This window comes from Verrucomicrobiota bacterium (assembly GCA_037139415.1).
In the GTDB taxonomy this organism is placed as follows: Bacteria; Verrucomicrobiota; Verrucomicrobiia; order Limisphaerales; family Fontisphaeraceae; genus JBAXGN01.
The window spans coordinates 1-42904 of record JBAXGN010000050.1; the positions used below are offsets into that span (position 1 = coordinate 1).

Here is a 42904-nt window from a genome sequence, read left to right on the forward strand (position 1 = left end):
TTATTCAAAAACCTGCAAAAAATCCGCATTGTTAAGTCCGACAGGCTGCTAGGAACCAAAAAATGGGAACAATGATAACCATTCCAGTTTATGCCCCGACCGAATAGCCAAGTGTTGACCAACGTCACCGATGCCTTGGGACGCTAGAATGCTTGGGTGTACGGCCCCACCGGCTATGATTATTCATTCCGAAAGCCACAACTGGCCCGCAGAAAAAGCAAAGAGTCCATTCATAGACTGGTTCGTTTTCGTCTTTAGCCAGGCTTGCTCAGGTTACACCTTCTGATTCCCAGATTCTCTCCTGGCTTTCAGCTTTCGCGTTTTTAGCATGTTTCGCGGTTTAAATTCCTCGCCCGCTTTAACTTCTGCCGCCAAGCCCCTGTCTTCTTCTGGTCATTCTAACTCCAAACTCCCAGTTCCTATCTTCTTCAGTCAAATTTTTCTGCCGGTTTCATCTTTCTGCTAGATTCCATCCCCATTTTACCGGCCTTTCCCCCTAAAAATATTTTTCAAACTTTTTTGAGGGTAGGACCGTATTTGTCCTACCCCCCTTGCTACGCTGTTTCGCGAAAGATGAACATTATGAACACAAAATACGAATTAACGACCATGAATAACAACCCTTGGACCCGGCAGGAAAAGTTCCTGCTCTTCGTCAATCAGGGCGCGATTGCCCGCGACCTCACCCAAGGCACCCGCGACAGCTACCGTATCGCACAACTCGCCCGTGCCGTCCCCGCCGCCGAAATCCCGGAGGACCCGGCCTCCGCCGCCTTCGACTTCCTCGCCTACCTCGACCGCCGCACCCGCGCCAAGCGCTGGATGATCAGTGTCCCTGAATAACCTGCTCTTCCTCGATGCAAACCATCAAAATGGGGCGGTTGAAAATGGAATCCCTTTGGCAACCGTCCCATTTTGCATTTTTGTGCCTGAACATATTTCACTCCGCATTCCGCAATCCGAAATCGAGGGTTCCGCATTTGAATTATTCTCCTCCGGGAGGAAACCACCTTCCCGAAAACCCTGCTACCCTGCCTCGCATGAATGACAAACATATTGTCCGCCAGCCAGTCTCGCGATCACGCGCGAATCGCACTCCTTTTCCCATTCGTCCTATCGGTCCCATCGGCACTTCGGATTTGCCCCTTATTCTCGGGCATTCCCTTCTCACTCTTCCCGCCCTTCACACGTTTTCACTATGGTTCCATTTTCATGCCATCCAAAATCAAAACCTCGTACTAGTTTCATCCTAGTTTTGTAAACGCTGAATCTGCCCGCATTTTGCTATTAGTGATTCTGCCGTGCGGCGCCTATGCGTTTCATCGGTTGTGTCCGAGCCCACTCTCGAGTCCGTTTTAGAAGACCGCTTCCGTGAGGTCTTCAGATTGGAGAAGGCGCAGATACTGGTTCACCAATTTACCCATAGTGCGGGACACGCCCTTTTATTCCACTTTAATATTGCTGACCATGTACACCCCTTCTTTTTCCGGGATATCGCTGGCGAGCCGGAGGGGGCGGCGCTGCGCGGCAGGATCAGCCAGGGTCACCCCCAGCCGATAGGTCCCCGGTTTCAAGTTGGCCGGCAGGGCGAGCACGGCGTCCGCTGGTTGTTCTCCCGGCAGCCAGTTGGCGGGCAGGGATTGGGAGTCACGGGTTAACACCGTCTGCCCGGCTGCGTCCAGCAGCAGGACGCGCAGCACATACGGATAATATAATTTGCCGACCCCCACGTTGGCCCACTTCATCCGCACGTTGAGTGTCGCGCCGGGTTTGATGGCGGCCTCGTGGGTCAACTCGCGCAGTACAAACCGGTAACCTGCCAGGCGGGCGAGCTTTTGCAGTTGCGGCATGGCTTCCGGCGGCACGCGTCCGACGTTGTCGTTGATGTACGTGACGTGATGGGTGAGCATGAATTGCACGGCGGCGTCAAAGGACCATTGGCGGCTTTTCAGGTAATCGTAATCACCGAACCACTCGAACACCACCGGCGCTTTCTTCCAAGTGTCGGCCATGCCATCCACGGCGGCGTATTTCTTCGAGCCGATCCAGTTCTGCTCATGCCAGGGCGAGCCAACGCCATCGCGACGGAATCCGGTGCCGTGCGCCAGGGCGTATTTCAGCACCGCAGCGTCGTCGGACATGAACACTAGCGGGGTTTTGCGGAAGGCTTTCAGATACATATCCACGATTTGTGTGCGCACCTCGACGGGTGCGGGATGCTTGGTATGCCACTCGCCCCAGACACCATAGGAGCCAATATCGAGAAACTCGATGCCGGGATGGCCATCATAGCGTTTGCCCAAGGCGGCGATGAACGCCCCGTGTTCCCGGAGATAGATGGGGTCGGCATAATCCGGTTCAATGCGCGGAATCGGTGTGCCACCACTGGTGGGATCAGCACCACCCACGTTGTACTCGAATCCTTTGGCGCCTGCATCGAACATCCACTTGGGCGAGGTATAATAGCCCTTGCTGTGCGCGCTGCACGTCATGACCCGCAGGGAAACCGTCGCGTCGCGCGGCTTCCACGCGGCGATGACATCATCAATCAAGGCCCAGTTGTATTTGCCTTGTTCCGGTTCGGCATCCGCCCAACCGAAACGCACATACACCACCGAACAGGGGAAGCGCGGTTCCTTGGTGGGCTTGCGATTCTGATTCATCCAACCCTGGCCGGGATTGGCGAACAGCGCATCGGTTTCGCGGAATCGCACCTGGCGCACATTCTCCGCCGCCCGCAGACCATCGCCCGCCAAGGCAGCCGCTAGCAGCAGCCATACCGAGGCATTACCTGATAATATCATTTGTCGCATAGCGATGGACAATAAACGTTCTTCCCGGCCCGGCAAGCCAGAAGCGCAAGCCCAAATCCACGCCTTAGCGGACCGCGAAACACTTCCTCCATTCCGCAGGTTCTTCGCTGTTTTCGGTGGAATACGCAGTGGAATCCCGAATTCCGAATTCCGAGATCCGAAAATACGCCACCTCCATGAGGAGAGCCACCGACGCCTGTGGCCGTCACCGGGCTGGAAAGGCAGCTTGCCGAGTTTCTCCGCAAAAGGCGGGGCGAGTTGACGTTTCAGCAATGGTCACGCAAACTGGGGCTGCCAACCTCCACCTTGTTCCTCCACCTTGTTCCGACTGGAAAACCAGGAACCGAGCATTACCCTCCGCCGGCTGCAACAAGTCATGAGCCGCCTGAATTGCTCATTGCAGGACATTTTTGTGGGCAAGTAGGGATTGCACTCCGTCCGGCCATGCCTGCCGAAAAAACGGTTTCCCCTCTATTTATCCGGTGATGGCGGCGTGTCCGTGCCCGGAGCATCCAGATCGGGAAGCACCAGTTTCCTGATGGTTTGCAGCGGATGCAGCAGCGGCCCAAGGTAGAGCGCCTCGGTCTTGGGATCGTTCAGCGAGCCGGTCACTTTGTACACGAAGATTTTGGAAAACGGCTTGATGACCAGGTTGAGCAGCGCGCCGACCACATTGGCGTCCTTGAGCCACTCCGCCTCCACCCGCGCATTGACGCGGCCTTCAAAATCCACCGTGCCGCGATAGCGCATGCGGAACGGGTTGGCGGAAATTTGCAAGTCGCGCGAGGTGACCACGCTGTTGGTGATGGTAAAGCTGGCGGTGGCGGCGGTGGCGCGGGAGTTGCCCAGGCCGGACGTCAAGCCGTTCATGATTTGGGAGAACACGCCGAAAATGGGCATGTCCCACAGGAGGCCGTTACGGAGGGTGGCCTGGCCAAAGCCCTGCCAGCTCTGCCAGTCCGCGGCATTGGCATGCGTGACGTTGAGTTCGGCAGAGAGCACGCCATCAAGCTTGTTGCTGGCCTGGTTCACATCGGCCATGAAGGCGTTGAACTGCACTTCCTGCAAGGTCGCCTGCAACGCGTAGTCCGTGCCTTTGGCCGCCAAGTCAAATTGCAAGTTACCCTCCAGCCGGCCGCCGTAGAAATCCGCGACCAGGTTGGTGATGAGCAGTTTATCCCCCAGCCACCAGACGGTGCCGGCAACCTGGCTGGGATTGAAGCGCCACCAGTGGAACGGGCCGCCGGAGACGGTGAACTTGACGTCGGCAACCCCTTTGTCATTCAGGGGAATCACGCCTTCCACGAGGGCGCGGGGCGGATGTTTGAATTGATAGGCCTCAATCACCTCGAAGGTCTGCGGACCAATGCATTTGGTGACCGCCGCCGGTTCCATGCTACCGTGCGCGTTCGTCAGGTGCAGCATCAGCGTGTTGAAATCCACCATCACCAGATCCGCATCGGCGCGCTCGCCCGGACGCTCGGCCAGGGGGTTGATGAAGGACAGGATTTTATCCCGGTATTGGACGCGTGATTCCAAGCGGCTGATGGGCACGCCGCGCATCACGAAATTGGTGGCGCGCACGGTGCCCGTGCCGGTGAGGTCAAAATCCGGCTGCCAGCGTCCGGTTACGTCCGCATCCACCAGCGGATGGCCGTTCCATTGAAACCAGTCGAACACCTGGGTGATATTGGTGTTCAAAACGGGCGCGATAATTCTCGGGTCCAGCGCGCTTTTCACTTGGGCGTGAAAGGTCTTGCGGTTCAGATCGCTTTCCCCGGATATCCACATCTCGTCATCCGCACTGCGCGCATAAAACGCCGGGACCCGCCACACCCCGTTGGTGAAGGTGGCCCGGGTGCGCGCCTCGGACAGCATGATCCCGCCATACACCACCCCGGCGGCGCGCGCATCCCCAGCGAGCGACAGCGTGGGCCACACTGCGGCCGCCCAATTGGTTTCCGGCCAATCCCATGGCGGCAGCACGGCCCGCGCCTGGAGGTTCAGCACGGGCGGCTTGCTCCAGGTGATCTGCTCCAGGAACTGCCGGATCGCCGGCTCCATCACCGGGCTTAATTTGCGCGCATCAAAATCGGATCGGGCACCGATCCGCACCTCGCGCGTGGCGACGTCCAGCCGTCCGGTCACCGTCAGCGCGCCGCCATTCAGTTGCGCCTGCCAGCGATCCAACGCCAGCACCGGGCCGCGCCAATTGCCCTCCATCTGCACGCGGTCCAACGCCAACTTAAAAGCCTCCACCCCTTGCAGGTCCAGCGTCCAATGCGCCGGCCAGCCTTCCAGTTTTTCCCAAGCACCCCAACTGGCGTCCGCGTGCTTCACCAGGTTGGTGCCCAAGCGGGAAAGGTCCATTTGCACCGCGGCGGTTTTGGCCTGGCCCCAAGGGGTTTGCAGCCGGCTCACCGAGGCTTTCATGGCCATGGTTTCCGGGCATTGATCCAACGCGGCGAGCAGACATTGTAGCTGATAGCGCCCGTCGGCAACGGAGCCGAATTTAGGAAATAGCGCGGCCCCGGCCTCAACTTCCGCCTCCAGGTTTATCCGCGCGGCCGGTGGCGGAGCAGGCGTCATCCGGGCGATGATTTTGGCGCGCTCAAGGCTGGCCCAGGCGCTGTACAATTTCTGCGCTTCAATCACCAGGTTGGTGGCGGTGGATTGCAGGTCCGCCTCGACGCTCACCCGCTCACCCCGACACCATTTGGTATCCAGCGCATCGCAAGTGACATGCAGCGAACGGCAGACGGGCGCGTCGCCGAACCGGAATAGCCCGGCCTCCGCGCGCAATTGGACTTGCCGTGCCCGGCCCCAGACGGTATCGGCCAGTCCAGCGCTCAGGCGCAGGGACAATTCGGTTTGCGCCGAATTGGTGGCCGACTGCAAACTGACAGCCAAGGTGGCATCGCTCAGGCGGCCATACGGCGTTTGCGCGTCGCGCGCGATGAGGTTGACGCTGCCTTGCAGGTTGGACCAGGCGTTGGCGTCAGCCTTGAATTGGAGGGTGATCTGGGGCGGCGCCTGAAATTGCCAGTTGGTCAGCGTGTGCGCAAATTTGAGCAGTAATGCATCCGGCTGGAGCGCCGGGGGCCGGGCGGCACCGTTGGTCGCCGGCGAGGCGCGCAGCCGGGAGGCATGGTCCAGGCGACCGGTAACAGTGATGTCCACGCCGTGGAACCGCCCTTTCAGAAAACTCAGGTCCCAGCGGTCATCCTTGCCCAGCCAGAGGCTGGCGCTCAGGTTGGTGATGGCCAGCGGGTGGCTGGGTTGCGGGCCGGCGAAATGCCAGTTCAGGCAGCCGCCACGAAACTGTAATTTTTCCACTTCCAAACGGCCGTGCAGCAGCGCCTCCGCATTCAGGCCCACCACCAATTCATCCAGCGTCATCTGGGGGCCGTTCACCCGCTGCGCGTGGCGAAACGCGACGTTTTCCGCCACCACCCCGCGATCCCAGCGGAAGCGGATTTTCTGATATTCCACTTCCATCCCGTGCGTGCGTAATTGCTCCAGGATGCGGTTCTTGAGAAAATCGGGCAGCCCAGCCTGGCTGATGTAGAGCAGGAACCCGGCGAGTCCCAGCACCAGCAGCAGGAACGCGATGCGAAAAAATCGGAAGATGCGTCGCGCGCTGGTCCAGATTCGCCGGCCAAGGGTGTCGGGCATAGCGGGACCTTATTTCTCCGGCCCAGCCGGCCGTTTAAGGGGCAAATCCCGTTGGATCATCTGGAACAACTGCCAGGGGAACTGGAATATCCATGGCTGGCCTTCCAGTTGCACTGTGGCCAGCGGTATCTGGCTGCGTAGCGAGGGGCCAAACTCCACCGCCAGGGTTTGCGTTCGGTCGCCGTCACGCAGCTCCAACTCCAGGCGATAACTGTGGTTGGTAAATCCCAGATTGGTCCTGGCCTCCTCACCCCGCCCAAACCACGCCCCGGCAGTCAACTCACCCAGCCGGTACACGATTTCTTCCACCGCATATTCATTGACCAGCCCTTCGGAGCCGGGTGCCAGCAGCCATTCATTGGTGCCCCGGTGCAGGAGTTGCATGGTCCGTCCGCCCTGGCTCACGGTGAACCGCGTCACATTGGTGGCGGAAAAATTCCATACGCGGCGGTCGCGCAGTTGCCATGCGTATTGGGGAACCTTGAGAAAATCTTCTTCGCGCACCGCGTACACTGAGGATTCATCGGGGCGCCGCGCAAAAAAACGCCCGGCGGCGTTGGTGCCAAAATCTGCCTGTGCCAGGACGCTGTTGGTGACAGCGGTGCCATTGGTATTGCCAGCCTTGAAAAAGACTTGTGCCATCGGTTTTTCCAGACCGTAGCCGGCAAAATCCGTCACCACATCCTTCTCGAACTCGGCCACCTCGAACGAATAGAGGTCGGCGATCAATTCCCGCACCAAAGAGTTGTCGGCGGGCAAATCGAGCGGTTCCACCAACCGCCATTGGTTGGTGCCGGTTTTGCGAATCACGATGTTCTCTTGCTGGCGGACTTCAATTTGCGTGACGGCCCCCGGAGGAAACGCGAGCAAATGCCGGTCACGCAAAGTAACAAACGGCACCTGCAACTGCTCCGCCAAGTCATGCGGTACCAACACCACATTGGTGTGGGACATGCGCCGCGCGTACACCAGGTCGGGATTGTTTGTGACACCCGCGCCGAATTGCACCACCAGCAGATCGTTGGTGCCCGCCCCCAACACCAGTTCGAACTTGGGCGGCTGCAAACCGTACGGTTCCAGTTCGACACCCGGATTGTCCGTGACAAAACGGCTCACCCGCGCCTGCAAACACTTTAACAAAGCGCTTTCCACCTTGACGCGATCCGCCCGCGCCTGCATGGGCTTGCTCAGGCGCCAGAGCCGGTTCGTGGTATTAAATTGAAGCGCATAACCCACCCCTTTGGTGGTGGAACGCACCTCAAAGCGATCAAAGGCCGTGCCCCCCGGCAAGCTCAACAGCGCCGTGCTGCGCCAGGCGTCGGCGTTCTCCGGGATCAGGCTCAGCAGGGAGGCATCCATGGTATAAACATCCTCCACGCCCACCACGCGCACATACACCTGACCACCCACCGGGGTAAGCGCGCCGACCTGCACTTCAGTGCGCGTGTCGCCCTGCTGCGCCACAATCAACGCCGCCGGGTCTGCCAGCCCGAAATCGGCCAGAGTTTTGGCGTGGATCGGGTTCTGCCGCTCCATGCGCGCCAGTGCCTGCAATAAATTATCCACCATCACTGGCTGCGCGGGATAATTGACCGGCGCCGCCAACCGCCAACTCTCCCCCTCGCGCTGCAACCTCACAAACTGCGTGCCGCGCCGCACCTGTAACGCGCCGACCGCCTGGGGACGGAATTGGGGTAACAAGAGGGTGGGTCCCAGCGGGCCGGCGGCGCGATCCCAGTGCCGTTCAAAGAAAAATATGAAGGTGAACAGCCCCACCGCCAGCAAAAACCAGAACCATGTGCCTTTTGTGTTCAACGTATAAAATCCAATGGTTTAATTTCTTCGCCGCAGCCAGACCAGCAGGCCCAGGAATAATACCCCGCCCGGCAGGCCGCCGAGCAGAATCCAGCGGACGGCGGTCAATTGTGCGCGGGTCATGTTCAATTTGTACTCGTTGACCGGACGCGGCGAGAGGCCCGCCAGCCATTGCGGACGATCCACCAGCCAGTTGATCGCCTGCACGGCAAAATCGCGGTTCGCAGCCGACTCGATCAACTGGTTGGCCAGGAAAAAGGAATCCCCCGCCACGACCATCCGGGTCGTCCCCCGGCCAACGCCCCGCACGCTTTTTTCACTCGCCACCATCAGCGGGAACACACCGCGACGATCCCGCGCCGGATTCAGTTCCGGCATCCCGTTGCGGATGGTGGTGACCATCACGCCTTCGCTGGTGGTATGCAGAATTTCATCCACCTTCAGCCCTTCGATCGCGCGGCCGGATTTGATGGAGGCGACCGACCGCGGCAGGATCAAATGCAGGGAGGACTGGTATAACGCCCGGGTGATGGCGTGCGCCTCGTTCTCAGTGAGCGTCAACACCAAATCCTGGCCGCGTGATTCCGGGGTTGACCGCATGGGATCGAGCACAATGTTTTCCCCGGCCACCACGCCCCAATTCGCCAGCAACCCTTCCAAACCCACACGGCGCCCATACGAGCGATACCCGAACAAGGCAAAGAGGCGGCCACCCTGGTTAAGGTAGCGTTCGATCTTCTCCACCTCGTCTTTGGTCAGAGTGTCCACCGGGCCCGGAATGATCAGCAAGCTGCAATCAGCGGGAATGTCCGCCGCACCGGCGAGGGAGAGCAACTCCGGGCGGATGCCGTTTTCCACCAGCACGGCGGCAAATTTGGAGTAACCATTTTGTTCGTCGGTGCTGGCCGGGTTTTGTTCGCCGTGGCCTTGCAGGAAACAGGCCTTGTACTGCTTGGGATCAATCACGGTCACCAGCGCGGAGGTGAACTCCAGTTCCCCGCGGAACGTGCGCGGCTTGCGCCGAAACTCGCGTTCCGTCGGATTGGCGACCTGCTCCAATTCATATTCCGAAAGCGCGGCCTGATAGACGGACTTGGTTTTGTTGTTGCAGTCAAAAATAATCAGGTCCTTGTCCCGGACCGACCCCAGCCGGTAGCGGGTGCGGATGACTTGTGCCTCGGCGGGATTGTTGATGGGGTTGACGAGCTGCACTTGCAGATGCGGGTTCCGGGCGGAGTATTCCTTGAGCAACGCGGTGGCCTCCTTGAATAGACGTTCCTGGGGATCATAATAGACGATGATCTTGACCTCATTGGTGATCCCCTCGAGTACGCGCAACGTCAACGGCGAAAGCTGGGTGCGCTGGCTGGCGCTGCAATCCCAGCGCCAGAAATGCCGCCCCGCCAGATAGTTCAACATCACGACGACGGCCAGCAGCGAGAGGCTGCCGAGCAGCATGTTAAAGCCCGCGCCAAATCTGCGGCTGAATGAAAAACTGGGGTTGCTGGTGGGTTCGCTCATGTTACCGCCACCTCCGGCTTTCCACGACCTTCAAGGTCAGGTATAAAAACAAGAACGTTCCGGTCAGATAAAAAGCCACCGCCCGGGTATCCACCACACCGCGCGCGAAGTCCCGCAGGTGGTCCATCATGTTGATATGGGTCAGCACCAGCGCCACCCAACCGGCGCGCGCGGCGAACGCATACGACAGGAAGCCCAGTAAAAACAGGGAAATTCCGACGACAAAACTCAGCATCGCGGCAATCATCTGGCTGCGGGTCATCGCTGAGGCCAGGCAGCCCAGCGACAAATACAACATGCCCACCAGCGCGATACCGAGGTAGGTGGTGGCCAGGGCCCCCAAATCCAGCGAGAGCGGCTCCTGCGTGTAATGCTTCAAAATAAATACCAGCGCCATTAACGGCAGCCACATGATCAGGTAAAACAGCAGCGCGCCCGAAAACTTGGCCAGCACCACCTGCATTTCGCTCACCGGGGTGGTCATCAGTGTCTCGAACGTGCCGGAATGCCGTTCCAGCGCAAAGGTGCGCATGGTAATCATGGGCGCAGCCATCAGCAGAATCAGCCAGAACGAAAAGGTTTCATAAAACAGTTCCGTGATGGAAACCGTCAACGGTTCCGCATTCAAGGCCTCCACCATACCGACAAAACTCAAGCCGATCAGGAAGACGACGGCCGTGATGACCGTATAACCCGTCCAGGATAGAAAATGACTGCCCAGCTCGCGCCGCACCAAGGTGATATACGCTTGCATCAGGATTCCTCCTCCTTGTCCGGACGGGTGAGCCTGACAAATACGTCCTCGAGCGAATACCGGTTGCGCGTCAATTCGCGCAGCTTCCAGCCCCGTTGCGCCACCAATTCAAACACCAGCGGTCGCAAATCCACCCCCGGACGCGCGGTCAACGAGCACCGCAGGTACTCCCCTTCTGCCGGCGCAATGTCGTAGTGGTCCACCTCGGGATGACTATCCCAGCACGCTTTCAAATCGGCTGCCGGCGCGGCGATTTCCGCCACCACTTGGGTGCCCTCGCGGAACAGCTTATGCAAATTTGCCGGGGTATCCGCCGCCAGGATTTTGCCGTTGCCCAAAATCATCACCCGTCCGCAGGTCATCTCCACCTCGGGGAGAATATGCGAGGAGAGCAACACGGTATGTTGCTTGGCCAGGTCCTTGATTAGTTGACGCACGGCGCGAATCTGGTTGGGGTCGAGTCCGATGGTGGGTTCGTCCAGGATCAGCAATTCGGGATCATGCACCAAGGCATCCGCCAGCCCCACCCGTTGCTGGTAGCCCTTGGATAACTGGCCAATCACGCGCCCGGTGACATCCGTCAGGCCGCACTGCGTCATCACCAGGTCCACCCGGGTCCGCGAGTCCTTTCGGTTCAGGCCTTTCAGCCGGGCGCGGAATTTCAAATAGTCACGCACCCGCATATCGTGGTGGAGCGGATTATTTTCCGGCATATACCCAATGCGCCGGCGCACCTCTTCGGACTGCGTGAACACATCGAAGCCGGCGACGCGCGCCGTACCCGAGGTGGCGGGGAGATAACACGAGAGAATCCGCATGGTCGTGCTCTTGCCCGCCCCGTTGGGCCCCAGCAAGCCGACCACCTCACCCCGCTGCACCGTAAAGGAAATCGCCTCCACCGCCGCGCGTCCTGCGTAGCGTTTGGTCAGTGTGTCCACTTCAATCATCGGTGCGTCGCCCATGTCGTAACGCCGTACCATACCGGTTTTTATCATGGGCAGCCAACATCAATCTTCGATAGTTTCTTCGCAAGATAATCGGTGGACCGGCCTCACCGGAACCTGTGTCCCCAAGCCGAACAACAAGAAAGTTGATGTTTTCCAATTTGAGGTTAGACTTTTGCCGGACATGCAAAACAATCTGAGTCAACTAAAGGTTAAGATTTTCGCGGATGGCGCCGACAAAGCGGGCATTCTGCAATTGAACGCCAACCCGCTCATCCAGGGGATGACGACGAATCCCACCCTGATGCGCAAGGTGGGCATCAAGGATTATGAGGCGTTTGCCCGGGACGTGCTCCACGGCGTCACCGTCAAACCCATCTCCTTTGAGGTGTTCTCGGATGATTTTGCGGACATGCGGCGGCAGGCGCTCAAGATCGCCGCTTGGCAGAGCAACGTCTATGTGAAGATTCCCATCACGAACACGCGTGGAGAATCGTCGCTGCCGCTGATTCGCGATCTCGCCCAGCAAGGCGTAAAATTGAACATTACCGCCATCCTGACTCTTTCACAGGTGGCGGGCGTGGCGCAGGCGCTGAACCCGCAGGTCCCCTCGGTGGTCTCCGTTTTCGCAGGCCGCATTGCGGATACCGGCGTGGACCCCATGCCGCTGATGCGCGCCGCGCTGGCGCTGCTCGGCGGCCAGCCCAAAGCGGAACTGCTCTGGGCCAGCGTGCGCGAGGTGTTCAATATTTTCCAGGCCGATGAAGCCGGCTGCGCCATCGTCACTGTGCCGCACGATATCCTGGGCAAAGCTCTGAAAATGACCGGCATGGACCTCACGGCGCTCTCGCTCGACACCGTCAAGATGTTCGATACGGACGCCAAGGCTGCTGGTTTTTCTTTATAATTTCGGATGCTGCTTGCGAATTTTTAACCATCCGCAGTCATCTGCGGTTGTCGGTTAATCTCAACGACCGTTTTCGGGCTCATCCGCCCCGCTGATACGCTTGCACGGATGGTGATTCCGCGTTAACCTCCGCGCATGAATCGCCGCCAATTCCTGGAAACGACCGCGCTTTTAAGCGCCAGCACCGCCCTGCCCCGCGCGATGGCATCCCCGGAAGCGCTCCCGGTCGTGGATACCCATGTGCATTTTTACGATCCAAGCCGGCCGGAAGGCGTGCCGTGGCCGGACAAAAACTCCCAACTGTATCGCACGGTGTTGCCGGCAAATTACCGGGCCTTGCCGCAGCCGTTGCCCGTCGCCGGAGTGATCGTGGTGGAGGCAAGTCCATTGCTGGAAGATAACCAATGGGTGCTGGATCTGGCCGCGCGCGAACCGCTGATCTTGGGGATGGTGGGCAACCTGGACCCGGCGCATGAGTCGTTCCTGAAACACCTCAAGCGATTTGCCAAAAATCCCCTGTTTCAGGGCTTTCGCGTGCGCGTGCCGCAGCAATTGCGGCGCGGCTTGGAGAATCCCGCGTTCGTCGCCGGGCTAAAGCATACCGCCGAATTGGGGCTGGCGCTTGATGCCGGTGGCGGCGGCAGTCCACTGGAAGAAATCGCCCGGTTGACAGAACTCATCCCGGACCTGCGCATCATCATCAACCATCTCGCCGGAGTGCGCGTGGATGGGCAGCCACCCAAGGCCGAATGGCTCGGCGCAATGCGCAATGCCGCCAAGGGGAAAAACGTCTTTTGCAAAATTTCCGGGTTGGTCGAAGGGTCCGGTCATAAAGCCGGCGACGCTCCCAAAGACGTGGCGTATTACCAGCCGGTGCTCAATGCCGTCTGGGAAATCTTTGGTGAAGACCGTCTGATCTACGGCAGCAACTGGCCGGTCAGTGAACTGTATGCGCCATGTGGAACCGTGCAGGAGATCATCCGCGATTATCTGCGGGAGAAGCCGGAAGCAGTCCGAAATAAAATCTTCCACGCCAACGCCCAGCGCGCCTATCGGTGGCGAGTCAAGTGATTCATGCCCCACCACCCTTGAAACTGGATGCCTGGCAATCGTGGAAGCGACGTCCCGTCGCTTTCGTGGTCCCATCGCTTTCTTCTATTCCTCTGATTATTCCACACCTCCCGGCCTTCTCCCTTTCGCGTCAACCCAAGGAACGCGGATCTCCGGTCCGCGTGGCTTTGACTGCTTTAGCCGCACGCACTGCGGTGGGAATAACCGAAGCTACTCCCGCGGCCCCGAGGGAGAGGAAACAGGTGAGGGGGTACGCAACCACAGACCCTGCCCACCTCGTAGTATTCGTAACGCACCAACGCGCTTGATGCAGCCCTGCCTACTCATTGTGGATGCCGGATTCCGCTCGACTTGATGGGACGGGCCGCGCTAGCCCGCGAAACCTTCGCTAATTCACACGAAGCGGAACCAGGAATCGGATTTTGCAGAGAAATTAACCGGCAAAAAGATTGATGTACGGAAGATGAGGACGGAAAAGCGGGATGAAAAATCTTTACAATACCGGTGGCTGGTCCTATGTGTAACCACTGACAGAAGAAAACCATGATGATGATATAACTTAAACCATAATAATATTTTAGATTTTGCGTAGCTTCGGCTGCTGTTCACTACGAAACGTGGAAATTTCGCATTCAAGGACGGCGCTAGAAGCGCGCCCCAATCGGGGCGCGCTGAAAGCGTTCCTTGAAAGGCATCCACGTGCCTGTAGTGGGGCGTAAGTAGGTTCGCCCCTTTCGTTTTTCAGGCACGCGGTTCTTTTCAAGGAAGCCATCCCAACAGAGGGCTGAGCGCACACGCAAGCGTTTCAGCCTATGAATTGGAATGGTGGTACTGCACCCGAATTTCCCGGTTCCTGGTCCGATTTAACTTTCATTACCAACGAACCCGGAAGGAGTCTTGGCGACCGTTTTGCGGTTCTCCTTGGCGAAGACACGCGCCGGTTTGATTGTCTGGTGGGTTATTTTTTCATCAGCGGTTTCCATAATCTCCATCCCGCACTCACCAAGACCGAGAAGATTCGCATTCTCGTCGGTATCAAAACCGACCGGGCGGCCCATGATTTGATTCAGACGGCCAAACAGCAGCAGGAGTTCGTACTGGAGTCGCACGCCCAGGTGCGGCAGCAGGTTCCCGGTGAAATACTGGGTGAGTTCCAGAAATCCGGGGATAGTTCGGACATTGAAGAGGGGGTCCGCAAATTTGTGGAGTGGATCAGGTCCGGCATACTGGAAGTGCGCGCGTATCCCTCGGAGCGGTTGCACGCCAAACTGTACATTATGACCTTCCAGGATGGCGACCGGGACAAGGGGCGCGTCATCACGGGGTCCAGCAACTTCACCGAGGCGGGTTTACAGGAAAATCTGGAGTTCAACGTCGAGTTGAAAAACCGTTCCGACTACGACTTTGCCCTCCAGAAGTTTAATGAACTTTGGGCCAAGGCGGTGGATGTGACCCAGGATTATGTCACCACCATTGAGGTCAAATCCCCGTATGCGCAATTCTCGCCGTACGAACTCTACCTGAAATTCCTCTACGAATATTTCCAGCGGGAACTCAACCTGCCGGATGAAATCGAAGACAGCTATCTGCCGACGGGATTCAAAAAGCTCAAGTACCAAGAGGAAGCCGTCCTGAATGCCCGCAAGGTGCTGGATGAATACGGCGGCGCGTTTTTGTCCGACGTGGTCGGGCTGGGCAAAACCTACATGTCCGCCCTGCTGGCCCAACATTTAAACGAACCGTGCCTGGTTATCGCCCCACCCCATTTGCTGGATGAACACAATCCCGGTTCGTGGCCGAACGTTTTCCGGGATTTCGGGGTACGCGGCTATTTGTGCGAATCCCTGGGAAAACTGGAATCCCTGCTGGAGCGGGACCTGCAAAAATTCACCGTGGTCTTCATTGACGAGTCGCACCGTTTCCGCAGCGAGGATACGCAGAGCTACGAAATGCTGGCGCAGATTTGCCGGGGCAAGCGCGTGGTGCTGGTGTCGGCCACGCCCCTCAACAATACCCCGCAGGACATTTTGAGCCAGATCAAGCTGTTCCAACCGGGGAAGAACAGCAGCATTCCCAACGTCCGCAATCTCGAAGCCTTCTTTGGCGCGCTCCGGCGGAAGCTGGAGGGTCTCGACCGCCAGCGCGACCGCGAGGCGTATTTCAAGGTGGTCCAGGAAAACGCCCGCCAGACGCGCGAGAAAATCCTCAAATTCCTGATGATCCGCCGCACGCGCACCGAAATTGAAAAATACTATGGCGACGATTTAAGGCGGCAAGGCTTGAAATTTCCCGAGGTCACCAATCCCGAACCGCTCTTTTACAAGTTCAACCGGACAGAAGGCCAGGTGTTTGACGAAACCATCCGGGCATTGACGCATGAGTTCAAATACGCCCGGTACACGCCACTGGCCTACTACACTGGCGAGCGGGATGAGCAGGCGATCCAGAGTCAGCGCAACCTGGCCAAGTTCATGAAAATTCTCACGGTGAAACGCCTCGAAAGCAGTTTCACCGCGTTTCAGTTGACGCTGGGGCGGTTCATCCACACCTACGAGCGGGTGATTGCCGAGTTTCACAAGGGACAGGTTTTCATCAGCAAGAAACACATTGGGAAGGTGTTTGAATTGCTGGAATGCGACAACCAGGAAGGCATTGACCGGCTGTTGGAGGAGGAAAAAGCGGAGCGGCTGGCGGCTGAGGACTTTCGCCCGGACTTCATCACCGATCTGGAAAACGATTTGAAGGCCCTGAAAGCCATCCGCACCCACTGGAAAAAAATCACGCGGGACCCCAAGTGGGAAGCGTTCCGCGTCATCTTGAAGCAAACGGCACGACTTAAAGACGGCAAACTCATCATTTTCACCGAATCGCAGGAGACCGCCGATTATCTGGCCGGCAAAATCCGGGCCGAGGTCGAACCCAAGGTGCTGCTCTTCACCGGCCAATCTTTGAAAACGGTCCGCGAGGAGGTGATTGCCAACTTTGATGCCAAGGCCTACCGGCCCAAGGACGATTACCGTATTCTGGTGGCCACCGAAGTACTGGCTGAAGGCGTCAACCTGCATCGCTCGAACGTCGTCATCAATTATGACATCCCGTGGAATCCCACGCGGCTGATCCAGCGGGTGGGCCGGGTGAACCGAGTGGATACCAAGTTTGATCAAATCCACACCTACAATTTTTTCCCGACGGACGAAAGCAACGACCTGATTAAATTGCGGGAAGCCGCCGAGGCCAAGATTCATGCCTTCATCCAAATGCTTGGCGCGGACGCCCGGCTGTTGACCGAAGGCGAGGAAATTGTCTCGCACGACCTGTTCGCCCGGTGGAATTCCAAGCAGACCATTACCGGAAAGGACGAGGAGGAGGAAACCGAACTCCAGTACCTGACCGAAATCCGCGCCGTGCGCGATCAGCACCCGGATCTTTTTGAACGCATCAAGCGTTTGCCCAAAAAGGCGCGATCCACACGAATGTTGGGCGAGGCCTTGGTTCCATATTTCCCCGCGCTGTTCACCTATTTTCGCCAGGGCAAGCTCGATAAATTTTTCGTGGGCGCATCCGGCAAAGCGTCGGCCACCGAATTGGACTTCATGTCCGCCGCAAAGATATTGAAGCCCGCCGACCTTAAGGAGCCGCGCCAACCAATCCCGCGCGAGTTTTATGAATTGCTGGACGGAAACAAGGCCGCGTTCATCGCCGTTACCACCGGTGAGGCGGAGTTGGCTGAGGAATCCCACCGGGGCGACCGGAATGCGGCCTATATTTTGAAGCGCCTTAAAGCGCGGGAAATCCGTCGTTGCCAACAGTTCACCGAGGACGACGAGGAATTTGTCGGCAAAATCATCCGGCTGACGGATGAGGGGGCGCTACCCAAACGCACCGCCAAGGAACTGGCCGCAAAACTCAAGATCGAGATTGAGCCGTTAAAAGTACTCGCCATCTTGCGGCGCGAGGTTAAATCCGAATTATTGAAGGCCGCCCCGACCGCACAGGCGAGCCAGGGGCAATTTCCGCGTGAAGTCATTCTATCCTCTTATCTGGTACAAATCTCATGAATACCCAACAGGCCCGTGCCCTTGTCAAAGAAACATTTCCGCAGGCTTTTGACAAAGTCCGCTTTCACCAGTTCGTCAAGGAATTGCTCAACGGCTTCAACGAAGACAAGTCATCGGCCATGCAGGTGCCCGATGCTTATGCTGACCATATCCGCAGTTGCGCTCGGTTGGGCACCTACCAGTCGCCGGATGGCGAAATGGCGGATGTGCTCATTGTCCATACCACGGAACCCTGGAAGTTGGAACGCACCCGTACCGCGCTCCGCGATTTTGTCGGGCATAAATTGAAACGTGGGGACAGCTACAAGGAAGCCGGCCTCGTCGCCTTTGTGGCACCGGATGCCCGTACCTGGCGTTTTTCATTCGTCCGCATGGAGTATGAAACCAAACGCGACCCCAAGACTGGGAAAATCGCCGCAGAAGAACGCCTCACCCCGGCCCGGCGCTACTCTTATCTGGTCGGCGGGAATGAAAGCTGTCACACGGCCCAAAGCCGGTTTCTCGACCTGCTGCAAGATACCGAAAATCTTCCCACATTGGAGCAGATTGAGGACGCCTTCAGCGTCGAAGCCGTCACCAAGGAATTCTTTGAGCAATACAAGGCCCTGTTTCTCGACCTCAAAGACGAACTGGACGATCTCGCCAAGCGGGACAAAACCATTGGCGCGGAGTTTGCCGGCAAACAGGTCAGCACCGCCGATTTTGCCAAAAAGCTCATGGGGCAGATTGTCTTCCTCTACTTCCTGCAAAAGAAAGGCTGGCTCGGCGTGCCCAAGGGCGGCAATTGGGGCGACGGCCCGCACAATTTTCTCCGCCAGCTTTTCGTGGGCCAATTCAGAAGTTACAAAAACTTTTTCAACGACATCCTGGAACCGCTCTTTTATGACACACTCGCCACGGATCGCGGCCAGGAGGCATGGTGTAAAATCTTTGGGTGCCGCATCCCGTTCCTGAATGGCGGACTCTTTGAGCCGGTCGCTGGCTACAACTGGCAGAAGACCGATATCATCATCTCCAACTCGCTGTTCTCGAACACAAAGTCCACCGACGCGGGCGACACAGGCACGGGCATTCTGGATGTGTTCGACCGCTACAATTTCACTGTCAACGAAGCCGAACCGTTGGAAAAAGAAGTGGCCATTGACCCGGAAATGCTCGGCAAGGTGTTCGAGAATCTGCTGGAAGTGAAGGAGCGTAAATCCAAGGGCTCGTTTTATACCCCGCGCGAAATCGTCCACTACATGTGCCAGGAAAGCCTGATCAATTACCTGGATACGGCGCTTAATTCTGAATCTGGTAGCAGCCGACGTGAGGAGCCTCATTCGGAAAAACCGGCGGCGGAAAATCAGAGTCTCTATACGTCGTCTCCTACGGGGGCGATGATTCATCGCGCCGACCTCGAAACCTTCATCCACTCCGGCGACCATGCCAGCTACTACGAGGCCGCCCGGGTGGAGGGCACGGGTTACAAACGCAACCTCCCCAAGATAATTGAAACCCATGCCCGGCTGATTGACGATAAACTCGCCGATATTGCCGTGTGCGACCCAGCCATCGGTTCCGGCGCGTTTCCCGTGGGCATGATGCAGGAAATCGTCCGCGCACGCATGGCGCTGACACCCTACTTCAACGCCGTCCAAGAACGGACGCCTTATCATTTCAAACGCCACGCCATTCAGAACTGCCTCTACGGCGTGGATATTGATCCCGGCGCGGTGGAAATCGCCAAGTTGCGCCTCTGGCTCTCGCTGGTGGTGGACGAAGACGACGTGAAACAAATCAAGCCGCTGCCCAATCTGGATTACAAAATTGTCAATGGGAATTCATTGCTGGGCGTGGATAAAAACGAACTGGAAAATTGGCAGGCGTTTCACCGGCTCGAGGAAATCAAACCCAAATACTTTGACGAAGCGCATGGTGATAAAAAACACGGATACAAACGCGATATTGACAAGCTTATCCACCAACTTACCAACGGTAAATCTGCGTTCGATTTCGAAATATATTTTTCCGAAATATTTCACCGCAAGAAAGGTTTTGATGTGGTCATTGGCAATCCCCCATATGTCCGGCAGGAAGCCATCAAAAATTTAAAGCCCGCGCTCAAGGCCGAAGGTTACGAGTGCTACACCGGCACGGCGGACTTGTATGTGTATTTCTTCGAGCGCGGCGTGCGCTTGCTCCGCTCGGCAGGAACACTAGCCTACATTTCGAGCAACAGTTTTCTAAACTCCGGATTTGGTGAGAATTTGCGCCGCTATCTGTCCTCCAATACGCGTATCCTCCAACTCATAGATTTCGCGGAAACCAAGGTCTTTGAAGCCATTACAGAACCGTGCGTGATTTGCCTAACGCGTGACAGAGCGGTTAACCACGAAACGAAGTTTCTGAAATGGGAGCAATCTTCTTTGCCAGAAAGAATCAAAGAAGTCTTTGCGACCCGCTCGCAAACCATTCCGCAGCGTGAATTGAAAGCGGAAAGCTGGCAGCTTGAATCGCCCGTCGTGCTGCGGTTGCTGACAAAACTCCGCTGTGTCGGAAAGCCTCTTGGCACCCACGTCAACGGGCGATTCTATCGCGGTATCCTAACTGGCTTAAACGAGGCGTTTGTTGTTGATCGCACCACCCGCGACCGCTTGATTCGCGAGCACAAATCTTCCAGCGAAATTCTCAAACCATTTCTGCGCGGGCGTGACGTTAAGCGATGGCAAACCGAGTTTGCCGAACAGTATCTCATCAAAATTGAATCCTCGGAAAACAAAGACCATCCGTGGTCGGACAAATCAAATAAAGAAGCCGAAGAAATCTTTGCGAAGTCTTATCCGGCAATTCACTCGCACTTTGAGAAGTTCCGCAGGGAGCTCATCAAGCGTGAAGACCAAGGCAAATACTTTTGGGAACTGCGGTCGTGCGCATACTGGCAAGAGTTCAAACACCCAAAGATTATTTATCAGGAAATCAACCGGACAGACTGTTTTGCTTACGACGATTCTGGCTATTTCGCCAACAACAAGTTGTTCATGCTGCCAAATGCCCCACTAGAATATCTTGGTTTTTTCAACTCTCGTTTGGGCAGTTGGTATTTGCACAATTTCACCGGAGTTCCGATGGGAGGCTTTCTCGCTTTGCAATGGCCGGTGATCAAAACATTTCCCATTCCCGTCGTGGCATCTGAGGCCCAAAAGCCAGTGGCACGGTTGGTTGAGCGGATTTTGGCGGCAAAGCGGCGCGATGCCGAGGCGGACACGAGCGCATTGGAGCGGGAGATAGACAAGTTGGTGTATGCGCTCTACGGCCTGACGCCGGAGGAAATTACAATCGTGAGGGATGCAATGAAATGAAAACCATTCCATATCGTGGTGACAACATCCGGCACAAAGCGCGGCTTGGGGTGGCGCGTTCCACTGGCAGGAGCGTGGTCTGAATTCGAGATGCGGATTGCGGATTGCGGAATGGGCAAAGTTCAGGCTACAGGAGGCGGCGAATACACCGCGAAACACGCGAAGCACGCGAAAGGCCGTAGGCGCCACGAATTCGGTCAACGACAATCGTCTTTTCCCAAGCGAGCCACCCTTCCCGATTTTTTGCCGCCGAGGAAATCGCTTTTAATTGCCAAAAGACGCTCCTTTTGTGCGGCCTCGAATTTGACTGCGGCTTCGTCACGTTCCAAAGTGAAGATATTATCTTTTTCCTTCTTTTCGATGGATTCGAGATTTTTGCGATATTTTGGGTCTTGGGCTAAAATGACGAACTTGGTTGAGAAGCCCTGTCGGTCAATCGCCAGATCATAAACTTTATCTGCCACCAAATCAGCCGTGACTACGGCGACGTTGCTCCCAATGGCGATAAAAGACTTCGTTCCAGGCTCACATGTGAGTTGGCACTCACTGTGTTGAGGCAGATCCATCAGAAATGTTCCGTCCTCGCCAAAAATAGCGTAACGCACGAGATCGCGAAAAGTACCGTGTATATTCACCAACACCTTTCCTTTGGGGGGAAGATCTATTCGGGCAACCTTCGTGATGCGAGTATCAGCGCCGTTGACGGGCAACAACAATAACGGAAGAATTCCGAGGTAAAGAAGGAGACGGACTGACGACTTTTTCATCATAACTGATCAACTGGTATGAAATTGAATTTGTGTCATAATCATTCTTGAGGCAGGATACGTTTTTCTATGCGCAGGACAAGAATATTTTCGTTTTTACACTCTGTGCGTTTGAACTCGCCCTTTTGGGAAAACTTCCATTAGCCTGACGCCGATGGGCTAAAACCGGAACTTCAAACTGAGCTTTTCCCCCCCCCCAACACCTTTAGGCCGATTGGCACTTTCATGCATACGCGCTGCCTACTTATTGTGGCTGCCGGATTCCGCTCGACTTGATGGGGCGGGCCGCGCTAGGGTGCCGCCCAGCATGAAAAAACTTATTCTGATGTTGGCCGCGGCCATGATGGCCGGGGCAATTGTTTGGTCGGTTTCCGCCCAGGCGAAAAAGGAAGGCACGCTGCGGCATGTGGTGTGCTTCAAATACAAAGCCACCGCCACGGAAGAGCAGATTCAGAAGGTGGAGAATGATTTTCGGGCGTTGAAGTCCAAAATCAGCGGCATCAAAACCTTTGAATGCGGCGTGAATGTCAGCCCGGAGAAGCTGAACAAGGGAATCACCCATGCGTTCCAGCTTTCGTTCGGCACCGAGGCCGACCGGGACGTGTATCTGAAGCATCCCGACCACCAAGCCTTCGCCAAGTCCCTCGGTCCGGTGTTGGACGATGTCTTCGTGATGGATTACTGGGCCAAGCCGTAAGGCGCAGACCCGCTCAAGCGGCAGCTCGGCGCAGCACGAGTTCGAGTTGCTGCGCCAGCACCGCGATCTCGCCCTCGGTCCAGAGCACGTAGTGCGCCCGGGCCATTTTGGTTTCCACAAGCTGTTGGGAGGCGAGGCGCCGGCGGATTTCCTCCGCCGACCAGCCGCGCGCCGCTAGGCGCGCCCATTGAGACACCGCCGAGCACGCCACACAAAGAACGGCGTCGCACTGTTTTTCCGCACCGGTCTCGAATAGCAAGGGAATCACCACCACGCCGACCGGATGCCCTGCTGACCGCCATTCGCCCACGCGGGCCTGCCAGGTTTCACGGATACGCGGATGCAGGATGGCTTCCAAGCGCTGGCGGGCGGACGCATCGGCGAATACCTTTTTGGCCATGGCATCGCGGCGCAATCGGCCTTCCGCGTCAAGGTACTCCGGCCCGAAGTCGCGCCGGATTTCTGCCAGCGCCGGTTGTCCCGGTTCGACCACTTCGCGGGCGATTTCATCGGTATCCGTCACCGGAATACCGTTTTCACGGAGCCATTGGGCGGCGGTGGATTTACCCATGCCGATGCCGCCAGTGAGACCAAGCAATTTCATGGTGCAATGATAACCGAACTGGGTGGCGGTGCAATGTTTGTGTCAGGTCAATGCCAGGCATGGCCGGTCTGGGCGAGCAGTTCTTGGGCGGCCACCGGTCCCCATGTGCCGGCGGGGTAGAATTCGCGGTCGGTCAAGGGTTGTCCCGCCCAAGCTTGGCGAATGGGATCAATAAAGCCCCACGCCAATTCCACCTCATCGCTACGGATGAACAGGGTGGCATCGCCGGCCATGGCTTCGAGCAGCAGGCGCTCGTAGGCCTCGGGGGTGTACGCGCCAAATTCCGTATCGTAACTGAAATGCATGCGCACCGGACGCAGTTGCAGGCTGGGGCCCGGCACTTTGCCATTGAACCGCAGGGTGATGCCTTCGTTCGGTTGCAGGCGGAGCGTAATGGCATTGGCGTCCAGCCGGGGACCGCATTGCGCGGCAAACAACACGTTGGGGGTGGGCCGGAATTGCACGCGCACCTCGCTGGTGCTAAGCGGCAGGCATTTGCCGTGGCGCAGGAAGAACGGCACGCCGGACCAGCGCCAGTTGTCAATAAACAGCTTCATGGCCACATAGGTTTCCACCGGGCTGTCCGGGCGCACCTTCGGCTCCTGACGATACCCCGGCATACTCTGCCCTTCCACACTTCCCGCCGTGTATTGCCCGCGCACGACCTGCCGGGCCACTTGCGCGTCCGAAATGGGCCGCAACGATTTCAGCAACTTCACTTTTTCATTGCGGATGGACTCGGCTTCGAGCGAGACCGGCGGCTCCATGGTCATCAACGCAAGCACCTGCAAAAGGTGGTTCTGGACCAAATCCCGCATGGCACCAGCCTCCTCGTAGTAGCCGCCACGATTGCCCACGCCGAGCTTTTCGCTGACGGTGATTTGCACGTGGTCCACCAACTGCCGGTTCCACAGCGGTTCAAAGATGGCGTTGGCAAAGCGGAACATAAGGATGTTCTGCACCGTCTCCTTGCCCAGATAATGATCAATGCGGAAAAGCTGGTGTTCCCCGGCAAAACGGGCGAGGTGCGTGTTCAACGCGCGTGCAGAAGCAAAATCATGCCCAAACGGTTTTTCCACCACCACGCGCTGCCAGCCCGGTCCATCCGTCCCCTTGTGGAGCAAGCCGGCAGCGGTCAGTTGCTCCACGGTGGCGGCCACCTGGCTTGGCGCGATGGCCAGATAGAAGAGCAGGTTCTGCCGCAAGGCGGGCTGGCCAAACGCGGTCAGTTGTTTCTCCAGGTTGAGGTACGCGTTTGGATCGGAAAAATCACCCGCGCAGTATTCCAGATTCTGGGCGAAGACAGCCCATGCATCCGAATCCACGTTTTTCGTGCGCGAAAATTGTTGCACCGCCGTTTTCATTTCGTCCCGCCAGGCGTCCGAAGTTTTTTCCCGGCGGGCAAAGCCGATGATGCGCATCGGGTCCGGCAATTGTTTGCCGATAAAGAGATGGTACAGCGCCGGGATCAATTTGCGGGCCGTGAGATCGCCGCTGGCGCCAAAGATAACCACGGTGCAGGGTGTCACAGTTTTGTGGCCGCTATCCAAACGGCACACGAGTAATTCATCCAGTTGTGAGAAGTCATTCACAATGACAATTTGACGCAAACCAGGCTAAAAGCAAACGTTGGTTGGTTCTTCCGTCCGCGGGCCAGGGCTGCATCAAGCTCGGTTTGGTTCAAGCCAAACCGCCAACGTAGGTGACGACGAACGAGTCTCAAACAGGACGGCGCGGGAAATTTTGGAGTGCGGTGGCAACTGCCGGGGGAAAAGGGGCGACGGGCGACACCGCTTTGGATTTGCTCCGTCCAGTTACGTGAGCGCGGGAGGCCACGGCGGCTTCCCAATGACGTCAGGCGGTATTCCGCCGCCCAGCGGGACGGGATAATCACAGGCTTGCTGGTGCGCCCATCCAAAGCGGCGTCGCGGCCCCCGTCACCCCACCTTGCCGCCGCACTCCAAAACCTGCGGCTCCCGCGCTTCCTTGGGCACGGGCCAAAGTGAGGGGGTACGGCACCACCGACCCTGCCCACCTCGTATTATTTGTAACGCACCAACGCGTTTGATGCAGCCCTGGCCGCGGGCCTGGTGGTTTAACAGTGGCTAAGATGCTGACGGCGAATCGAATAGGCGCGGCATGGCAGCGTCCAAACCCTTATGCAAAGCATCACACGTCGTAAAAATTTTCAATGCCGCCTGCCAAAGGCAGTCGGGGTAACCGCCTTTGGGGGTAGGTTGCACGCTGGGTTGCTGGCGGGTTGGTTGGCCACTTTGGCGGCGGGAGGCGCAGCCGAGCCGGGACGGCTGGAGTTGCGCAATGAACGTGTGACACTGGGGTTGGGCCAGGCGGAGCACGGTGCCATTGTTTCGCTTCAGGACGCCGGACATCAGGAATTCGTGGCCGCGCAGAAAAACCCGCGTTTGTTCACGCTGTCGTTCTCAAAAAAGGCCGCACCACCCGGCGAACAACTCACCCTGACCAGCGGTGACGCCAAAAGTTTCAAAGGAGAGATTCAGCGGGCCGGACAGGCACAGGTTGCCACCCTGGTTTATGAAGGCTTTGCGCAATGGCCGTTCCGGGTGGTGTGTACCGCCAGTGTCACCAACCACGATCCGCTGGTGTACTGGCGCATCGCGGTGCAGGTGCCTGAGGGGTTGGTGTTGGAATCGGTGCGTTTCCCATTTGTCGTGTTGCGCGCGCCGCTGGGGCAGAGCGGAGAGGACGATGCGGCGGTGGTCGGTTCCACCAAGGGCGGCGTGATCCGACGGCCAGGCGGGATGAAGGTTGGTTCCCTGGTGAGCATCGCGCAACCGGGAAACATGGCGGCGCAATTTGGCTGTTATTATGATGAGCGCGCCGGTTTTTATACCGCCGCACTCGATGGCCGGGGACATCCCAAGCACCTCACGTTGGGTCGCGTGAATGAAGGAATAGAAATTAGCTGGATCCAGGCCGGTTTTGCCACCGGCACCGTGGCGCGGGAATACGATGTGGTGATGACCACGTTTACCGGCAATCAGGGTGCCCCAGCGGATTGGCGCGATGCCGCCGATCTCTACAAAGAATGGGCGTTGAAACAGCCGTGGTGCGCCACGCCCTACGCCCAACGCCAGGACATCCCGGCTTGGATGAAGGCCGGCCCCGCCATCGTGCGCTTTGGGCGCGAGTGGCTCGCCGAGCCGGACCGCATTGAACGCTGGCTGAGCAATTATTGGCAGAAGCAATTTCCCCAAGCTCCGTTGATCATGGCGTACTGGGGCTGGGAGAAGATTGGGACTTGGGTGACGCCGGATTATTTCCCCGTATTCCCCTCCGATGAGCAGTTCACCAAGCTGGTGGAGCGATCCCGCGCATTCGGCGCGCATGCGTTTCCCTGGCCCTCGGGCTATCACTGGACGCTGACGTATCGCAAAAACGCCGATGGCGGTTTTGAATGGGATGACCGGAAGCGGTTCGACACGGTGGCCCGGACCCACGCAGTGCAGACCCGTGACGGCAAATTATACCTGCGAACGCCAAGCTGGCTGGACGGCGGAGATACCGCGTGCCTGTGCGGCGGCGATCCGTGGACCCTCCGTTGGTGGAACGAGGACATTTGCGTGCCGCTGGCCAAGCGCGGGTGTGAGATGATCCAAATAGATCAAGTGGTCGGTGGCAAGTTTCCGGCGTGCTACGATTCTACGCATCCGCATCCGCCGGGGCCGGGGGTGTGGCAGACCGAGGCGTTTGACCGGCAGTTGCAGACGATGCTGGCGACCATGCGGAAAACCCAGCCGGAGGCGGTGGTTTGTTTTGAGGAACCGAATGAGTGGTTCAACCATCGGGCCGGCATTCAGGATTACCGCGATTGTGAAAGCCCGCATGAGTGGGCGTCGGTGTTCAATTATCTGTACCACGAGTTTCTCCCCACGTTTCAAAGCAACCCGCGCGGAAACGATCTGATGATGTCAGCCTATTGCCTGGTCAACGGCCAGATGCCGCACCTGGTGCCATCCGGGCGAGACCTCAGCGAGACGGTGTTGGTCAACGGTGGGTTTGAACCACGTGCGAGCGGACGCAATCCGCTGGCGGGCTGGGATCAGGTTCATGCCTACCAAGGCCGCAATTGGACTGGCCGGGCGTTTAGCGACTCCAAGGAAAAGCACGGTGGCAGCGCTAGCCTGCGGCTGGAAAATACCAATGCCAGTGACATAGTGCAGGTCTCGCAAAACGTGTCAGCCAGTACAGACGGTTTCGCCGTGGGCAAGAAATATCGCCTGAGTGCCTGGCTGAAAACGGATCAGATGGCCGCTCCCAATGCCATTGGTTTCGGGCTTTTCGCCACCGGGATGAAATCGCTGGGCAAAGGGGGACAACTCCGGTTTCCGGCAGCAGGCACGGGTTGGACCCGCGTGGCGGCTGAATTCACAGTGCCCGCCGAGACCACCACCATGCGCATCATGATTAACCTCAGCGGCCTGGCGAAAGCCTGGGTGGATGATATGGCGTTGGAGGAACTCTCGCCGGATGGCACTGTCACACCTGCAACATACTCGACCGCGAGCCCGGAAACGAAGTTCATGCAACGCTGGGTGACGCTCTACCACGGGGAAGGCCGACCCTGGCTGCAATTCGGGCGCATGTTGCATCCGCCTAAATTGACGTGTGACACGACGTCATACAAGGCGCGGACCAAACAATCCGGCGGCAAGATCGCCTATAATGAGCGCACCACTGCCGCCGTGTTACACAATGCGTTCCACGCGCCGGACGGCACTGAAGCCGTGGTGCTGGCGAATGCAACGCTTGACCCGCAACACGTCACCTTGGAATGGAAAGGCAAGTCCATGCCAGTGGACGTGCCACCAGCAGGCGCAATGTTGCTCAAGTAATTCCTGAGCAAGCCCCTTGTTCAAAATAGTCCAATGGACATTTTGGAAAGACATAAACGGGTGCGTTGCTATACTCAACCAAGAAACATGAATATTAACTGGGTGCGTAGCGAGTTTGGGTTATGGCTGTTGCCCCCACAGCTAGCCCTTTTTTGCACCATTTTGGCCCTGGCGTTTCCGGGTGCCTCGCAGACCGCCGAGCCGAAAGAGTTCACCAACTCGCTCGGCATGAAGTTGGTGCGCATCGAGCCGGGTAGGTTTATCATGGGGCAGAACGGTCCGTCGGCAGATTACCACATGAATAAGCATCCCGCCGAGTTCGATCACGCCGACTGGGATGAGAAGCCCGCGCACAAGGTCACCATCACCCAGCCGTTCCACTTCGGCGCGACGGAAGTCACGCTCGGGCAATACCGCCAGTTCAAACCGAAGCATCGTGCCCGTAGCGGGGATGACGAGGCGGCTACCGGTGTGAGTTGGTTTGAAGCGGTCGCGTTTTGCGAATGGCTCTCGAAGCGGGAAGGCAAAACCTATCGCCTGCCAACCGAGGCGGAATGGGAGTATGCGTGCCGTGCCGGCACGACCACATTGTTCAACACGGGCGACACCTTGCCCGCCGGTTATCAACATTGGTTCGGCGAGCTGAGCCGGCGCACCCTCTACTTTACCAACGGAACGATGCCACCGGAGTATCAGGTCATCACCAGCCCGGTCTCGCTGCGGGTCGCGCAGAATCCGTCGAATGCGTGGGGCCTGTTCGACATGCACGGCAACGTCGCTGAATGGTGCGCCGATTGGTACGGGCCTTATGAGGCGGATGCGCAAACCGACCCGCTTGGCCGCAGTGACGGCGATTTTCGCGTATTCCGCGGCGGCTGGCATTCGAGCTTCACGCGGCTGATTCGTTCTGCCAATCGCGGCGCTTGGATTCCGGAATCGGTCAGTGATGTCATTGGGTTCCGCGTGGTGCTGGGGGAATTGCCCAAGGGCAGTCGGTTGCCTCCACCACCGCCGCCGTTGAATGCGCAAAACGTGAGCCAGGGTCTCGCAAAACTCCAACTGCCGTCCGCCGACATCCCATTTTTCTCCGGCCCGAACCCGTTTGTGAAAATCCCGGCGAACTCATCCGGTCCGCTGTTCTCGTGGCATAACCACAGCCCTGCGATTACCGAATGCCCGAACGGCGATCTGTTGGCGGCGTGGTTTTCGTGCGTGGATGAAGGTGGCAGTGAGTTGTGCAATGTGGCCTCCCGCCTGCGCCAAGGTAGCACTGAGTGGGAACCAGCTTCGCCCTTCTGGGACGGCGCGGACGTAAACGATCACGCGCCGAAACTCTGGTGGGATGGTGACCACACGCTCTATCACTTTGCGCGCGGCTTCGCGGAAAACATCCTGAGGACTTCCACGAACAACGGTGCAACGTGGTCCAAGGCACGCACTCTTTTTCCGCACGGCGAGTTCGGCAACCAACTGCTCCGTACGCGCGAAGGGTATCTTCTGATCACCCACGACTCGCGCACCACAGGTCTCGTCAGCAGCCGGGATGGCGGCCAGACATGGAACGCGATTGAGATGCTGAAGCGCGACACCGCCGCCGAAATACGGCCCGGCGGCACCGGGCATCGCCCACCCGGCATCCACGCGCCAATTGTGCAACTCGCGGATGGCAGCATTATGGCGATCAGCCGGCAGGATCCCAAGGAGGACCAGGCGCGTTTCCACGGCAAGACGCCTATCAGCATCACCCGCGACTGGGGAAAAACGTGGACCTTCGCCGAATCCGAGTTTCCCGCCATCAGCAGCGCGCAACGCGCGGTGCTCTTTCGCTTGCACGAAGGCCCGCTGTTGCTCTGCTCCTATACCGATCAGGGCCTCAACTGGAAACAGCGCCAGGGGCTGCAATTCAAAGCCGCCGACGGCAGCGAGTTCACTGGTTACGGTCTCTTCGCCGCCGTATCCTTTGACGACGGCAAAACATGGCCTGCCCGCCGTCTGATTACTCCCGGCGGTCCCAAACGCACTGAACCGACGATTGATCGAGGCGCGTTCATCGTGAGCGACACGATGGCGGAACCCACCGGGTACCTCGCGGTAACCCAAACGCGCGATGGCCGCGTCCAACTTCTTAGCAGCAAAAACCATTACGTCTTTAATCTCGCATGGCTCAAAACCTTGCCACCCGCTCCCAAGAAATAATCAACCCGCTCGAATGAAAACTCAAACCAACCGTTCCTGGTCCACGCTTAATTTGTTGTTGCTCGCGGCAACCATTGCCGCATGGCCGCCGATGCAGGCGGCAGAATCGCCGAAACTTGCGCCCGTCCTGCAACCGTTCGTGGAGGACCGCACGCTGGCGGGGGCGGTGATCCTCGTCGCCGATACGAATAAAATCCTCGCCCTCGAAGCGGTCGGTTGGATGGACATCGCGGCGAAAAAACCGATGCGCCCGGACTGCGTGTTCTGGATCGCCTCGCAATCGAAGCCAATCACGGCAACCGCGCTGATGATCCTGGTGGATGAAGGCAAGGTGAACGTAGATGATCCGGTCGAAAAATATTTGCCGGAGTTCAAGGGGCAACAGGTGAATCTCAGCACGAACGCGGCGCAGCCGGAACTCAAAGCGCCGCGCCATCCGATCCTCGTGCGCGAAATACTCAGTCACACAAGCGGCCTGCCGTTCAAGTCGGACATGGAAGAGCCGACGCTTGATTTGAAGCCCCTTGCCGAGCGGGTGCAGAGCTACGCCAAGATGGCGCTGCTATTTGAGCCGGGCACGAAGTCGAAGTATTCGAATGCCGGCATCAACACCGCTGGGCGCATCGTCGAAGTCGTCAGCGGGATGAGCTTTGAACGGTTTCTCGACGAGCGGATCTTCAAACCGCTCGGCATGAAAGACACCACGTTCTGGCCGAATGCCAGCCAGCTCACGCGGCTGGCGAAAGCGTATAAGCCGAATGCCAAAAAGGACGACCTCGAAGAATGCCCGATCGGCCAACTCAAGTATCCGCTCGATGACCGTGAGCGGCAGCCCATGCCAGCCGGCGGTTTGTTTTCCACCGCGAATGACGTCGCAATCTTCTACCGGATGATCGCGAACCATGGCATTTTCAATGGCCGCCGTATCCTCTCCGAAAAAGCCGTTGCACAGATGACTTCCGATCAATCCGGGGAAGCCAAGTCCGCGTACGGTTTCGGTTTCGGCACCAATGGCCGAATCGTCACCCATGGCGGCGCTTACAACACCAATTCGCGCTATGATCGCGAACACCAACTCATCACGATTTTCCTGGTGCAACACGCCGGTTGGGCCAGGGACGGAAAGAAGATTTTGCCTGCGTTCCAAAAAGCCGGAACGGACGCTTTCGGCTCCACACCTCCCGCGCCGACGGCAAACGCCGCGGCGGATGCGCACCTGGTCGTCGGCATTCCCGGTGAAGCGGAGGCGAAATCCAAAGTCGCGGTGCCAACCGTGTCGCCAGCCTCGAAAGAAAACGTTACCCTCTTCAACGAACCGGGCCGTTACGGCGGCTGGCCGGCCAATCACGGCCTCTGGCAGTGGGGCAATGAACTGGTGGCGGGCTTCGAGGTCGCATGGTACAAGCATCCGACCAACGATCACGCCGTGGACCGCAGCAAGCCCTTCGAGTGCTGGCAGGCGCGCAGTCTCGATGGCGGCAAGACTTGGAAAAACGAAAGTGACCTGCCGTTCCGCGAAATCGGTCATGAGAAGAAACCCGACCTGTTGAAGGAGCCGCTGGATTTTACCGCGCCGAATTTTGCGCTCATGTTCCGCTTCGGCGGTCTGCATGCGGGGCCGTCCTGGTTTTATGTTTCAAATGATCGCTGCAAGAACTGGCGCGGGCCATTCTCATTTGCCGTCGAAGGTATGGATAAGATTTGTACCCGCACCGATCTCATCGTACTTGGTCAACGCGATTGCCTGATGTTCGGCAGCGCAGCGAAGCTGAGCGACGACAAGGAAGGCCGCGTATTCTGTGCGCGCACCACGGATGGCGGGTTGACGTGGAAGCTCGTCTCGCTCATTGGCCCCGAACCGGCAACCGGTTATGCCATCATGCCCTCCACGGTGCGACTGGCGAGCGGTGCGCTGGTGACGACCATCCGCCATGGCGGGGGCCAGAAACACAGCATCGCTGCCTGGCGTAGCGATGATCTCGGCCAGCATTGGGCTTCGCTCGGCGACGCCACGCCCGACATCGGCAGCAATCCACCGGCGCTCGTGCAGTTGAAGGATGGTCGTTTGTGTCTGACGTATGGTTATCGCCGCCGGCCATTCGGCGCGCGCGCACGGATCAGCAGCGATGAAGGCCGCTCTTGGGGACCGGAAATCATTTTGCGCGATGACGGGCTTACCGGTGACCTGGGCTACCCGCGCAGTCTGGTTCGCCCGGATGGCAAGGTCTTCACCATCTATTATTTCAACGGCCCGCGTGATGAAGACCGCCCGATTCAGGGAACTTTCTGGACGCCGCCCGCAGCAACAGCAACCGCTCGACAAACCCAATGACCTCATTTACAACCGCTCCATATATGCATAACCAACTTGGCAACGCTGTCTTCATCGCCATCAGCCCTTCAAGCTGCTGCCGTGGAGTGCCGGAGGTTGAGGACCAATGGCAGCCATGATCAAGATTCGTTCCATTACGTTGTTGTGCGCGGCGCTGATCGTTTGGGCGGGCGTCGCCGAACCGCCAAAGCCGGGCTCCGCACTTCAGTCGTTCGTGGACCACCACGAACTCGCTGGCGCGGTCACTCTCGTAGCCACCGCTGACAAGGTACTCGACGTCCAAGCGGTTGGTTGGGCCGACCTCGCTGCGAATCAACCCATGCGCCCCGATTGCCTGTTTTGGATCGCCTCGCAGTCGAAGCCGATCGCGGTAACAGCGTTGATGATGCTTGTGGACGAGGGAAAGGTGAGCCTGGATGATCCGGTCGAGAAGTATCTGCCGGAATTCAAAGACCAGTGGCTTGCGGCGGAGCACGACAATCAGCATGTGTTGTTGAAGAAACCGCAACATCCCATTGTCGTCAGCAACCTGCTTAACCACACCAGCGGGATGCTTTACAAGACGTCAATCGAGCAACCGACGCTCGACCTGTTGCCGCTCAACGCGCGCATGCACGCCTACGTGATGTCGCCGCTCCAATTTGAGCCTGGCACGAAACATCTCTATGCGAACGCCGGCATCAACACCGCCGCCCGTATTGTCGAACTCGTCAGCGGCCTGCCGTATGAACGATTCCTCGCCGAACGCGTTTTCACCCCGCTCGGTATGAAAGACACAACGTTCCACCCCAACGCCGACCAACTCAAGCGCCTCGCCAAAGCCTATAAGCCGAACGCTGCCGGCACCGCGCTCGAAGAAGCGCCGATTCCCCAGCTCCGTTATCCGTTGGATGACCACACACGCTGCATCCAACCCGCCGGCGGTCTGTTCTCCACGGCCAGCGACCTGTTGAACTTCTACCGTATGATTCTCAATGGCGGTGTCTTTGCCGGTCAGCGAATCCTCTCCGAGCAGGCGGTTCGGCAGATGACCTCGAAGCAGACGGGCAACTTACCGCAGTCGTATGGTTTCGGGTTCGACACCCAGGGTGGGCGAATTGGTCATGGCGGCACTTTCGGCACCGTATCATCCATTGATCGCGAGCATCGGCTCATCACGATATTCCTGGTCCAATACGCCGGGCCGTCGTCCAATCTTAACAAGTTTGTCCCCGTTTTTCGCAAAGCCGTTGCGGAGAGCTTCCCTGCCTCCTCCCCGTAGTTGTTGATCCTATTGCATTCAAACCACACCCACATCAAACAAACAAGACCATGAGACATCATCGCTTCACCACCCTGCTAACCTGTGTCGCACTGACTGCGGGAACGACGGTGTTCGGGGCCGCGCCCAAGCCGGTCCCGACCCACGCGGACGTTGCCTATGGCCCGAGTCCGCGCCAGTTGATGGATATCCATGTGCCGACGAATGGGAGCGGCCCGTTTCCGGTTTTGATCTGGTACGGCGGCATCTGGAAGCCGAGCAAGCATGTGCCGGACCTCAGTCGCTTCCTGCCGAAACAAATCGCCGTGATTGGCGTGCAGTTGCGCACGCTGACCGACGGCGTGGATGAAAAAGCGAACCCGCCGGTTTGCTATGTGATGAACGACGCCTGCCGCGCCGTGCAGTTCGTGCGCCTGAATGCGGCGCAGTGGAAGCTGGACCCGCGCAAGATCGCGGTGGGCGGTGGCTCGCAGGGAACACTGCCCGCGCTGTATGTCGGTTGCGCCGGGAACCGTGCCGATCCCAAATCGGACGACCCCGTCGGCCGTGTCTCCACCAAGGTCACTGGCGTGGCGGCTTATCGCAGCCAGCCGAGCATTGACCCGAAGCGCATGCAGGAATGGGTGCCCGGCGTGAAGTGGGGAGCGCCGGCGCTGGGTTGCAGCTTTGAAGAATCCGAGAAGCGGCGCGATGAACTGCTGCCGCTCATTGAGAAATGGTCGCCCGAGGCGCTGTTGCACCAAGGCGCGGCCCCGATCTATTTTGAAAACAACTGGGGTTTGACGCAGCCGGAGAAGGTCACCGAGATGGATTACAAGGTTCACTCGCCCGCCTGGGCGCTTGGTTTCCAAAAGCTCGCCGAAAAAGCCGGTGCGGTCTGCCTCGTGAAGTATCCCGACCACCCCACCGAGGGATACCAAGATATCTGGGATTTCCTGGTGCAAAAGTTGCAAGCGCCTGCGCCTTGAAATCGGGCGAGCCGCTTCGGTTGCGGGTCTTTCTCGACCGTTCGTTGCTGAAAGCTTGGGCCCTCAACCCAGTCAACAATTGGTGAAAATACGGTTGTTTTGATGCCCACCTGCTGGGGTATTACCGCCAATGGTAATGGCTCCTTTCGTCCTTTTGGTCCTTGCTGTCTTTGCTGTCCTCCATCAGTCCTATTAGCCCCATTCCTCCCATCCACCCTATCTTCTGGCCTTATCCCGTCCATCAGTCCCATGCGTCCTATCCGTCCCGTTTTTCGTCTTCATTTTTATGCCAGCTAATTTTTTTGCCATGTCCGATTCCCTATTTTTCTGCAAAATCAGTTTCATTCCGCATTTGTTTCTTTGCTTAATCATTCCGCACTTCGAAATCCGCACTCCGAAATCGAGTATTCCGCATCCCCATTTGAATTATTTCCCCCTGGGAGGGAATCGCTTTTTCCATTCCTGTGTCACGCTCTCGCCCGTGGGTCATCACGGACCGCGCGTTTGCGGTCCGCCAGACACCGTGTGTCGCGACCCACCTGACTGAAAAATAGAACGACATAATATTATGAAAACTCAAATTCCGATGCAGGATCGTTTAAAATTCCAGCTCCTGACTCCAAACTCCCATCTTCTTCGACACGATTTTTTACCTGCCATTTTTATGCCATGCTCTTCGCTCCCCATTCGCGTCTATTCGCGTAATTCGCGGGCATCCCTGTCTCTCTGAAATTTGAAATCTGAAATCTGAAATTCCTATGTGGCCGCACAAATTCATCTCCCGCATCATCCGCCCCAAGATCATCAAGCCGGTCATCATCCGCGCCATCATTCGTGTTTCCCAGCGCCGGATCGGTCCGCGCCCCAAACCATCCCTCATCACCCAATACTTTCGCACGGCCCAACGATTCATGAACCTGGATCGGATGCTGTTTTCCAACAGCTTCGCCTGCTGCCAGAACTCGCTGCGCCAGCTTTTGGCGACCTTCCCGCAACCAAACTGCACCACCCCCCTGCAAAATGGACCAGCGGCGCTTGACTCGAAAACCTCACAACCGTCTGTTTTACACCAACTTATAAAAATGACATCCGTCGAAACCATTTCCTGAAAATTTCATTTTTGGTACAGAAACGGTCCAGTTTTGGTCCAGTTTTTATCCCCGTCGCACCAGTCATCATTGGACGTGGCCCCCCCAAGCGTTAGGCGGAGCCGTTTTTATCCCCCAACCTCGCCGGCTGGCGGATCGAGATTCAGCGTTTATGAACAATACTAAGGCTTGCCAATTCGCGCCAAATTGGAACACTGCCAGACGATTAACACATGAGCCTGCTTTATGAGCGCTGGCGCCAGGTGGCGAAGGAACGACGCAAGGAATTGGCGTTGCGGGATCTGGCCACCGGAGACGCCTGGACTTTCGAACAACTCGCCACCGCGGTGGAATCTTCCGCGCGCGGCAAGCCGGGTTTGATCTGCCCGCATGGGCATTCGGCGCAATTTATCCTGGCAGTATTGCGCGGCTGGCGGGATCAGTCGGTGGTATGCCCGTTGGAGCCCGGCCAAAAGCCGCCGGCGGTGCCGTTGCCGCCACCGGGCATCGCACATCTCAAACTTACCTCGGCCACCACCGGCCAGTCCCGGGTCGTGGCCTTCACGGGGGCCCAGCTTGCGGCGGATGCGGAGCACATCCTGCCCACCATGGGCCTGCGCCCCGAGTGGCCCAACCTGGCGGTGATTTCCATGGCTCACTCGTATGGATTCTCCAACCTGGTGTTGCCGCTGACCTTGTTCGGTATTCCGCTCCTCGTCGCGCCCTCGCCATTGCCAGAAGCCATGCGCCGGGCCGCGCAGCTTTTCCCGGCCATCACCCTGCCCGCCGTGCCCGCGCTTTGGCGCGCCTGGCATGAGGCGGCGGCCATCCCGAATACCGTTCGCCTGGCCATTTCTGCCAGCGCGCCGCTGCCGATCACTCTGGAGCGGGCCGTGTTTGAAGCCACCGGGCTGAAAATTCACAACTTTTACGGTTCCTCCGAATGCGGCGGCATTGCCTATGATTCCACGCCCACGCCGCGCCTGGACGATGCCTGCGTGGGCCAGCCCATGCGGCACGTGCGGCTCTCGGTGAATGATGAGGGTTGCATGCTGGTTCAGAGCCGGGCGGTGGCGGAAACGTATTGGCCGGAAGCCAGCCCGGCGCTGGGCCAAGGCCGGTTTCAGACCAGTGACCTGGCAGAAATGACCAGCGGGCAGGTCTTTTTGCGCGGGCGGTTAAGCGATCAGATCCATGTGGCCGGACGCAAGGTTTCCCCGGAACACGTGGAACACGCGCTGCGCCTGCACCCCGGGGTGCGCGACTGCCTGGTGTTTGGGGTTCCCAGCCCGGACGCCGACCGCACGGAAAGCATCGTGGCTTGTGTCGCCGGCAAACACTCGCTTTCCGCAGAAAGCTTGAAACATTTTCTCCTGGACCGCCTGCCCGCCTGGCAGGTGCCGCGCGAGTGGTGGTTGGTGGATTCGCTGGAAGCCAACGCCCGGGGAAAATTGCCGCGCGCGGAATGGCGCCGCAAATTCCTCGAACGGCAGAAAACGGATTTTGCCCGCTAATCACGCCAATGAACGCGAATGGAAAAACGTGGAAATTTGTTAGCGAGATAGGTAATTCCCGAGTTGAAATTATTTATGAACGATCTGATTTATAAAGACGAAGCATACAAGATAATCGGGGCTTGTTTCGAGGTATATAATGACAAAGGGTGCGGGTTTCTGGAAGCAGTCTATCAGGAATGTCTTGAAATCGAATTGAGCATGAAAGGCATTCCTTTTGTATCCAAGCCACAGGTTGCTCTGACCTACAAAGGGCATCCGCTAAAATGCACCTACCAACCCGATCTGATTTGCTACGGTAAAATTGTGGTGGAACTCAAAGCAGTGTCCACCTTGGTTGATGAACATCGCGCACAAGTGATCAATTATCTTAACGCCACCGGATACGAACTGGGGCTATTGGTCAATTTCGCGCACTACCCAAAGCTCGAATACGAACGATTGGCAAATACCCGAAAAAAATTCATTCCAGCAAATCTTGCAACCAAGCACGAATGAAATAATTTAAAAAATTCGCGTGATTCGCGGGTAAAATCCGGCTCACTGCGCGAAGCGCCAGTCCGGGGCCGCGCCGGGTTTCACCGGCAACTCCAGCATCACTCGGCGAATCAGGTCCACGGGGATGGCTCCCTGACGCAACACCGCATCGTGAAATTCCCGTTCGCTCATTTTCTTTTTGCCGACCGTTTCTTTGTGCAGCGTGTATAATTGCAATCCCCCAAGCATATAGGCCGCCTGATACAGGGGTGAGTAATCGTCACTGATATACCGGCGGACCTCGCTGGTCGCCCCCAGCTTCTCATGCCCCACGCGGGCCATCAGGAAATCCACCATTTGCGGCGGGGTCATCTCGCCGAGGTGAAATTTCAAACTGACAATAATGCGGGCGCAACGGTGCATCCGCCAAAACAACATGCCAACGCGCTCCTCGGGCGTGCGCGCATATCCCAGATCCCATAAGCGCAACTCCCAATACAGCGCCCACCCTTCCACGAGGAAAGGAGTGGCAAACAGACTGCGTTGCTGCTGGTAACGGGAGCCGACAAAGTTTTGCAGGTGATGGCCGGGGACCAGCTCATGCGGGATCACCAAGTGCATGAACGGGCGGTTGTTGCCGCGCATGGACATCACCTTGTCCTCATGTTTCATGTCCTCGCGCGCATACGCCACGAGCACGCTTTGCCCGCCATAGGCGGCGTAGGGCATGGTCTTTTGCTGCTCGCTGTTCAGCATCGTCAACCGCCAGGTTTCCTCGCACAACGGCGGCACCGTAACCAAATCATGCTCCCGCACAAACTGGACGGCGGCACGCCCCTCAGTGGCCACCACTTCCTCCTGTTTCCCCGGCGGCACATGTTGCGATTTCACACCCGCCAGTGCCGCTTTCCAATCCGCCACGCCCATGTCGGCGGCGGCCTTCCGCATCTGTTCTTCGCACCATGCGAATTCACGCTCGCCGATGGCAATCAACTCGCGCGGGGTGTAGGGTAGAAATTCAGTGGTGATCTCGGTTTGCAGCGCGGCGGCGCCAAATGGCTCGCCCACCAGCGGATCTTCCGGCTTGCCTTTGAGGCCGGCCAGCTCTTCGCGCAGACACTTCGCGTATTCCTCCAACGCCTTGGCCGTTTCCTCTTGGGGTTTCTTCAGCCACCAACTGAATTCAGGCTGAACACCATCATACGCGTTGAACCAATTCTTCAGGGTCTGCCGGACTTCATCCGTGGCACTGGCGGCGCGCCGGGCTAACGTGGCGGAAATCTTCAACGACGGCGCGTTCGTACCGGCGGTCTTGGACGGTTCCTCTTTGGTTTCGGTCGTTTCCTTCTTGTCGTCCCCGGTCGCCTTGTCCTTGGGTTTATCTTTCCGGCCCGCATCCAGCCGCTCGCGCAGTTTCTTTATCTGTTCAGGGACGCCGGCCAACTCGGTGGCGGCGGCTTGAGCATCCAACGGGGTCATGTGCCAGCGGGCCAGTTCCAGCTTCTGGATGGCCTCGCGAAACGGCAACAGGTCACGCATATCCTGCAACCGCTGGCGGTCGCGTTCCAGGCGAGCTTGGGAGCGCTGGAGCAAGTTGAGCAAAAGTGCCTGGTCCACCTGCCCCTGGACGTTAAGCTTTTTGAAACCGGCGATCTTCACCCGCGCCTGCCATTCCTGGCCCAAGCGCTCCAGACGATCAAATCGGGCCTCCGACCAGGGGAGGCTATAGAATTGGCCAACACTGTTGCGATCACTCTCGAACTGCTGAACCTCCGCCTCATAATCGCTGTTCGCCAGCGCGGCTGGTGGTGGCGTGGCCACCATGGAATTGCGGCCGAGCGCCAGGCATACGCCAACCACCAAACCGCCACCAACTTTTAAACTGCGCCTTGTAATCAATGAAAATGACATAGCTCAATCCTTGGTAAATCAAATCCAGCGGCTGCCATACAAATGCGACATAACCGCGATGGAAAACTTGGTGGCATGGGCCAGCGCCAGAAAGACCACCGGAAACAGGTTGATGAGGACAATGATGATGACGAAGCCCCACTGACTGAAGCGCATATAGGCCTCCTCGGTCATGCCGATCAAATACCGTAACACCCGCGACCCATCCAACGGCGGAATTGGCAGCAGGTTGAAGAAGCAAAGGAACATGCTCAGTGCGGCCAGGCTGATGCAATAATCAACCGTCGGCTCGCTCCCGGCGAACGCCCCGGCGCGCGCAATGGCCATGACGGCCACCGCCAGAGCCACATTCATCGCCGGCCCGGCCATGGAAACCAGGATGTCATCCACCGTACGTCGGCGCAGGTTGGCCAGGTTCACCGGCACCGGTCGGCCCCAGCCAATAATGAAACTGCCCAGCCCCGAGCCCGAGGCGGACAACCCAATCGCCAGCAATGGCAGCAGCACCGTCCCGAATATCTCAATGTGGGAAAGCGGGTTTAACGTGACCCGCCCTTGCAGATATGCGGTGTCATCGCCGCAACGCCACGCCGTATAGGCATGGCCGAACTCGTGAAACGTCACGATCACCACCATGCCAATCCACATCAATATCCCGTCATAAATCGCCTTTTCATCCATAAGCAGGTGGAAGGTAGCCCGGATAGTCCACTCTGCTCAATAATTAACTTGCCCGTTTGGATTAAACTGGTGAAATAACCACCACAATGAAAAAGCAAATTTCCACTTCGCAGGGCAGGTTGCCTGCTGGCAACTTGTTTTCCCGCCGTAACTTCTTGCAGACCACCGTGGCGGCGACCGCCTTTACCGTGGTGCCGCGCCATCTGCTGGGCGGTCCCGGACAAGTGGCCCCCAGCAACAAGATCACACTGGCCGGCATTGGCCTGGGGGGACAAGGAATGCAAGACCTGTCGGCGTTCCTGGAGTTCCCGGAAATCCAGGTCGCAGCGGTGTGCGATGTGAACCGCGAGAGTGGCGGTTACCTGTCATGGAACTGGGGTCAGGGCAAGGAACAAAAACCATGCGGTGCCGAACCGGCCCGGCGCATGGCCGAGGAGCATTACGGCAAAAATAAACCCTCCGGCCAGTATCGTGGCGTCAAAACCTACAGCGATTATCGCGAATTGCTGGAGAAAGAGGATGTGGATGCCGTCTTGGTTGCCACGCCGGATCATACACACGCGGTGATTACACTGGCCGCCCTCAAACGCGGTAAACATATTTATTGCGAAAAACCGCTCACCTACACCGTGGACGAGGCGCGGCGAGTCACTGAAGCCGCGCGCCAGGCCAAAGTCGCCACCCAATTGGGTAACCAGGGCCAGGCCGAAGAGCGCGCCCGGATCGTCCGCGAAATCATTGCCGACGGAGCCATCGGCGCGGTGCATGAAGTGCAGGTGTGGACCCCTGCCCGGTTCTGGACCTGGCCGGATTGGGAAGGCCGCCCGAAGGACACGCCGCCGGTCCCCGATGGCCTGCATTGGGACCTCTGGCTTGGGCCCGCACCGTATCGCCCTTATCATCCCTGTTATCACCCCTGGACCTGGCGCAACTGGCTGGATTTCGGCACCGGCCTGCTCGGCGACTTGGGATGCCATAAACTCTCCACGGTCTTCAAGGCGCTCAAGCTGGGGCATCCCACCAGCATCGAGGGCTGCTGCACCAAACAGAGCAATGAGACGTATCCGCTGGGTGAAATCGTTCGCTTTGAATTCCCCGCCCGGGGCGACATGCCACCCGTCACTCTCAGTTGGTACGATGGCGGCTTAAAGCCGCAACGCCCACCAGAACTGGAACCGGACGACCGCCAGGATGACATCGTCTATATCGGCGACAAAGGCAAACTCATGGGGCAACGGCTGATCCCGGATTCCCGCATGGACAGCTACCGCAAGCCGCCCAAGACCCTGCCACGCTCCCCCGGTCATTACCACGAATGGGTAACCGCCTGCCGGGGTGGCGAACGCGCCGGCTCGGACTTTGTGGATCACTCGGGCCTGCTGACCCAGGTTTGCCTGCTGGGCAACATCGCCGTGCGCCTGCAAAAAAAGCTGATCTGGGATGGCGCCAAATTCGAGTTCCCGAATGACAAGGCAGCCAACAAACTATTGCAACGCGAATATCGTGCCGGTTGGAACCTTTAAACCCAGACACCGAACCCTGAAAAACAAGCTTTGTAAATGAAAACGAACCTATCCCGTCGGCAACTGTTCCTCGGTGCGGCTCAAACCACCGCTTTATGCGGCTTGGGCTTGCCCGCCCTTAAACTGGACGCGGCGACTGAAGCCGCACCTGCCAAATTGAAGGTGGGCATCGCCACCCTGGGCTTCAACAACTACACCAACGCCGCATTGGCCAAGGAACTGTCTGCCTCGGGGTTCAAGCTCATCCAGTTGTTCCTGGTGCAGACCGATAGTAACTTCTGGAAATACAACCAGCGCTCCGATGTCTCCAGCCTGACGCCCGCGCGTTGCAAGGAAATCGCTGACGTGTACCGCGATGCAGGTATCACGATCCACAGTCTTGGCGTCTATGCCAATCTCATCCATCCCGACCCCGCCGAGCGCAAGGCCAACCTCGACTACTTCGCCGCCATGATGGATGTCGGCGGCCACATGGGCGTGAACACCTTCATCAGCGAAGCCGGTCATTTCCGCGATCCCAAGGAGCCCGAACCGCGTATCGCGCATCACTTCCAGGATGAAGTCTGGACCTACATGCTGGAGACTGGAAAGCAACTAGCCGCACTGGCGGAAAAACGCGACGCCAAGATATTACTGGAAGGTTTCTATCGCGGTTTCCTGGCCAGCGCCAAACGTCTGCGCCTCTTTTTGGAGGAAATCCATTCACCCCACCTTCGCGCCCTGCTCGATCCTGCCAATCTCATTGAAGTGAACGACCTTGATGAAATGTTTCAGCAACTGGCCCCGCACATTGATTGTCTCCACGCCAAGGACCGCAAGTACCATGTCGAACGCGGGGTACCGGCTGGACAAGGCTCATTGGACTACGAAAAACTGGTACGCCTCGCCGCCACCCACACCCCACACGCCCCCCTGGTGCTCGAATACGTCGGCCCCAAAGATTACCAAGCCGCCCTCGCCCACCTGCGCGCCGCGATGCAGAAGGTTGGGGTTCAGGCAGAATAGGCCTATTACCTAAGCGGTTGATGGAATCTAGATTGGTATATAAAATGCTTGTTATTTAGTGCTTATCCGTAAATAGATATTGTCTGTCGCCAGCAGATTATGGCTGC

27 protein-coding genes are annotated in these 42904 nt (G+C 57.9%); 16 read left to right on the forward strand and 11 right to left on the reverse strand.

Going from position 1 to position 42904, the window contains the following annotated elements; all coding sequences use genetic code 11:
- Nucleotides 1–582 precede the first annotated feature (582 nt).
- Complete coding sequence (locus WCO56_10740; protein ID MEI7730040.1) at nt 583–843, forward strand: hypothetical protein; 261 nt, start codon at nt 583–585, stop codon at nt 841–843.
- A gap of 599 nt (nt 844–1442) precedes the next feature.
- On the opposite strand, the gene WCO56_10745 is transcribed toward WCO56_10740, so the two are convergent.
- From WCO56_10745 to WCO56_10770, 6 genes are all read right to left on the reverse strand, one after another.
- Complete coding sequence (locus WCO56_10745) at nt 1443–2813, reverse strand: DUF4832 domain-containing protein (GenBank protein ID MEI7730041.1); 1371 nt, start codon at nt 2811–2813, stop codon at nt 1443–1445.
- Nucleotides 2814–3284: 471 nt separating this feature from the next.
- Entirely contained in the window at nt 3285–6488 is a 3204-nt protein-coding gene (locus WCO56_10750; GenBank protein ID MEI7730042.1) for an AsmA-like C-terminal region-containing protein, read from the reverse strand.
- 9 nt (nt 6489–6497) lie between these two features.
- Nucleotides 6498–8303, reverse strand: coding sequence for a DUF4340 domain-containing protein (locus tag WCO56_10755; protein MEI7730043.1), 1806 nt, complete (start codon nt 8301–8303; stop codon nt 6498–6500).
- Between the two features lie 18 nt (nt 8304–8321).
- Nucleotides 8322–9824 carry a GldG family protein gene (locus WCO56_10760; GenBank protein ID MEI7730044.1) on the reverse strand — a complete coding sequence of 501 codons (1503 nt, stop codon included), beginning with the start codon at nt 9822–9824 and terminating at the stop codon, nt 8322–8324.
- Nucleotide 9825: 1 nt separating this feature from the next.
- Nucleotides 9826–10578: an ABC transporter permease subunit gene (locus WCO56_10765; GenBank protein ID MEI7730045.1), complete on the reverse strand. Its 753-nt coding sequence runs from the start codon at nt 10576–10578 to the stop codon at nt 9826–9828.
- Nucleotides 10578–11558: an ATP-binding cassette domain-containing protein gene (locus WCO56_10770; GenBank protein MEI7730046.1), complete on the reverse strand. Its 981-nt coding sequence runs from the start codon at nt 11556–11558 to the stop codon at nt 10578–10580. The genes WCO56_10765 and WCO56_10770 overlap by 1 nt, the downstream gene beginning before the upstream one ends.
- Nucleotides 11559–11706: 148 nt before the next feature.
- On the opposite strand from WCO56_10770, the gene WCO56_10775 reads away from it, so the two are divergent.
- The 4 genes from WCO56_10775 (at nt 11707) to WCO56_10790 (ending at nt 20899) form a co-directional block, all read left to right on the forward strand.
- On the forward strand, nt 11707–12429 hold the full coding sequence (locus WCO56_10775) for a transaldolase (protein ID MEI7730047.1): 723 nt from the start codon (nt 11707–11709) through the stop codon (nt 12427–12429).
- A 135-nt stretch (nt 12430–12564) separates the two neighbouring features.
- Nucleotides 12565–13500: an amidohydrolase family protein gene (locus WCO56_10780; GenBank protein ID MEI7730048.1), complete on the forward strand. Its 936-nt coding sequence runs from the start codon at nt 12565–12567 to the stop codon at nt 13498–13500.
- An 812-nt stretch (nt 13501–14312) separates the two neighbouring features.
- Entirely contained in the window at nt 14313–17558 is a 3246-nt protein-coding gene (locus tag WCO56_10785; GenBank protein MEI7730049.1) for a helicase-related protein, read from the forward strand.
- The gene (locus tag WCO56_10790; protein MEI7730050.1) at nt 17555–20899 is read left to right on the forward strand and encodes an Eco57I restriction-modification methylase domain-containing protein; all 3345 of its coding nucleotides are present in this window, start codon (nt 17555–17557) and stop codon (nt 20897–20899) included. Before WCO56_10785 ends, WCO56_10790 begins: the two co-directional genes overlap by 4 nt.
- 197 nt (nt 20900–21096) lie before the next feature.
- Here the strand turns inward: WCO56_10790 and WCO56_10795 are convergent, their stop codons facing one another.
- Nucleotides 21097–21669 (reverse strand): hypothetical protein, encoded by a 573-nt coding sequence (locus WCO56_10795; GenBank protein MEI7730051.1) that lies wholly within the window; start codon nt 21667–21669, stop codon nt 21097–21099.
- Between the two features lie 304 nt (nt 21670–21973).
- On the opposite strand from WCO56_10795, the gene WCO56_10800 reads away from it, so the two are divergent.
- The gene (locus tag WCO56_10800; protein ID MEI7730052.1) at nt 21974–22363 is read left to right on the forward strand and encodes a Dabb family protein; all 390 of its coding nucleotides are present in this window, start codon (nt 21974–21976) and stop codon (nt 22361–22363) included.
- Nucleotides 22364–22376: 13 nt separating this feature from the next.
- Here the strand turns inward: WCO56_10800 and coaE are convergent, their stop codons facing one another.
- Nucleotides 22377–22967, reverse strand: a complete 591-nt coding sequence (coaE, locus tag WCO56_10805; GenBank protein ID MEI7730053.1) for a dephospho-CoA kinase — start codon at nt 22965–22967, stop codon at nt 22377–22379.
- Between the two features lie 47 nt (nt 22968–23014).
- Nucleotides 23015–24559: a glucose-6-phosphate dehydrogenase gene (gene zwf / locus WCO56_10810; protein MEI7730054.1), complete on the reverse strand. Its 1545-nt coding sequence runs from the start codon at nt 24557–24559 to the stop codon at nt 23015–23017.
- Between the two features lie 567 nt (nt 24560–25126).
- Between zwf and WCO56_10815 the strand changes: the two genes are divergently transcribed.
- The 8 genes from WCO56_10815 to WCO56_10850 all read left to right on the forward strand — a co-directional run bounded on the left by WCO56_10815 (nt 25127) and on the right by WCO56_10850 (nt 37698).
- Entirely contained in the window at nt 25127–27841 is a 2715-nt protein-coding gene (locus WCO56_10815) for a DUF6259 domain-containing protein (protein ID MEI7730055.1), read from the forward strand.
- A gap of 87 nt (nt 27842–27928) precedes the next feature.
- Entirely contained in the window at nt 27929–30037 is a 2109-nt protein-coding gene (locus WCO56_10820) for an SUMF1/EgtB/PvdO family nonheme iron enzyme (protein MEI7730056.1), read from the forward strand.
- Nucleotides 30038–30050: 13 nt separating this feature from the next.
- Nucleotides 30051–32369 carry a serine hydrolase gene (locus WCO56_10825; protein MEI7730057.1) on the forward strand — a complete coding sequence of 773 codons (2319 nt, stop codon included), beginning with the start codon at nt 30051–30053 and terminating at the stop codon, nt 32367–32369.
- Between the two features lie 115 nt (nt 32370–32484).
- Nucleotides 32485–33630, forward strand: coding sequence for a serine hydrolase domain-containing protein (locus WCO56_10830; protein ID MEI7730058.1), 1146 nt, complete (start codon nt 32485–32487; stop codon nt 33628–33630).
- A gap of 50 nt (nt 33631–33680) precedes the next feature.
- Nucleotides 33681–34598 (forward strand): hypothetical protein, encoded by a 918-nt coding sequence (locus WCO56_10835; GenBank protein ID MEI7730059.1) that lies wholly within the window; start codon nt 33681–33683, stop codon nt 34596–34598.
- A gap of 758 nt (nt 34599–35356) precedes the next feature.
- Nucleotides 35357–35707, forward strand: coding sequence for a hypothetical protein (locus WCO56_10840; protein ID MEI7730060.1), 351 nt, complete (start codon nt 35357–35359; stop codon nt 35705–35707).
- A gap of 212 nt (nt 35708–35919) precedes the next feature.
- A complete protein-coding gene (locus WCO56_10845) occupies nt 35920–37200 on the forward strand; it encodes a fatty acid--CoA ligase family protein (protein ID MEI7730061.1) in 1281 nt (426 codons plus the stop codon).
- A gap of 75 nt (nt 37201–37275) precedes the next feature.
- Nucleotides 37276–37698, forward strand: coding sequence for a GxxExxY protein (locus tag WCO56_10850; protein ID MEI7730062.1), 423 nt, complete (start codon nt 37276–37278; stop codon nt 37696–37698).
- A 42-nt stretch (nt 37699–37740) separates the two neighbouring features.
- Here WCO56_10850 and WCO56_10855 read toward each other — a convergent pair whose 3' ends face one another.
- Together WCO56_10855 and WCO56_10860 are read right to left on the reverse strand one after the other, a co-directional pair.
- Nucleotides 37741–39588 (reverse strand): DUF885 family protein, encoded by a 1848-nt coding sequence (locus tag WCO56_10855; protein ID MEI7730063.1) that lies wholly within the window; start codon nt 39586–39588, stop codon nt 37741–37743.
- An 18-nt stretch (nt 39589–39606) separates the two neighbouring features.
- Nucleotides 39607–40269: a site-2 protease family protein gene (locus WCO56_10860; protein ID MEI7730064.1), complete on the reverse strand. Its 663-nt coding sequence runs from the start codon at nt 40267–40269 to the stop codon at nt 39607–39609.
- A gap of 86 nt (nt 40270–40355) precedes the next feature.
- Here WCO56_10860 and WCO56_10865 point away from each other — a divergent pair, with 86 nt between their 5' ends.
- Nucleotides 40356–41792: a Gfo/Idh/MocA family oxidoreductase gene (locus WCO56_10865; GenBank protein ID MEI7730065.1), complete on the forward strand. Its 1437-nt coding sequence runs from the start codon at nt 40356–40358 to the stop codon at nt 41790–41792.
- 36 nt (nt 41793–41828) lie between these two features.
- Nucleotides 41829–42797: a sugar phosphate isomerase/epimerase gene (locus WCO56_10870; GenBank protein MEI7730066.1), complete on the forward strand. Its 969-nt coding sequence runs from the start codon at nt 41829–41831 to the stop codon at nt 42795–42797.
- Nucleotides 42798–42904: the final 107 nt, after the last annotated feature.

What these genes read in the sequence shown, in the direction of transcription:
- WCO56_10740 (MEI7730040.1), top strand. Translation starts at nt 583, where the DNA reads ATGAACACAAAATACGAATTAACGACCATGAATAACAACCCTTGGACC.
- WCO56_10745 (MEI7730041.1), bottom strand. Translation starts at nt 2,813, where the DNA reads ATGCGACAAATGATATTATCAGGTAATGCCTCGGTATGGCTGCTGCTA.
- WCO56_10750 (MEI7730042.1), bottom strand. Translation starts at nt 6,488, where the DNA reads ATGCCCGACACCCTTGGCCGGCGAATCTGGACCAGCGCGCGACGCATC.
- WCO56_10760 (MEI7730044.1), bottom strand. Translation starts at nt 9,824, where the DNA reads ATGAGCGAACCCACCAGCAACCCCAGTTTTTCATTCAGCCGCAGATTT.
- WCO56_10765 (MEI7730045.1), bottom strand. Translation starts at nt 10,578, where the DNA reads ATGCAAGCGTATATCACCTTGGTGCGGCGCGAGCTGGGCAGTCATTTT.
- WCO56_10770 (MEI7730046.1), bottom strand. Translation starts at nt 11,558, where the DNA reads ATGGTACGGCGTTACGACATGGGCGACGCACCGATGATTGAAGTGGAC.
- WCO56_10775 (MEI7730047.1), top strand. Translation starts at nt 11,707, where the DNA reads ATGCAAAACAATCTGAGTCAACTAAAGGTTAAGATTTTCGCGGATGGC.
- WCO56_10780 (MEI7730048.1), top strand. Translation starts at nt 12,565, where the DNA reads ATGAATCGCCGCCAATTCCTGGAAACGACCGCGCTTTTAAGCGCCAGC.
- WCO56_10785 (MEI7730049.1), top strand. Translation starts at nt 14,313, where the DNA reads ATGAATTGGAATGGTGGTACTGCACCCGAATTTCCCGGTTCCTGGTCC.
- WCO56_10790 (MEI7730050.1), top strand. Translation starts at nt 17,555, where the DNA reads ATGAATACCCAACAGGCCCGTGCCCTTGTCAAAGAAACATTTCCGCAG.
- WCO56_10795 (MEI7730051.1), bottom strand. Translation starts at nt 21,669, where the DNA reads ATGATGAAAAAGTCGTCAGTCCGTCTCCTTCTTTACCTCGGAATTCTT.
- WCO56_10800 (MEI7730052.1), top strand. Translation starts at nt 21,974, where the DNA reads ATGAAAAAACTTATTCTGATGTTGGCCGCGGCCATGATGGCCGGGGCA.
- coaE (MEI7730053.1), bottom strand. Translation starts at nt 22,967, where the DNA reads ATGAAATTGCTTGGTCTCACTGGCGGCATCGGCATGGGTAAATCCACC.
- WCO56_10815 (MEI7730055.1), top strand. Translation starts at nt 25,127, where the DNA reads ATGCAAAGCATCACACGTCGTAAAAATTTTCAATGCCGCCTGCCAAAG.
- WCO56_10820 (MEI7730056.1), top strand. Translation starts at nt 27,929, where the DNA reads ATGAATATTAACTGGGTGCGTAGCGAGTTTGGGTTATGGCTGTTGCCC.
- WCO56_10825 (MEI7730057.1), top strand. Translation starts at nt 30,051, where the DNA reads ATGAAAACTCAAACCAACCGTTCCTGGTCCACGCTTAATTTGTTGTTG.
- WCO56_10830 (MEI7730058.1), top strand. Translation starts at nt 32,485, where the DNA reads ATGATCAAGATTCGTTCCATTACGTTGTTGTGCGCGGCGCTGATCGTT.
- WCO56_10835 (MEI7730059.1), top strand. Translation starts at nt 33,681, where the DNA reads ATGAGACATCATCGCTTCACCACCCTGCTAACCTGTGTCGCACTGACT.
- WCO56_10840 (MEI7730060.1), top strand. Translation starts at nt 35,357, where the DNA reads ATGTGGCCGCACAAATTCATCTCCCGCATCATCCGCCCCAAGATCATC.
- WCO56_10845 (MEI7730061.1), top strand. Translation starts at nt 35,920, where the DNA reads ATGAGCCTGCTTTATGAGCGCTGGCGCCAGGTGGCGAAGGAACGACGC.
- WCO56_10850 (MEI7730062.1), top strand. Translation starts at nt 37,276, where the DNA reads ATGAACGATCTGATTTATAAAGACGAAGCATACAAGATAATCGGGGCT.
- WCO56_10855 (MEI7730063.1), bottom strand. Translation starts at nt 39,588, where the DNA reads ATGTCATTTTCATTGATTACAAGGCGCAGTTTAAAAGTTGGTGGCGGT.
- WCO56_10860 (MEI7730064.1), bottom strand. Translation starts at nt 40,269, where the DNA reads ATGGATGAAAAGGCGATTTATGACGGGATATTGATGTGGATTGGCATG.
- WCO56_10865 (MEI7730065.1), top strand. Translation starts at nt 40,356, where the DNA reads ATGAAAAAGCAAATTTCCACTTCGCAGGGCAGGTTGCCTGCTGGCAAC.
- WCO56_10870 (MEI7730066.1), top strand. Translation starts at nt 41,829, where the DNA reads ATGAAAACGAACCTATCCCGTCGGCAACTGTTCCTCGGTGCGGCTCAA.